The sequence below is a fragment of the Polaromonas sp. AET17H-212 genome (genome assembly GCF_002379085.1).
GTDB lineage: Bacteria > Pseudomonadota > Gammaproteobacteria > Burkholderiales > Burkholderiaceae_C > Polaromonas.
In genome coordinates this window covers 113,384-169,318 of record NZ_NBZW01000002.1, presented here as the reverse complement: position 1 = coordinate 169,318, position 55,935 = coordinate 113,384, and the positions used below count along the sequence as shown (strand labels likewise).

Sequence of the window (55,935 nt, the reverse complement as noted above, 5' to 3'; positions counted from 1 at the left end):
CCTCAAGGCCTTTGCGCCCGACAAGCGCAACACCATTTTGTTTGCCGGCTTTCAGGCCGGCGGCACGCGCGGTGCCTCGATCGCAGGGGGTTCACCAACGGTACGAATCTTCGGCGAGGACGTGCCCGTCCGGGCCGAGGTTGCCATGCTGGACGACCTGTCGGCCCATGCGGACGCGGCCGAAATTGTGAGCTGGCTCAAGGGGTTCAAGGCGCCGCCCAAACAGACCTTCATCACGCACGGCGAACCCGCTGCAGCGGACGCCATGCGCCAGCGCATCGAGCGCGAGCTGCACTGGAAGGTTCACATGCCGTTCTACCTCGAAACGGTCCTCCTCCGCTGACGTCGCCAAGGCAGGCCTGCGGTCAGGCCAGGCCGCACCACTCGGCAAAGCGGTGAAAGGCATCCGCCCACAGCGCCCAGGCCGCCGCGAGGATCAGCAAGCCACCCGCCGCGCGTGTGCCCCAGTCCTGCTTGAGCTTGTTACCACGGCCCTGCAGCTTGTCGTACAGCAGCGGCACCAGCATCAGCGACACGCTGCTGCCGGCAGCGAACAGCGCCATCGAGAGCGCGCCCTCCAGCGGCCCGCCGCTGAGCGAAGCGACCAGAAGCGCCGAATAGAGCAGGCCGCAGGGCATGAAGGCCCACAACGCCCCGGTGGCGAAGATGCCGCCACGCGCCGCGGCCAGTGGCCGGATGCGTGACCAGACGGCGCGGCCGGCGTCGCTGACCCACGCGGGCTGGCGCGCCTGGGACAACAGCATCAGCCCCCAGAGCAGCACAGCCAGGTGAAACAGCGTCCAGACCGGACGCAGCGCCGCGGTATTCGTGGTCAGCCAGGCCAGGCTTTGCACGGCCAGCGCGGCAGCGGCGCCGGCCAGCGAATAACCCGCCAGGCGCCCGGCCTGAAAGCTCCAGAGCGAACGCGACGACGCGCCCGAGCCCTGGCGCGGACCCAGGCGCGAAATGCCCGCACAGGCAGCGCCGCACATGGCAGCGCAATGCGGGCCGCCGGCCAGCCCCATCATCAGGGCGGTCACGGCCAATGTGGTGGACATGGCTGGAGCCTGTTCAGATGATGCGCGAGAACCTCGCGCGGTTGCGGTCGGCCTGCAGGTAGCGGTCAAACACCATGGCCACCGCACGCACGAAGAACCAGCCCTGCGCCGTGACCTGGATGCCCGATTCGTCGAGCAGCACCAGCCCCGCATCGGCCAGACTGCGCAGCTGTTCCAGCTCGGCCGCGAAATAGCTGCGGAAGTCCAGCAGCCAGGCCAACTCGATCGACTCGAAAATCACCTGGCCCTGGCACATCAGCGCCATGATCACGGCCCGGCGCGCCAGGTCGTCGCGGCTGAGCGCCAGTCCACGCACCACCGGCAGGCGGTTTTGGTCGAGATGGTCGCAATACTCTTCCATCGTCTTTGCGTTCTGGCTGTAGGTCGCACCAATGCGTCCGATGGCTGAGACGCCCAGGCCGATGAGGTCGCAGTCGGGCTGGGTGCTGTAGCCCTGGAAATTGCGATGCAGCCGGCCCTGGCGCTTGGCCACGGCCAGCGCGTCGTTGGGCAGTGCGAAGTGGTCCATGCCGATGTAGACGTAGCCCGAAGCCATGAAGGCAGCGAGTGACTGCGACAGCATGGCCACCTTGGCCGCAGCGCCGGGCAAGTCCGCCGAGACAATGCGCCGCTGCGGCTTGAAACGTTCGGGCAGGTGCGCATAGGCATACAGCGCAATGCGGTCGGGCTTCAACTGCGCCACCTGGGCCAGCGTTCGCGCAAAGGACTCGGGCGTCTGGCGCGGCAGGCCGTAGATCAGGTCGACATTGATGGAGTCGAACCCCACTTCGCGTGCCTGGACCATCAGTTCGCTGACCTGCTCAAACGGCTGGATGCGGTGCACGGCCTTCTGGACATCGGGATCGAAATCCTGCACGCCAAAACTCAGGCGGTTGAAACCCATGTCGGCCAGGGCGCGCAGGCGTGAACCATCCACCGTGCGCGGATCGATCTCGATGGAGTATTCGCCGCCGGGCACCATCGTGAAGCTGCGCCGCAGCATGGCCATGAGTTCCCTCAACTCATCGTCGGACAGGAAGGTCGGCGAGCCTCCGCCCAGATGCAGTTGCGTGACCGTCTGGCCCTGGCCGAGCTGGGCCGTGTGCAGGTCGATCTCGCGGCTCAGGTAGCGCAAGTAGCTGACGGCACGGCTGTGGTGCTTGGTGATGATCTTGTTGCAGGCGCAGTAATAACAAAGCGATTCACAGAACGGAATATGCACATACAGCGACAGCGGCATGGTCAAGCCGGCCGGGCCCGTGCGGCGCTGGGCCAGGGCCTGGCCATAGTCAGTTTCAGTGAAGGCTTCTACGAAACGATCGGCCGTTGGGTAGGATGTATACCGCGGCCCCGGAACGTCGAATCGTTGGAGCAGTTCGGGCGATACATTGGTCATGACATGTTTCTCGTGGAGGTAAGTGACTGTGCCGCGTCCGCCCACCTGACCGCTTGACATGGATCAAAGGCGCCGGGGCCGGGACCCGGACAATTTGATCAAGATCATAAAAGGCTCTCCCATGAAGGAAATCCCCGTACGTACGACCACCGCGGATCTGCTAGCAACTGCCCCGGAAACCCCATTTATCGATGAAAAAACCATCAAGGTGGCGTGCTCGAACTGCAACCTGCGCGAACTGTGCATGCCGGTGGGCCTGAGCCCGCAAGAGCTCGCACGCATCGACGAGGTCGTGGCCGTTCGCCGCAAGGTCAAACGCGGCGCCACGCTGTTTCGCAACGGCGAGCCTTTCGAATCGCTGTTTGCCATTCGCACCGGCTTTTTCAAGACCTGTGTCACCTCCGGTGACGGCCGCGACCAGGTCACCGGCTTCCAGATGGCGGGCGAGGTCATCGGCCTGGACGGCATTGTCAACGACCGTCATACCTGCGATGCCGTCGCGCTCGAAGATGCCGAGGTCTGCGTCATGCCTTTCAATCGCATCAGTGAACTCTCGCGCGAGATCAATGCCCTGCAACACCATGTGCACCGCATCATGAGCCGCGAGATCGTGCGCGAACACGGTGTGATGCTGCTGCTGGGCAGCATGCGCGCCGAAGAACGCGTGGCAGCCTTCCTGCTGAACCTGGTGCAGCGGCTTCATGCACGGGGATTCTCGGGGTCGGAGCTGGTCCTGCGCATGACCCGCGAGGAGATCGGCAGTTACCTCGGGATGAAGCTGGAAACCGTGAGCCGCACCTTCTCGAAGTTTGCCGACGACGGTGTCATCGATGTTCACCAGCGCCATGTGCGCATCCTCGACACCGACGCCCTGCAGTCCATCGTCAACCAGCAGGGCTGTAACTAGCGCACTACCGGCGGGCAGCATCCTCGGCCCCGCGCACCACCAGCACCGGAACCGGGGCGGTCCGCACGATCTGCTCGGCGTCGCTGCCCAGCAGGACACGGCCGATGCCGCGCCGCCCGTGCGAACCCACCACAATCAGGTCCGCCTGCGCGCTCCTGGCCTGTTCGGCCACATGTTCGCAGATGCGGCCCGGTCCGCCCACCACCAGCACGCTGTCGGTGTCCACACCTTGGGCCTGGGCCTTTTGCCGGGCGAGCGCCAGCAGCTTCTCGCCCGCCGCCTGCATCAGGGGCACGATTTCATTGATGTAATTCGTCGCCGTCTCGAAGCCGTTGACGTAACTCAGCTCGTCCACCACATGGAGCAGCCGCAGCCGCGCGCCGGTCAGCCGGGCCAGACGGATGGCTTCGTCGAGCGCCTTGTCCGAGGTCGGGCTGCCGTCGAAAGGCACAAGAAGCTGATGGTAAACGGACAATTTTTTCTCCTCGGTCAAAGATTTCTCAGCGCAGCGACAGACGCATTGCCATGGTGTCCTGCGCGCTGGCGATGGACACGTCGAACCCAATCTGGCGCGCCAGAGCCGCCATGGCCACGTTCTCCGGCAGGCACTGCCCCACGACCTCGGTGGTGCCGTGCTCGCGCAGGTAGCGAATCAGCTTGTCCATCAGCTGGCGCCCGAGGCCGCGCCCCTGCCAGTCCGTGGCCACCTGGATCGCGAATTCCGCCTGCAGGTTGTCCGGGTCGCAGACGGCCCGCGCTTCGGCCACCATGACCGGCTCGCCACCCGCCTGCGGCACCATCGCCACAAAGGTCATCTCGCGGTCATAGTCGATCTGGCTGTAGCGCGCCAGTTCGGAATGCGGCACCTCGCGCCGCGTCATGAAAAAGCGCAGCCGCATGTCGGCGGGCGACGCCCCGGCATAAAAGGCCATCAGGCGCTGGCCATCCTCGGGGCGGATCGGTCGCAGCAGCACATCCTGACCCTTGACCTGCACATGCTCTTCCAGCGCCTGCGGGTAGGGACGGATGGCCAGCCGGCTGCGCTCGCCCGCCGGGACCTGGCGCAACCGCACCCGCGCATCAAGCGCCAGCACGCCGTGTTCGTCGACCAGCAGGGGGTTGATGTCGAGTTCGGCCAGCCAGGCCAGGTCGCAGGCCATCTGCGAGACCTTCAGCAGCGTGGCCAGCAGCGCCGCCTCATCGGCGGGCGGGCGCCCGCGGTAGCCGGCCAGCAGGAGCGACAGCCGGCTGCCGGCGAGCATGTCCTGCGCCAGCCGGGTGTTGAGCGGCGGCAGCGCCACCACATGGTTCTTGTGCAGTTCAACGGCCACGCCACCCTCGCCGAGCAGCATCACCGGGCCGAACACCGGGTCCGAGGCAATGCCGACAATCAGTTCGTGCGCCCCGGGACGCTCAGCCATGGCCTGCACGGTGAAACCGAGGATCTGCGCCTGCGGCAGCAGCCCGATCACCTGCCGGCGCATCTTCCCGGCCGCGCGCCTGAGTTCTTCCGCGGAGACCAGGTTCAGCGCCACGCCGCCGACGTCGGACTTGTGGATGACCTGGGGCGACACGATCTTCAGTGCGACGGGGTAACCGATGCGGTTGGCCACGGCGACCGCCTCCTCGACATCGCGGGTCCTGACGGTCTCCACCGTGGGGATGCCGTAGGCCCGCAGCAGCGCCTGGGCCTGCGCATCACTGAGCCACTCGCGGCCTTCCTGCAGCGCCTCCTCGAGCAGCGATTGGGCCAGTTGCCGGTCCGGCGTGAAGTCCTCCAGCACGGATGCAGGAAGCTGCTGCAGCGCCTGCTGGTTGCGTGCATAGGTCGCCAGTTGCAGCCACGCCGCCGCCGCGCGTTCCGGTGTGTTGTAGCTGGCAATGCCCGCGCTGGCGCTGTCCCGCCGCGCCAGCGCCACTGCCGCACCACCCAGCCAGCAGGTCAGCACAGGCTTGGCTGCCGCCTGGATCAGCGGCAGACAGGCTGCTGCAATCCGGTCGGCAGGAACAATCGCCGTGGGGGCATGGATGAACAGCACACCGTCGACCTCGGGCGCTGCCAGCAAGACCCGCAGGCTGTCCGCATAACGGTTCACAGGAGCGTCGCCGATGATGTCGATCGGGTTGCCATGCGACCAGGTGGGCGGCAGGCACTGGTTGAGCGCCTCCAGCGCCCCCGCACCCAGCACCGCCAGTGTGCCGCCGCCCAGCGCCAGTGCATCGGCGGCCAACACGCCGGCACCGCCGCCGTTGGTCAGCACCGCCAGCCGCTCACCCTGCCAGCGCTTCACATGGGTCAGGGTTTCGGCCGCGTCGAACAACGCCTCCAGCGTGTCCACGCGCAACATGCCGGCACGCCGGACGGCAGCATCGAACACCACATCGGAGCCAGCCAGCGCACCGGTGTGCGAGGCGGCCGCCCGGGCACCTTCAGGCGCACGGCCGGCCTTGACAACAATCACCGGTTTGTTGCGTGCAGCAGCGCGCGCCGCCGACATGAACTTGCGCGCGGCCTTGACCGACTCCATGTACATCAGGATGGCCTTGGTGCCGGGATCGCTGGCCAGGTAGTCGATGACGTCGCCGAAGTCCACGTCGGCGCTGTCGCCCAGCGAGATGAAATGCGAAAACCCGATGCCGCGGCTGTTGGCCCAATCGAGCATGGCGGTTGCCAGCGCGCCCGATTGCGTCACAAAGGCCAGCTTGCCGGGCAAGGCATTGCCGGGCGCAAAACTGGCATTGAGCCCGATCCCCGGCACCAGCGCCCCGATGCAGTTGGGCCCGAGGATGCGCAGCAGCCAGGGCCGCGCCGCATCCAGCATGGCCTGCTCCAGCGTGGGCCCGCCCGCGCTGGTGGTCTGCTTGAGTCCGGCCGACAGCACAATGGCGGCGCGCGTGCCCTTGCGTCCCAGGGCGGTGATCAGGTCGGGCACTGTCTCGGCCGGCGTGCAGATGATGGCCAGGTCCGGCGCCTGCGGCAGCGACGCGACATCCGTCCAGGCCGGCCCGCCGCCCACCTGGGTATGCCGGCGGTTGACCGGCCAGACCGGCCCCTGAAACCCGTCCGCCCGGAGATTGCGCAGGACCACGGCACCCAGGCTGCCCTCCCGGTCGGAGGCGCCTATCAGGGCCACAGAGGTGGGGTGGAACAGGGTTTCGAGATTGCGTACGCTCATGAATATCCTTGGAACAGGGGACCAACCTGCCCCACGCTGGAAGATTAGCGCCCGAGCAGCGCCCGCAGTTGCTCCAGATCAAAGACCCGGGTGCGGTGTACCCCGCAGAATGAGCATGCCAGCACACGGCTCTCTATGGAAACATACGACAGCACCCTGATGCCGCGCTTCAGCCAGATTCTGCTGCTGCGCGAAGCCGAACTGCGTGCCCTTCTGCAAGCCAGCGCCGAACAACCCCATGAGGCAGGCGGCCCCGGGCAACACCGTGTGATGGATTTCAAGGATGTCGCCATGGAGCAGGCCCTGGCCACGGTCGATGAAGCCAAGGCCGGGCACGCGATACTCGAACTCGAAGAAGTGCTGGCGGCGCGCCGCCGCCTGGCCGACCAGAGCTTTGGCCATTGCCTGGACTGCGGCGAAGCCATCGATCTGCGGCGCCTCGCGGCCCGGCCCGCTGCGGCCCTGTGCACCCCATGCCAGGCCATCCATGAGCATGAGCGCACAGCAGCCATGCGACGCTGAACCGGAAACTGTCCACCACCCGAAAGGAATTCCCATGCGAGCAAAACACTCCCCCGATCCGTCCCGCAAAAGCACGGATACCTCCCCCTCCAGCCTGTTGGCCGATCTCGGTCGCCAGCAACTGGCGGTGGCTGCCGATGCGGCCTGCGCCCTGTTGCGCGGCAGCGAAGCCATGCGGGCCATCCAGCATCAAGTGGCTCACGAAGCCGCCATGCGCCACCAGGCGGCGGCACGGAAGCTGCACGAAAGCCATGAACCGGCCGAGCTGGTGGCCATCCAGTCGGACCTGCTGCGTTATGACCTGCAGGGTGCCACTGAGTACTGGCAGCAGATCACCGCAGCGGCACTGCAGTCGCAGGTCGAGCTGATGGCCAGCGCGACCCACCTGCTCGACAGCGAAAAGGGCGGTCCCTTGAAATCCGCCATGGAAAGTTTTCAGGCGGCGCTCACGTCGGGCAACGGCTTTTTGGCGGGCAAGCCCGCCACCACGGGGTCGCAAGCCCGCGCCTGAAGCGCTTCGCCTGCTGACCCTGCCCATGGACAGCGGCATATAAAAAAAGAGCGACAAAAAAGCCGACCTCAGCCCTGGTGAACGTAGCTGCCGGGTGCCGCTGGCAAATGGTCCTCAGAAGGCAGGCCGGTGACCGGTACCGACCGGACCTGGCCTGTTGAATGTTCATGCAGCCAGGCGTGCCAGCGCGGCCACCAGGAGCCGGCAACCGGTGGTGTTCCTTTCAGCCAGGCCTGAGGATCCGCAGGCGCCCGGCCTTCGGCATGGGTGGCGAAGCGATAACTTGCCTGGGGGTGAGCCGCGGCGCCGGACGGCGGATTGACGATGCCGACGTTGTGCCCGCCCGAGGTCAGCAAAAAACTCACCCGTGCACGCGCCAGGCGGTGAATCTTGTAGACCGAGGTCCACGGCGACACATGGTCGCGCTCGGTGGCCACCACAAACAGCGGCACCTTGATGTCGCTCAGCGAGATGGCGCGGCCACCGGCCATATAGCGGCCCTCCGCCAGGTCGTTGTGCAGGTACAGCCGGCGCAGGTACTCGCTGTGCATGCGCGCCGGCATGCGCGTGGCGTCGGCGTTCCAGGCGCGCAACGCCGTCATCGGTGTCTGCGCGCCCATCAGATATTCATGCACGAGTTTGGACCACACCAGGTCCTTCGAATTGATCAGGGCGAAGGCGCCCGCCATCCGGCGGCCATCAAGATAGCCGTGTCCCGCCATCAGGTCTTCCAGAAAGGCGATCTGGCTCTCGTCGATGAACAGCCCCAGCTCGCCAGGCTCGTGAAAATCAACCTGGCCGGCCAGCAGGGACACGGTTTTCAGCGGGTTGCGCGGCCTGCCACCCAGGGCGGCCGCCGCCATGGCCAGCAAGGTGCCCCCCAGGCAATAACCCGCGGCGTGAATGCCGGCGCCGGGCCGCAACCCGCCCACCGCCTTCAGCGCGTCCATGGCCCCGAGTTCCAGGTAATCGTCGAGACCCAGGTCACGGTCCCGGCTGTCCGGGTTTTTCCAGGACACCATGAAGACGCTGTGGCCCTGGTCCACCAGGTAGCGCACCAGCGAATCGGCCGGTGTCAGATCAAGGATGTAGTACTTCATGATCCAGGAGGGCACGATCAGCACCGGCTCGGCGTCCACCTTGGCCGTGGCCGGCTCGTACTGGATCAGTTCGATCAGGCGGTTGCGGAAAACCACCTTGCCCGGGGTGAGCGCCACCTCTTTGCCGGGACGAAAGGCCTCCACGCCGCGCGGCTTGCCGTCCGTCAGCACCGCCAGGGCATCGCGCGACCAGTTGGCAAAACCACTGGCCAGGTTGGCCCCGCCTGTGGCCAGGGTCTGTTTGAGCACCTGGGGATTGGACAACAGGAAGTTCGAGGGCGACCACATGTCCAGCCACTGGCGTGTGGTGAACGCTGCCACGTCTTCATGGTGCCGGGAGACGCCGCGCACGCCGGTCATGGCCCCGGTCCACCACTGGTCCTGCAGCAGAAAGGCCTGGGCCATGGCGTTGAACGGCAGCAGGTTCCATTCCGGCGGCGAGAACCGCTTGTCCTGGGGGGCCGGCTCCACGCAGCGCACACAATCACCACGCCAGGCCTGCGGCGCATACTGCGCCCACAGCAGGCCCTTGCGCAGGGCGTCGGCCAGCAACTCGGCCTGCCGGGACGGCGACACCAGCAGGTGGGTGTACCAGTCGGCATACGCCATGGCCACCGATGCCGGGGAGACACCGTGCGTGAGCCTGGCCAACCCGAGCTTGAGCGGAAGGTCCATCGGAGCCGGTGCGTGCCCGTGCGGGCGGGGGTGGGACAGTGCCATAAAAAGTTGCGGCACCGCTGCGCCGCCGGTCAGCCAAAAACACAATCGTCCCGTAGCCACGCCCCCCGGCATTTGCGCAAGGTCAACGAACCCCCCAATCCCGGCCCATGGCCTCGCCAGCTGCGTAACATGCCCGGATGCTGCCCGCTGCCATGTTCGCAATGACGGTCGATCCCTCCGGTACACAACTGCAGCCCGCCTCGAAACCTGTGCCGCAGGCGACTGGCTGCGAGGTGGTGGTCCGCGTGCTGGCCTGTGGTGTGTGCCGCACCGATTTGCACATCATCGACGGTGAGTTGCCGGCCCGGCGCGCCAACCTGGTGCCGGGGCATGAGGTGGTGGGGCGGGTGATCGCCAACGGTCCCCGGGCGCGGCGTTTTGCGCTCGGCCAGCGCATCGGCATCCCTTGGCTGGGCCGGGCCTGCGGTGAATGCCCGTTCTGCGCCATGGCCCGGGAAAACCTGTGCGACCAGCCGGTGTTCACGGGTTATGACCGGGATGGCGGCTTTGCCGACTATGCCGCCGCCGACGAGCGCTTCTGCTTTGCCCTGCCCGACCGCTACGACGACGCTCACGCCGCCCCGCTGCTCTGCGCCGGCCTGATCGGCTTTCGCGCCTGGCGCATGGCGGGCGAGGCCCTGCCGCGCCGGCTGGGCCTGTATGGGTTCGGCGCGGCAGCCCACATCGTCTGCCAGATCGCCGTGGCGCGCGGCCAGCAGGTCCATGCCTTCACCCGGCCGGGCGACACGGCGGGACAGGCGTTCGCCCGCAGCCTGGGCGCCACCTGGGCCGGTGGTTCGGACGAAACCCCGCCCGCCATGCTGGACGCGGCGCTGATTTTTGCCCCGGTCGGCGCGCTGGTGCCGGCGGCGCTGGCCGCCACACGCAAGGGCGGAACCGTGGTCTGTGCCGGCATCCACATGAGCCCCATTCCGGCTTTCGACTATGGCCTGCTCTGGGGTGAGCGTGTGCTCCGGTCGGTCGCCAACCTCACACGCGAAGATGGCGAAGCCTTCTTCCGCACCGTGGCCGGCATGTCCCTGCAGACCCATGTGCAGACCTTTCGCCTGCGGGACGCCAACGCGGCGGTGCAGGCCCTGCGCGCGGGGCTGGTACAAGGCGCTGCGGTGCTGCTGCCCTGAGACCGGAAGCGGGGTTCCGCGCCGACTTGAGCAATGTCAATGCACACCGCGCCAGGAAGAATAAATTGGCGCCTTGGCAGTGCCCTGCAGCTGCCTTCAGATTCCTACAGCCATCAGGAGAGTTCCATGAAAACGGATGCCCACATCAAGGCCGACGTCACCGACGAGCTCGCGTGGGATCCCGCTGTCAACGCCACCGGCATCGGCGTGGCGGTCAAGGATGGTGTGGTGACCCTGACCGGCCACCTCGACAGCTACGCCGAAAAGCATGCGGTGGAACAGGCCGTGCACCGCGTGGCAGGCGTGCGCGGCATCGCGGTGGAGCTGGATGTCAGGCTGGCCACCGAGCACAAGCGCAGCGATTCCGACATCGCGCACGCGGCGGCGACGGCCCTGCAGCTGAACTCCCTGGTACCCGACGAGAAGATCCAGGTTCTGGTCGAAAACGGCCGGGTCACCCTGACCGGCGAAGTCGACTGGAGCTACCAGTTGGCCAGCGCCGAACAGTGTGTGCGGCCGCTGGCCGGCGTGCGCGGCCTGACCAACCGCATCACCATCAAGTCCCGCGCGAGCAGCAAGGACGTCGGCGACCAGATCACCGCGGCCCTGACGCGACAGGCCGCGCGCGAGGCCAAGCACATCACCGTGGAGGTTGAGGGCAGCGTCGTCACCCTCTGGGGGAAAGTGCATTCTCTGGCGGAGCGCGAGGCGGCCGTCGGTGCTGCGTTCTCGGCACGCGGTGTTTCGCGCGTCGTGGACAAACTCGAAGTCGGTGCCTGACCCGGAAGGCACATTTTTTCCATCATTTTTACAATCATTCAAGGAGTGTCAATCATGAGCAATCTTCGTGTCCTGGATCCCACCTTCACCGACTCCTTCGAGTCCGCCATGCGCCGCTTTTTCTCGCCCTCAGTTTTAGAGACGGAGACCCCGGCGCTGAAAATGCGCATCGATGTCTCGGAGAAGGACGATGCCTACCAGGTCAAGGCCGACATCCCCGGTGTCAAAAAAGAAGATATCAACGTGCGCATCGATGGCAACGTGGTGCAGATCGACGCCGAAGTCAAGCGCGAAAAAGAGACCAAGGGCAATGGTGACAAGGTCCTGCGCAGCGAGCGCTACTGGGGCAATATTTCGCGCACCTTCAGCCTGGCCCAGGACGTGGACGACAGCAAGGTCCAGGCCAAGTACGCCGACGGTGTCCTGAGCCTGGAGCTGCCTAAAAAGGCCTCGGCAGCGAGCAAGAAAATAGCGGTTCAATAGGCCCTGCACGCATGACCACGGCGCGGCAGCCGGACGTCCCGGTGCTGCGCATCCGGTCCTTGTCCAAGACCTACGGCAGCGGTGAAACTGCGGTACACGCCTTGCGCAACGTGGATCTCGAGGTGCGGGCGGGAGAATTTCTGGTGCTGCTGGGTGCCTCGGGCAGCGGCAAATCCACGCTGCTGAACATCCTGGGCGGACTGGACCGGCCGAGCACCGGCGAGGTGGCGTTCCTGGACCACCGCCTGACCGATGCGCCCGACGAGGAGTTGACGCGTTACCGGCGCGAACACGTCGGTTTCGTGTTCCAGTTCTACAACCTCATCCCCAGCCTGACCGTGCGCGAGAACGTGGCACTGGTCACCGACATTGCCAGCAACCCCATGCCGGTGGACGAGGCGCTGGCGCTGGTGGCGCTGACGCCGCGGCAGGACCACTTTCCTTCCCAGCTGTCCGGCGGCGAGCAGCAGCGCGTGGCCATTGCACGAGCCATCGTCAAACGCCCGCAGCTGTTGCTGTGTGACGAGCCGACCGGCGCGCTGGACTATGCCACCGGCAAGCTGGTGCTCGAAGTCATCGCCCGCATCAACCAGGAGCTGGGTACCACGGCCATTGTCATCACCCACAACGCCGCCATCGCCGGCATGGCCGATCGCGTCATCCGGCTGGCGGACGGGCGTATTGCCAGCATTGAAGCTCCTTCGCGGCGCCTGACTCCCGCAGAATTGTCCTGGTGAAACCATGAAAGCGCTGGACCGGAAGTTGCTGAGGGACCTGCGCCTGCTCTGGAGCCAGGGCCTGACCATCGCGCTGGTGGTGGCCAGCGGCATCGGCGGCTTCATCACCAGCCTGAGTGCGGTGGACTCGCTGGACCTGGCGCGTGAGCGGTTTTACACCCAGGCGCGCTTCGCCGACGTGTTCGCCACGGTCAAACGCGCGCCGAATGCCCTGGTCGAGACGCTGCGGCAGGTGCCCGGCGTGGCCGACGTTCAGACCACGATCGAGCAGGTGGTGCGCATCGGGCTTCCAGGTGTGAGCGACCCCATTCTCGGCCAGCTGATCGGCGTGGACCGCAAACAGCTGCCGCGCATGAACCAGGTCAGCGTCTCGCGCGGCCGGGCGCTGGACCTGGCGGCCACTTCCTCCGGCGCACGTAGCGACGGGCGCATCGAGGCACTGGTGTCGGCCGGTTTTGCGGCATCCCGGGGCGTGAAGCCGGGCGACACCTTCACTGCCCTGATCAACGGGAAACAGCGCACCCTGCTGATCGCGGGCATCGCGCTGTCGCCGGAGTATATTTTTGCCGGCCTCGGCGGCAGCCCCGACCAGCGCGGCTTCGGGGTGTTCTGGATGGACCGCGACACCCTGGCCGCGGCCTACGACATGCAGGGCGCCTTCAACCGCGTGAGCGTCAAGCTCGCGCCGGGAGCGTCGCAGCGCGACGTGATTGCCCGCATGAGCCGGCTTCTGGCACGCTACGGTGCAGGAGAAGCCTACGGCCGCGAGGACCAGATGTCACACGCGATGCTGGACGCCGAGATCAAGGAGCAGCAGGTGCTGGGCACGGTGCTGCCTTCCATCTTTCTTGGCGTGGCGGCCTTTCTTTTGCATGTGGTGGTCTCACGGCTGGTGTCCACACAGCGAGAACAGATCGCGGCCCTGAAGGCGCTGGGGTATCCCAACCGCAGCATAGGCGCGCACTACCTCAAGCTGGTGCTGGTGATCGTCCTTCTGGGGCTCGCACTGGGCATCTGGCTCGGCGACTGGCTGGGCGCCGCCTTCACGCGGCTGTATGCCGACTTCTTCTACTTTCCGACTTTCGAGCATCACCTGGCGCCGTGGCTGCTGGTGGTGGGCGCCGGCCTGACGCTGGCGACCGCCATGCTCGGCACGCTCAGTGCCATCGGCGCCACGGTGCGCCTGGCACCGGCCGAGGCCATGCGCCCGCCCGCACCCGGGCACTTCAGGCGCACGCTGCTGGAGCGCCTGGGCGTCGAAGGCGTCAAGCCGGCCTTGCAGATGATCCTGCGCAACATGGAACGCCGACCGTTGCGCACCGGACTGTCGGTGGCCGGCGTGGCCGCGGCCGTGGCCATCGTGGTGATGGGAAATTTCATACGCGACGCGATCGACCATATTGTGGATACCCAGTTCACCCTGGCCATGCGCAGCGACGTGATCCTGTGGATGAGCGACCCCATTGGCAACCAGGCCCGCCATGAGGTGGCACGCCTGCCCGGTGTCATCGCGGTGGAGGCGACCCGCGATGTTCCGGTACGTTTCGTCAACGGCCCGGTCAGCGAGCGGGGCCTCATCCAGGGTTATGCAGAACGGCCCGAACTTCGGCGCATCGTCGACATCCGCGGCCGGGAAGTGCCGCTGCCCGATGGCGGCCTGGTGATGACCGACCGCCTGGCCAGCAAGCTGGGCCTGCGTGTGGGTGACACGGTGCGCACCGAGGTGCTCGAAGGACGCCGGGATACGCTGCAGCTGACACTGGCAGCCACCGTGCAGGAAATGATGGGGCTGAACGCCTACATGGAGCGCCGCGCACTGAACCGCCTGATGCGCGAAGGCGACGTGGCTTCGCAGTACGCGGTGGCACTGCAGCGCGGCAGCGAGGCCGCTTTCCTGGCCGCCAGCCAGGGCCTGCCGCGCGTGGCAGGCACCTTCAGCAAGGCCAACCTGCTGCGCAACATGCAGGAGGTCAGCGCACGCAACGTCCGCCTCATGAGCCTGGTTCTCACCATGTTCGCCAGCGTGATCGCCGTGGGTGTGGTCTACAACAATGCACGTATTGCGCTCTCGGAGCGAACCTGGGAGCTGGCCAGCCTGCGGGTGCTGGGCTTCACGCGCGCCGAAGTCTCGGTCTTGCTGCTCGGCGAACTGGCCATCTGCATCGCCATTGCGTTGCCGCTGGGCATGCTGATGGGCTGGAGCCTGGTGCATCTGGTCGCGGAACTGCTGAAGTCCGACCAGTTCCAGTTTCCAGTGGTGATCCAGCCGCGTACCTACGCCTGGGCGGCCATCTGCGTGGTCGCCGCCGGCGTGGCCAGCGCCCTGGTGGTGCGGCGGCGCATCGACCGGCTGGACATGGTGGCTGCGCTCAAGACAAGGGAATAAGGAATAGGGGAAACCGGGAATGAATGTGCTGAAACTGAAAAAAACGACCTGGCTCTGGATCGCGGCGGGCGTCGCGGTGCTTGCAGCGCTCGCCTGGGCCTTTTCGCCGCGACCGGTCGAGGTCGAAACCGCGGTGGTCCGACAGGGGCACTTCGAGCAGTCCATCGAGGAGGATGGTCGCACCCGGCTAAAGGACCGCTACACCGTCTCGGCGCCGGTGGCCGCACGCGTGGCGCGCATCGTGCTGCGCGAGGGAGACCGCGTGGCCGCCGGCGACGTCGTGGCCGTACTGATGCCGGTCATGTCGTCGATGGTCGATGAACGCAGCACGCGCGAAGCCACGGCACGGCTGAAAGCGGCCGCGGCCGGGGTGGAGCGCGCCTCGGCCCGCGTGGCACGCGCCGGGATTTCCCTGCAGGAGGCTCAACTGGAAAAGGAGCGTACCGAAAAGCTTGCGGGTGAAGGCTTCCTGTCGGCCTCAAGGCTTGATGCGGTCCGCCTGGCGCTGGCAGGCGCCCGCCGCGAACTGCAGGTGGCCGACGCTGAGCGGGAAATGGCCTTGCAGGAAAAGGCCCAGGCCGCGGCGGCGCTGCTGCAACCGGTGGCGGCCGGCAGCAGCAACACCCGGCCGCTGAGCGTGCGGTCGCCAGTCAGCGGGGTGGTGCTGCGCGTGCCGCAGCCCAGCGAGGCCACCATTGCCGCGGGTGCCGCCCTGCTCGACATTGGCGACCCCCTCCAGATGGAGGTGATCAGCGAACTGCTGACCACCGACGCCGTGCAGGCCACGGCCGGGCGCCGCGTGGTGATCGAACGCTGGGGCGGGCCGTCCGTCGACGGCGTGGTGCGCCGGGTGGAACCGGCCGCTTTCACCAAGGTCTCGGCGCTGGGGGTGGAAGAACAGCGCGTCAACGTGCTGATCGACGTCAGCAACCCGCCCGAAGCCTGGCGCAGCATGGGCGACGGCTTCCGGGTGTCGGTCCGGATTGTCACGGCCAGTATCGGGCAGGCCGTGCTGGCACCCCTGGGGGCGCTGTTTCCTCACGGCAAGGGCATGGCGGTCTACCGGCTGGACGGTCGTTATGCCCGGCTGCAACCGGTCGAGGTCGGTGCCCGCAACAACAACGAGGCCTGGTTGCGCAGCGGCCTGACACCGGGTCAGACCGTGATTGTTTACCCTCCCGCCACCATCCGCGATGGCCGCAAGGTCCACGTGCGCACGCCTTGACACCGGGTCGCCGGCGGCGGCATCCCGGACCAGGTCAGCCGGCCAGAGGTGACCAGCTGGCAGGACGCACCGGGCTGGCCTGCCGGCTGGCTGTCTGCAGGGCCTGGCCAAAAGCCTCCAGACGGCCGGCACAACTGCCGTCGTCGACCTCACGCGTGGTGAATGCGGTCGCCAGCAGGGGGGCACGACCCAGCAGGTGCTCAATTTCGGCCACGGCATTCGGTGCGCCGCTGCCGCCCATCACCGACACCACGCCCACCTGCTGCAAGTCATCGCGTTGGTCGGCCACAAAACTGCGCATCGGCGAGGCCAGGCGATACGCCCAGATCGGGGAGACCAGCACCAGTGTTGCGAAATCCTTGGGGTCCGGCCCCAGGTAACGGATGCGCGGCTGGCGTCGCAGCAGGGAATCGACCACGCAGCGCAGCGTGCCAGACGCGCCGGAACGGGTTCGCTCCTCCACAATTTCGCCCGAGGGCCAGCCGAGTTGACTGCACAGCAGTTGCACCAGGCGCCGTGACGTCCCGGTGTAGGAATAAAAGACGACCAGGATCCCGTCCATTGCGTGCTCCTCTGAGGTGGTTTTGAAACTATAGGCAGCGGCGGGGTCGGGGCATTGAGGTGTATCAAGCCGCTGCGAGTTCCGGCCCGGAAGGAACGCCCGGCAGCGGCGCCCCAAAGCTGATTGACGGACATCAAGCCCGGCGCCGCAGGGGCGGCTTAGTCTGGCTGCATGATGCCAACGCCTGATGCTGCCCTGAACTCCGCCCGCGCCCTGGTCACCTCGCTGGCCGACGCCTTGCGCGCGGAACTGGTCGAGACCCACATTTCATGGGTGCTGTTGACCGCGGACACCGCCTACAAGATCAAGAAACCCGTGCACCTGCCCTTCGTCGACTACAGCACCCTGCCAGCCCGGCGCCACTTCTGCGAGGAAGAAGTCCGGCTCAACCGGCGGCTGGCGCCCGGGTTGTACCTGGGCGTCACAGGCATCACCGGCATGACCGCATCGCCCGAAATCGGCGGCGCCGGGCCGGTGCTGGAGTACGCGGTGTGCATGCGCCGCTTTCCCCCGGGCGCTCTCTTCAGCGAAAGAATCGCCGCCGGCACCCTGGACAACAAGGACGTGGATCAGCTGGCTGCGCTGCTGGCCGATTTCCACCAGAGCGCGCCGCGCGCGGCGGCTGCGGCTGGTTTTTCCAGCGCCGGCCAGCGCCGGCGCGTCGCGCTGGCTGCGCTCGAAGGTGTCCGGCCATTGGCCAGCCATGCTGCGTTCTGCAACTTGCAAGCCTGGCTAACCGCCGAAGCCGACGCATTGGCGCCCTTGTGGACCTCCCGCCTGACGGACGGGCATGTGCGCGAATGCCATGGTGACCTGCACCTGGCCAACGTGGTGCGTCTTGACGAGCATGTCGCAGCCTTCGATTGCATCGAGTTCGACCCGGCACTGCGCTGGATCGACGTTCTCGACGATGCGGCTTTCGTGGTGATGGACCTTGCTGCCCACCAGCGGCAGGACCTGTGCTTCCGCTTCCTCAATGCCTGGCTGGACCGCACCGGCGACCATGCCGGCCTGCCCGCACTGCGGTTTTCCGTGGTTTACCGCGCGCTGGTCCGCGCGCAGGTGGCGCACTTGCGCAGCGCCGGGAGCGCCGCGGCCCACCGTTACCTGGCGACCGCGTTGGCCTGGGCGCGACCGGGCCAGGCCTGGCTGTCCATCATGCACGGCCTGCCGGGGTCGGGCAAGACCTATGTCTCGCAGCACCTGCTCGAGCAGGAAGGCGCGATCCGGCTGCGCTCGGACGTGGAGCGCAAGCGCCTGTACGGCCTGGGCATGCTGGAGGATTCGAGTGCCCGGGGGCTGGACCTGTACCGCGCAGACATCACCGCGCGCACCTATGCGCAGCTGTTCGGCCTGGCGCGCACAGCACTGCAGGCAGGTTACCCGGTGATCCTGGACGCCGCTTTCCCGCACCGCATCGAACGGGATCAGGCACACGCCTTGGCACAAGCGCTTGGTGTGCCGTTTTCCATCGTGCACTGCGAAGCTCCCCTGCCGGTGCTGCGTGAACGCCTGCTGGCCCGCCGCGGCGATGCCTCGGAGGCCAACGTCGCGGTGCTCGACCGCCTGCGCGATGCCGGGGACCCGCTGTCGGGCGATGAAATGGCCATGGTGCGAGCCGCCCCCGGTGCGGCGCACGCGTGATGGATTTTCGGTATCCGGGTCCACAGGGGCTTGCCAGCGCCCGCGTTCAATAGAGGTCCGGCTGTCCTCCCAGAGCGGGTGCGCCGGGCGACTCCTTGCGCGGCGCGTTGGCAATCATGCAGTCGATGGTCAGCACCAGGCTGGCGATCGAGCCGGCATTTTGCAGCGCCAGGCGGGTGACCTTGGCGGGGTCGATCACGCCCATCTCCAGCATGTCGCCGTACTGGCGCGTGCCGGCGTTGTAGCCGAAACTGCGCGGGCTCGCATTTTCCACCCGGTCCAGCACGATGGACGCTTCCTCTGCTGCATTGATGACGATGCGCCGCAACGGTTCCTCCAGCGCCCGCGCGACGATCTTCACCCCGGAATCCTGATCGAGCGTCGGCAATGCCAGACCCTGCAGCCCCTTGCGGGCACGCACCAGGGCCACGCCGCCGCCAGGAACAATGCCCTCCTCCACCGCCGCGCGCGTGGCGTGCAGCGCATCTTCCACGCGCAGCTTGCGCTCCTTCAGTTCGGTTTCGGTGGCGGCACCGACCTTGATCACCGCCACGCCGCCCGACAGCTTGGCAATACGCTCGTCGAGCTGCTTGCGGTCGTACTCGCTGCTCAGGTTTTCGCGCTCCTTCCTGAGGGCGGCAACGCGCTCCTGAATTCGCCGGGGCTCACCGGCACCGCCAACAATCGTGGTGCGGTCTTTTTCCACCTCGACACGGCGCGCGCGACCCAGGTGCTCGAAGGTCGCCTTCTCCAGGGTCAGCCCCAGTTCATCGGCGATCACCTGTCCGCCTGTCAGCAGCGCGATGTCCTGCAGCATGGCCTTGCGACGGTCCCCGAAACCGGGCGCCTTGACCGCGCAGGTCTTGATCGCGCCACGCATGCTGTTGATCACCAGCGTCGCCAGCGCCTCGTTGTCGATATCCTCTGCGATCACCAGCAAGGGCGCGCCGGCCTTGGCGGCTGCTTCCAGCAAAGGCACCAGGTCCTTCACCGTCGAGAGGCGCTGGTCGTACAGCACGATCGCCACATCTTCCAGCACGGTGGACTGGCGCTCGGCATTGTTGATGAAGTAGGCGGACAGGTAGCCCCGATCGAACTGCAGGCCTTCCACTACCTCCAGCTCGCTGGCCATGCCGGAGCCGTCTTCGATCGACACTGCGCCTTCGCGGCCGACCTTGTCCATCGCCCTGGCCACCAGCTCACCGATGGAGCGGTCATTGTTGGCGGATATGGTGGCGACATGGGCAATTTCCTGCGACAGGGTGCAGGGCTGTGCCAGCGCCTTGAGCTCACCCACAACCACCTCGATTGCGTGGTCGATGCCGCGCTTCAGGTCCATCGGGTTCATGCCGGCGGCCAGGTATTTCAGGCCCTCCTGGATCATGCTGTGCGCCAGCACCGTGGCGGTGGTGGTACCGTCCCCCGCCATCTCGCTGGTACGCGCCGCCACCTCGCGCAACAGCTGCGCCCCCATGTTTTCGAAACGGTCTTCCAGCTCAATGGACCTGGCCACCACCACGCCGGAGTTGACGATCTGGGGGGCGCCAAATTCGCGGTCGATGACCACCGTTCGTCCGCGTGGACCGAGCGTTACCTTGACGGCATCGGCAAGGGCCTCGACGCCGCGGCGGATCTTGTCCCGCGCATCCTCTCTGAACAGAAGCTGTTTGGCGGCCATGGTGGGTTACCTCCCGGGAAATGCTGCGGTCGACCTGCGTCCCTTATGGCGGCAACCAGTCCTGGCCGGCAGCAGGCGGGCAACGCGGGTGTCACCGCATCTCAAGGTCCGCCAGGTCGGAGCCGCCTGCACAACGGACAACGACCGCGACGCAGAACGCCACAGTGAACGGGCCGTGGGGACGACCCTGTATCGTTGTCCTAGCCGCAGCGGCGGCAATGCTTTCGACACGGTGACAAATACACTTTAGGCGCACGGCCGGGAAGCGCCATGATTTATATCAACCGGGAAAGAACTCACCACCCGGCATCCGCTGACGCGCAGCAGTGGGGCCTGTAATTTGTCACAACGTGGGGCAGCCGGGGAAAGCCGGGGCCAAGGTCCCGAACGGTTCAGCAGCTGCGGCCGTCAAGCCGGACTTGCGCTGCATCAAGGCCAGCGATACCCGCCTTGCCTACAGTGGCGCGAAAGGACCGCCCATGCAAGCAACGCCGCCCCCTGCCACTGCCACTGCCCCTTCCACTGTCACGGCCCCTTCTGCTGCCAACCGGCTGCGCCTGCGCCGGCTGGGCATCGACACTTACCAGGAACCGGTGCTCTACATGCACCGCGACTGCCCCATCTGCCACTCGGAAGGCTTCGAGGCGCGGTCGCGCGTGGAACTGCGGCTCAATGGCTACACCATCGTGGCCACGCTCAATGTGGTGAGCGGGGACTTCCTCTCAGCCGACGAGGCTGGCCTGTCCGAAGCGGCCTGGCGCCTGCTTCATGCACGGCCAGGGGAAGAAATTACGCTGCACCATCCCGCACCGCTCGAATCGCTGAGCCATGTACGCGCCAAGGTCTACGGCCGCCGCCTCGGCCAGGCCGCCATCGACGCGGTGATCGCGGACGTGGCGGCCGGCCGTTACTCGGACCTGCAGCTGGCTGCCTTCGTCACCGCCTGCGCCGGCGACCATCTGGACATGGACGAAACCATCGCGTTGACCCGCGCCATGGTCAACGTGGGCGAGCGCATGCACTGGGGCGAGGGCCTGGTCATGGACAAACACTGTGTGGGCGGCTTGCCCGGCAACCGCACCACCATGATCATCGTGCCCATCATCGCAGCCTGCGGGCTGCGCATGCCCAAGACCTCGTCGCGCGCCATCACCTCGCCGGCCGGCACCGCCGACACCATGGAGACATTGGCGCCGGTGGACCTGGACGTGACCCAGATCCGGCGTGTGGTCGACCGCACCGGCGGCTGCATTGTCTGGGGCGGCGCCGTGCGGCTCAGCCCCGCGGACGACATCCTGATCCGCGTGGAGCGCCCGCTGGACCTGGACAGCCAGGGACAACTCGTCGCCTCGGTCCTGTCCAAGAAAGCCGCGGCCGGCGCCACCCATGTGCTGATCGACATGCCGGTCGGGCTGACGGCCAAGGTCCGCAGCGCCCATGCGGCCAAGCTGCTGGGTCAACAGCTCGAGCAGGTCGGCCGGGCGCTGGGCATGCAGGTGCGGGTGGTGCAGACCGACGGCGTGGCCCCCGTGGGCCGCGGCATCGGCCCCGCGCTGGAAGCGCGCGACGTGCTGGCCGTGTTGCGCCGCGAAACGCGGGCGCCGGCCGACCTCGCGCTGCGTGCCCTGCAGCTGGCCGGCCAGATTCTCGAGTTCGGCGGCGCGGCACCCGCCGGGTCCGGCCTGGCCCAGGCCACCGCAGTGCTGGCGGACGGCCGCGCCTGGCAGAAGTTCCAGGAGATCTGCGAGGCCCAGGGCGGCTTGCGCGAGCCGCCGGTGGCCACCCACCAGCAAGCGGTGCCGGCCCGGCACAACGGCACGGTGATCGCCATTGACAACCGGCGCCTGGCACGCATCGCCAAACTGGCCGGTGCCCCCTCGGCGGCGTGTGCCGGCATCGACATGAATGTGCAGCTCGGCACCGTGGTTGAGCGCGGCCAGCCGCTGTTCACGCTGCATGCGGCAACGCCGGGCGAACTCGCCTATGCCCTGGAGTACGCCACCAGCCAGGCCGAAGCGGTGCATGTGATGGAAGAGGCCTGATGCTGGTCCTGGCCCTCCCCGGTGGTGAGCAGCTCGCGGCCGGCCTCGCCAGCCGCCTGCGCTGCGACGTCGCCAGCCTGCAACTGCACCGGTTTCCTGACGGTGAAACTGGCGTGCGTATCGACGCGCCGGTCAAGGGCCGTTGCGTGGTCCTGGCCGGCAGCCTGGACCAGCCCGATGGCAAGACCCTGCCGCTGATTTTTGCCGCCGACGCGGCGCGCGAGCTGGGCGCCCGGCAGGTCGGGCTGGTCGCGCCCTACCTGGCCTACATGCGGCAGGACAAACGCTTCCAGCCTGGCGAGGCGGTGACCTCCCGCAGCTTTGCCCGGCTGCTGTCCGCTTCGCTGGACTTTCTGGTTACCGTGGATCCGCACCTGCACCGCATCCACAGCCTGGCCGAGGTGTACACCATCCGTACGCAGGTCATCCCGGCCGCGCCGCTGATCGCGCGCTGGCTGCGCAGCCACGTGGAAGCGCCCTGGCTGATCGGACCCGACCAGGAAAGCGAACAATGGGTTGCCGAGGTGGCAGGTCTGGCGGGCGCCCCCTGGACCGTGCTGACCAAGACACGGCGCGGCGACCGCGAGGTAGGGGTCCGGCTGGCCAGCCGGGAACGCTGGCCGGAACGGACACCGGTGCTGCTCGACGACATCATTTCTACCGGGCACACCATGCTGGCTGCCACGCGGCTCCTGAAGAAGGCCGGTCTGGGCGCGCCGATTTGCCTGGGCGTGCATGCGCTCTTCGATGCCGAGGCCCAGCGCCAGCTGCTCGAAGCAGGCGTCACGCGTTTGCTGACCTGCGACACCATCCCCCACCCGACCAACGCGATACGCATGGCCCCGCTGCTGGCCCGTGCCGTGCGCCAGCTCAGCGCAGCCAGCAAGGATGCCGCGACATGACGGCGAAACGCATCGTCCTGATCCAGGGCCACCCCGACAGCACCGCGCCCCACCTGTGTCACGCCCTGGCGGATGCGTATGCCGCGGGCGCGGAAGAAGCCGGGCACAGCGTGCGCTGCATCCAGGTCGCCGCGCTTGATTTTCCGCTGCTGCGCAGCCAGCAGGCCTGGGAGGAAGGCGCACTGCCCGCCGGCTTGCAGCAGGCGCAGGCCGATATCCGCTGGGCCGAACACATCGTGCTGTTCTTCCCGCTCTGGCTGGGCGACATGCCGGCCCTGCTCAAGGGATTCCTGGAACAGGTGGCCAGGCCCGGCTTTGCTTTTGAACACGAAGCGGGCCGCGCGACCTTCACCAACAAAGGGCTGGCAGGCCGATCGGCCCGTGTGGTGGTGACCATGGGCATGCCGGCGCTGGTGTACCGCTGGTATTTTCGCGCCCACAGCGTCAAGTCGCTGGAGCGCAACATCCTGGGCTTCGTCGGCATCGCCCCGGTCCACACCACACTGATTGGCATGGTCGGCGATTTCAAGGCGGACGACGGCAGCCGCTGGCTGGCCAAACTGCGCCGGCTCGGGCAACGCACTCAATAAGGCATGCATGGCCAAGCCACCCACTCCATCCACCCAAGAAAGACCCCGATGAACCCTGCACCCATGGCGCCAACCCTTACGCCACCGAGCGCCCCCGCGCCCGGCAAGCCCGGCAGCGACATCGTCAAGCGGGTCGGCCTGCTCGCCGCGCTGGCGGCCCTGCTGGCCATCGTCTGGATGCCGGCCCTGCAGGGCCTGCCCGCCGCCGGCCAGGTGATGCTGGCCATCCTGGCCTTTGCCGTGATCGTCTGGATGACCGAGGCGCTCGACTACGCCGTGAGTTCGGTGGTCATAGGCGCGCTCATGATCTTTCTGCTGGCCTACGCGCCCGACGCAGCCAAGCCGGCCGGCCCCGACATGGGCACCGGTGCCGCGCTCGGCCTGGCCCTGTCCGGCTTCTCCAACAGTGCCGTGGCGCTGGTGGCGGCGGCCTGCTTCATTGCCGCGGCGATGTCCGCCACCGGGCTGGACAGACGCATCGCGCTGAAGGTTCTGTCCAAGGTGGACGCGGGCACCAACCACATCGTGATCGGCGCCATGGTCACGGGTTTCCTGCTGTCCTTCATCGTGCCCAGCACCACGGCGCGCGTGGCCTGCCTGGTGCCCATCATGATGGGTTTCATCCTGGCCTTCAAGGTCGACAGGCGCAGCCGCTTTGCCGGCCTGCTGGTGATCACCGCGGCACAAACCGCCAGCGTCTGGAACATCGGCATCAAGACCGCTGCGGCGCAAAACATGGTGGCCATCGGTTTCATCGAGAAGCAGTTCGGCACCAGCATCAGCTGGACGGAGTGGTTCATTGCCGGTGCGCCGTTTTCGGCCGTGCTGAGCGTGGCGGTGTATTTCATCATGACCCGCCTGATGAAACCGGAGATGAAGGAAATCGCGGGCGGCCAGGCCACCATCCGGCAGCAGCTTGAAGCCATCGGGCCGATGACGCTGCGGCAGTGGAAACTGCTGGCCATCGTGCTGGTGCTGCTGGGCTTCTGGGCCACCGAAAAAGTGTTGCACAACTTCGACACCTCGTCGACCACCATCGCGGCCATCGCCCTGATGCTGATGCCACGCCTGGGCGTGATGGACTGGAAGGAATCGCAGCGCGGCTTCCCCTGGGGCACGGTGATCCTGTTTGCCGTCGGCATCAGCGTCGGCACCGCCCTGCTGAAAACCAACGCGGCCGGCTGGCTGGCCAACCTGATCGTCCAGCACCTGGGGCTGCAGCAGGCCAGCGCCTTTGCGATCCTGATGCTGCTGTCGCTGTTCCTGATCGTGATCCACCTCGGCTTTGCCAGCGCGACGGCGCTGGCCTCCACCATGATCCCCATCATCATCAGCGTGCTGACGGCGGTGCAGACGCCGGGCATCAACGTGGTCGGCATGACCATGCTGCTGCAGTTCGTGGTGAGTTTCGGCTTCATCCTGCCAGTCAACGCGCCGCAAAACATGATCGCCTACGGCACGGACACCTTCGATGCGCGCGACTTCGTGCGCACCGGCCTGGTGATCACGCTGGCCGCCATGGCGCTGCTGGTTGTCTTCGCGCTGACCTACTGGCCGTGGATGGGCTACATGACCAAAGCGGTCTAGGAAGAACCGGAAACAAGGAGGAAGGCCATGACCACCCTGACCAAGCTCGCCCTCGGCATGATGGGCAAATTGCGGCCGCAACCGGCCCTCGGCAACGCCGCCGCCCTGATCAGCCTGCCGCCGCCCGACCGGCAAGCCGGTCTGCCGCTGATGCAGGCGCTGGCCCAACGCCAGTCGCGTCGCGACTACAAGCCGGACCCGCTGCCACTGGCGCTGCTGTCCGGCCTGCTCTGGGCCGCCTGCGGTGTGAACCGGCCCGATGGCGGGCGCACCGCACCCTCGGCCCTCAATGCGCAGGAAATCGACATGTATGTGGCCTTGCCCGAGGGTGCCTACCGCTACGACGCCGCCGGACATCAACTGCAACTGGTCGCCGGCGCCGATCTGCGGCGTGTAACCGGTTACCAGGACTTTGTCGATGAGGCGCCCCTGGACCTGGTCTACGTCGCCAACCACCCGCGCATGTCGCTGGTGCCGGCCGCCCAGCGCGAAGCCTTCGCCCACGTCGCCGCCGGCGCCATCACGCAGAATGTCTATCTGTTTGCGGCCAGCAGCGGCCTGGCCACGGTGATACGCGCCTGGATAGACCGCACGGCCATCGCCGACGCGCTGGGCCTGAGCCACGACCAGCAAGTCCTCCTGTCGCAGACGGTCGGGTTTCCGGCTGCCGCCCCCTGAAGGCGCGGCGAGGGCCTGCAGGCTCAGCGCTCCCCGGCGCCGGCGCGTGCGGCCATCACCCGGCGCCAGAGTCGCAGCGCCAGCAGCACCAGGGGCATGGTGTGAATGAACAGGTCGAAGATGTCCAGGGGGCGGGACAAGGTGCCCTGGCCCAGCATCCGCAATTTTTCAATCAGGTGCGGCTCGGGCGTGATCGGCGCCACGGCCATCCAGAGCGCCAGGACGACCAGCCAGACCAGCGGGATGCGGTCCAGCCACTTCATGGCCAGACGCCCTGCAGCCGCTGCCGGCCATGCGCACAAACAACCTGCAGAGCATCATTCAAAGGACGGCGCCTCCGGCTTGACCACCGGCTTGCCGGCCGCGACCCAGCCATCGATGCCGCCGGCAATCGACCGCACGTTCAGGTAGCCCATCTCGTGCAGGGCCGCACCACTCAGAGCGGCGCGACCGCTGGTCTTGCAGTACAGCACGATCTTCAGGTCGCGCGGCTGCAGCGCCGGGGTGCTGCTGAACTTGAATTCGAGCAGGCCGCGCGGGACGAGGACCGCGCCGGCAATGTGGCCGGCGGCGTATTCGTCGGCTTCGCGCACATCCACCAGCACATCGGCTTCCTGCAGGGAGATGTCAGCGTTGGATACGGTGATTTCCCGGACGCGGGTTTTGGCAGCGGCGACGAGATCATGGGCAGTTTTCATGGGGAACTCCTGGTAACAAGGTGAAAAATAAAATGGGGAACGGGTAGGGCAGCCTGCGTCCGGCGCGTGCGCCGGATGCCGCAAGCTCAGGGTGCGCGGATTTTTTCGTGAATGCGGCGCGTGGTGCGCCACACGCCCCACAACACCAGCGGGATCAGGGCTCCGGCGGCGATCTCCGGGTTGACGGGCGCACCGGCGGCCTTGAACGCCTTGCCCACATACAGCAGCAGGCTCACCACGTAATACGAGATGGCCGCAATCGACAGGCCTTCCACCGTGGATTGCAGGCGCAGTTGCAGCTCCTGCCCGCGCGTGAGTTTTTCCAGCAATTGCTGGTTCTGCACCTCGGTGGCGATATCCACCCGGGTGCGCAGCAGCGCGCTGGTGCGCGACACCCGCTCGGACAGGGAAGCCAGCCGCTGCGCCGTCGCTGCCACGGTGGCCATGGCCGGCGACAGGCGGCGCTGCATGAATTCGCCGAGGAGCTGGGTGCCGGAAATGGGTTTTTCGCGCAGCTCGGCGATGCGCTGCCCGACCAGCGCGCTGTAGGCCCGCGTGGCCGAGAAACGGTAGACGTGTTCGGCCGTCGCGCGCTCCACGCGGGCCGCCAGCGACACCAGCGTGTCCAGCAGGTCCTGGTCGGAGGCCGACTTGTTTTCGAGCCGTGCCGTGATGTCGGCCAGCTGCCCCTCGGCCTCGGCCAGCATGGGGCCCAGCGCCTTGGCCACGGGCAAACCGCGCAAGGCCATCAGGCGGTAGGTCTCGAGTTCCAGCAGGCGCTGGGAAATGCGGCCGGCGCGCATCTCGGTCATCCCCGGCGGTGCAATCACCAGCATGCGCTCGAACCCGTCGGCATCGAGGTGAAATGCGGTCACCGCCCACGAGTGGCCGTTGCCCAGCTGTGAAGCCACCACGGCCCGGCCGCCGAACCAGGCCAGCGCCTGCGCCATCAGCGCCGCCTCGCCGGACAGATCGCCGTGCACCAGGGCCAGCTGGATGGCCGCCACTGTGCGCCCCGGAATGCCGGGCAACCAGCCTGGTGCCACCACCGGGGCCGACAGCAGGGGCGGCTCGGCGGCACCCAGCAGCGCGCTGGCGGGCAGCGCCTGCACAACGGCATAACGCGTGAACTCGGTGTGCCGTTCCCACTGCACGCTGTAGCCGCCGCAGCGCAGGCTCAGGAAGTTGCCGTTCAGGCTGTCCTGCGGCAAATCCTGCTGCCCCGGCAGGCGGCGCAGGTGTTCACATTCCTGCTCGCGGGTCACGCCGGCGTTGAGCACCGCCACATAAATGATGAGTGCCGGCAGCCGCACGCGGGCCGACGGCCGCGCATGCAGCTCGTTGTGCAGCACGGCACGCTGCGCATCGTCGGGCGGCAGCAACGCGAAGGACGCAGGGAAAGAAGCAGCAGAGGAAGACAGGCTGGAAGTCATGCCCCGACACTACCGTTTTGATAGCTTCTTGATCTTTCCTGGCAAGGGCTGGCGCCTGTTTTCATGAAAAATTCCCGATGGACCTGGACCTGGAAGTGGAAGGCATGGAAGACCGGCACGGCTTATTTCAGGCGCTGGCCGGCGCTGTCAGAAATTTCGATGGTGATCGGGATGCCCTGCCCCACACTCTGGGTGACGGTGCAGAACGCCTCGAACTGCTCGAGCACGCGGTCCAGGTGCTGCAGCGAGGCCGCCGGCACGCCCAGCGTCAGCTGCGCGGTCATGGCCAGCACACGCAGGCGCCCTTCCGGGTTGCGGCCCACCTGCGAGGTGATGTCGCAGCGCATCGGCTCCGGGGCCTGCTTGAACTTGCGCAGCGCAAACAGCAGCGAATCGCTCAGGCAGTTGCCGACGGCGGCGCTGAGCAATTGCACCGGCGAGGGCCCGAGCCCGGTCCCCAGTGGCGCCGGTTCATCACCGGTCAGCACCGGAATGGCCCCGCCAAACTGGATCTCAAAGCGGTAGTCGTGCTGCTGGACCAGGCTGACCTGGACGAGGGTGTCGCTCATGCTCAGGCGCCGCAGGAGACGCGGGACTCGGGCACGCCCAGCTTCTTGAGGATGAAGCCGAGCGGGCACACGTTGGTAAACCCGAACTGGAACAGGTTGAAGCCCACAAAGGCGGTGAAGGCCAGGGCCCACTTGCTCACGAACAGCGGGCTGCCCTCAACGCCGAGCGCCAGGGACACCAGGATGAACAGGCCGGCAATGATGCGGATGTAACGTTCGACAGTCATGAAATTCTCCAGGAGTTAAAAAAACAAAAACAAAAAACGGGTTCTATTTCAGGCGCACGATGCCCAAGAGCTTGAGCACGTACTTCTCATACACCGGCTCCGAGTTGCCGGTTTTCATCTTGCGGATGAAATACTTCTCGAACGCGATTTTGGCCAGGTGCACCCATTTGCCCTTCTTGAACCAGTTCACGTTGCGCGGTGGTATCTGCGGCAGGGCCACAAAGGCGGCCCCGGTGTCGCCCATGTCGGCCAGGCAGATCGCGTTCCAGGTGGCCTTGGCCTGCACCGGCCGGCCGGCAAGCTCGTCGGCGATGTTGTGGGTGCTCGCGGTGACCATGGTCTCGATCATGTAACCGGTCTTGGGCGCGCCCGTCGGCACGGGCGTGACCTCCACCGGCGGGATGGCCACGCAGACGCCGGCCGCAAAGATGTTGGGCCAGGCCTTGCTGCGCTGGTGTTCGTCGATCAGCACAAAACCGCGCGGGTTGCACAGCCCCGGCACCGCTGCCACCGCATCCACGCCCTTGAAGGCCGGCAGCATCATGGACAGCTTGAACGGGATTTCATGCTCTTTGTACACATTGCCGAGGTCATCGACCTGGGTGACAAACATTTTCCCGTCCTCGACACGCGTGGTCTTGGCGTTGGTGATCCACTTCATGTCGTGGCCGCGCATCTCCGACTCCATCATGGACTTGCTGTCGCCGACACCGCCCAGGCCCAGGTGGCCGATGTAGGGCTCGCTGGTCACAAAGGTGATGGGCACCAGGTGACGCAGCTTGCGCTTGCGCAGGTCGGCGTCGAGGATGAAGGCAAACTCGTAGGCCGGCCCGAAGCAGCTGGCCATCGGCATGGCGCCGATGACGACCGGGCCAGGGCTTTTGAGAAACTCCTGGTACTCCGCCCAGAATGCCTCGGCATGTCCCACGGTGCACACGGAATGGGTGTGCCCGCCGTGGGGACCGGCGCCGGGAACCTCGTCGAAGCTGAGCTTGGGTCCGGTGGTGATCACCAGGTAATCGTAGTCCAGGCTGTCGCCGCCTTCCAGCGTCAGGCGCCTGGCCTCGGCGTCGATGGCGGTGACAGCCTTGGGCACAAAGGCAATGCCCTTGCGCTCCAGCAGGGGGGCGATCTTCAGCACGATGTCGTCCCGCTTGCGCCAGCCCACCGCCACCCAGGGGTTGGAAGGCACGAACTGGAAGTAATCCACCGCGCTGACCACCGTGATCTGGTGCTCGGGCGGCAGCAGCTCGCGCATGTCGTAGGCAGCCGGCATGCCACCTAAGCCGGCGCCCATGATGATGATTTTGGCCATGTCATGTCTCCTTGGTTCGGGTTGAAGAATCAGTCCGTCACTCAGGCGGCTTCACTGCGCGCGGCAGGCGGGCCCACCCGATGCTGGTACAGCGCGAAATAGAGAACCGGAATGACCACCAGCGTCAGCAGCGTGGACACCAGGATGCCGAAGATCAGCGCAATCGCCAGGCCGTTGAAGATGGGATCGTCCAGGATGAAAAAGGCGCCAATCATCGCGGCCAGGCCGGTCAGCGCAATTGGCTGGGCGCGCACGGCGGCCGAACTCACCACGGCCTCCTTGAAGGCCATGCCCTGCGCGACCTGCAGCTCGATGAAGTCCACCAGCAGGATGGAGTTGCGCACGATGATGCCGGCCAGCGCGATCATGCCGATCATGCTGGTGGCCGTGAACTGGGCGTTGAGCAGCGCGTGCCCCGGCATCACGCCAATGATGGTCAGCGGAATCGGGGCCATGATCACCAGCGGCGCCAGGTAACTCTTGAACTGCGCCACCACCAGCAGGTAGATCAGGATCAGGCCCACACCGTAGGCCGTGCCCATGTCGCGGAAAGTCTCATAGGTGATCTGCGACTCGCCGTCCCACTTGACTGCGTACTGCCGGTAAGGATCGGAGGGCTGGCTGATCCAGTATTCGCCCAGCTCCCCGGTGTTGGGCAGGGCCGCCTGCGCCAGCTTGGGCCGGATGCTGAACAGGCCATACAGCGGCGAGTCGAGCTTGCCGGCCATGTCGCCGAACACATAACTGACAGGTTGCAGGTCCTTGGTGAACAGCGGCTTGTTGATCACGCCCCGGTCCACGCGCACGAGCTCCGACAGCGGCACCATGCGGCCGTTGGCGGCCTTCATGGGCAGGGCCAGCAAGGCATCGAGCCCGACCTGGCTGTCCAGCGGCAATTGCAGGCGAACCGGCACCGGGTTCTTGGACTGGCCATCGTGCATGTAGGCGGCATCCGCACCCGAGAGCGCACCCTGCACCGTCTGGGCAATCGCCGCCACCGGAATGCCCAGCGACTCGGCGCGTTGCCGGCGTACCGTGAGTTGGGCGCGCGGCGCGTCTTCCTTGAGCGAGGTGTCGATGCCGACGATGTCGGGCGTGGCCGCAAAGGCAGCCGCGATGCGCCGGGCCAGCGCCTGGCGGCCGGCCTCGTCCGGACCGTAGACCTCGGCCACCAGCGGGCTCATGACCGGCGGGCCGGGCGGCACTTCCACCACCTTGACCCGGGCCTGATGGCGCGCGCCGATTTTTTCCAGTTCCGGGCGCAGGCGCTGGGCGATCACGTGGCTCTTGTCGCTGCGGTGTGCCTTGTCCACCAGGTTGATCTGCAGGTCCCCCTGCTCGGACTCGGCACGCAGGTAGTACTGGCGCACCAGGCCGTTGAAGGTGATCGGGCTGGCGGTGCCGGCATAGCCCTGCAGGTCGCGCACTTCGGGCTGCTGCGCCAGAAACGTCCCCATCTCGTGCAGGGCGGCCGCGGTGTTTTCCAGCGGCGTGCCGGCTGGCATGTCCACCACCACCTGGAACTCGCTCTTGTTGTCAAAGGGCAGCATCTTGAGCACCACCCACTGCACCATGGTCAGCCCGACCGACAGCAGCAAGGCCACCAGGATGCCGGCCAGCAGCAGCCAGCGCTTGCGCGCGCTGTCGAGCAGTGGCGTCAGGACGCGTGTGAAAAAGCGTTGCAGCTTGGGGCCCAGCCCGCCAGGGGTTGCCGCGGCCTCGTGGCCGTGCCCCGGACCATGCGACTTCATGAGCTTGAGCGCCAGCCAGGGCGTGACGGTAAAGGCAATGGCCAGCGAGATCGCCATGCCGAGGCTGGAGTTGATCGGGATCGGGCTCATGTAGGGGCCCATCAGGCCGCTCACAAAGGCCATGGGCAGCAGTGCGGCAATCACCGTGAGGGTCGCCAGGATGGTCGGCCCACCGACCTCGTCAACCGCACCGGGAATGATGTCGGCCAGCGACTTCTCCGGAAAGAGCTGTTGGTGCCGGTGGATGTTCTCCACCACCACAATCGCATCGTCCACCAGGATGCCGATGGAAAAAATCAGTGCAAACAGCGACACGCGGTTCAGCGTGAAGCCCCAGGCCCAGCTGGCAAACAGCGTGGCCATCAGCGTCAGGATCACGGCGGCGCCGACGATCACCGCCTCGCGCCGGCCCAGGGCGAAACCCACCAGCAAAATCACCGAACCTGTGGCAAAGGCCAGCTTCTGGATCAGCTTGTTGGCTTTTTCCGCGGCAGTCTCGCCATAGTCACGCGTGACGGTGGTCTGGATGTTGGCCGGGATCACCGTGTTGCGCAACTCCGCCAGGCGGGCATTGGCGGCACGCGCCACATCGACGGCGTTTTCGCCGGGCTTCTTGGTCACGGTCAGCGTCACCGCCGGATAAACCTGCCCCGCTGCCGGTGGCGCCGTGGCCGTCGGGCCGGCCTGCGTCACGGCCGCGCCCGGCGTGAACCACACATAACGCTGCGGCAACTGGGCACCGGCCTCGATGCGGGCCACCTCGCTCAGATAAACCGGCTTGCCGTTGCTGACACCAACCACCAGGGAACCGATCTCCTCCGCGGAGGAGAGAAACTCGCCGGTCTCCACGCTGAGCATCTGCGGGGTCGGGCCCGAAGGGTCCAGCACCGAACCCGAAGGCATGCCGAAATTGGCAGCGGCCAGCGTCTGCTTGAGCCCCAGCACATCGACCCCGCGTTCGCGCAGGCGCACCGGGTCCAGCCACACATGCACGGCCCGGCCCGGGCCGCCTATGGTCTGCACCTCGCGCGCGCCCGGCACGCGTTTGAGTTCCATCTCCAGGGTGCGCGCCACCCGTTCGAGATCGTTGGCGGCCAGCGCATCGCCGCTCCAGAGCGTGACGGCCAGCACCGGCACGTCGTCGATGCCCTTGGGCTTGACGATGGGCGCGAGTGTGCCCAGGTCACGCGGCAGCCAGTCCTGGTTGGCGTTGAGCACGTCGTACAGGCGCACCAGCGCCTCGGTGCGCGGCACGCCCACCTTGAATTGCACCGTCAGCACGGCCAGGCCGGGCCGGGCCACCGAGTAGGTGTGTTCGATACCGGCAATCTGGCTGAGCACCTGCTCGGCGGGACGGGCCACCATGTTCTGCACGTTTTCGCTGCTGGCCCCGGGAAACGGGATCAGCACATTGGCCATGGTCACGTTGATCTGCGGCTCCTCCTCGCGCGGCGTGACCAGCACGGCAAAGAGGCCCAGCAGCAGGGCCATCAGGGCCAGCAACGGGGTGATGGCATTGGACTGGAAGGCCGCCGCCATGCGGCCTGAGGCGCCGAGGCGGGTGGAACCGGAAGAGGTGGGATCGTTCATGGCCACCTCAGCGCGCAGCGGTTTGCGGACGGGCACCGGAGAGGCCGGCACGCACCGGGTCCAGCGCCACGCTGTCACCGGCGGTCAGGCCCGCCAGCACTTCCACGCCGGCCGCGCCGTGGTCGGGGCCCAGCCGCACCGCCCTGAGCGCAAAACCCTGCCCGGCCACGACATACACCGCGGTCAATTCACCGCGCCGGACCACGGCCGAGGCCGGCACCACCATGCGCTCGGACGCGCCGCCGACAAAACGCACACGCACCTGCTGGCCGGGCACCAGGCCCTCCGCGCCGGCGGTCGGCAGCTCCAGCCGCCACTCGACGGTCTGGGATACCGGGTCCGCCGAGGGCAACACGCTGCGCGCCACCGGCACCAGCCACTGCGGCCCGGCCTTGCCGGCCGGGCCCTGGATTTCCACCCGGCTGGCCGACCGGGCGATGCCGCCCAGCGTCGCCGGCACCTGCACGACGGCACGCAAGGGCAGCGGCGCATACAGCGTCAGCAGGGGCGTGCCCGGCATGGCCAGGTCGCCCGCTTCGCTCAGGGTCTGCAACACCCAGCCGTCATACGGAGCGGTCACGCGCGTGAAACCCTGCGCAAGTGCCGACTGGCGGGAACCCGCGGCGGCCTGGTCGCGTCCGGCCTGCGCGGCGTTGAGCTGCGTGTTGGCGGTGTCGAGGGCGGCCTTGCTGACAAAACCCATGGCCTGCAACTCCCGCGAGCGCTCGGCGTTGGCCCGTGCATTGCGCAACTCGGCCTCGGCCTGCGCCACCTGCGCCTGGCTGCGCTGCACGCCGGTCTGGGTCTCGCGATCGTCAATGGTGGCCAGCAACTGCCCGGCACGAACACGGTCACCCGCCTTTACCAGCAGGGAGGCCACCCGTCCCGACGCCTGCGCCGACAAGGTGCTTTGCTGCACCGGCTGGACCACACCGTCGAGCTCGAAGCCCGTGGGCACCGCCTTCGCCCGGATCTGCACCACCGGCACCTCGACGGCCGTGACGGCGCGCGCCGGGCCTGCGCTGAACGCCAGGCCCAGCACCACGGCCAGCACCTGAAACATGGGGACCTGCAATTTCTTCATCTTCATTATTTGTCCTTTGACCTGCCCGAGGCTGCTGAGCGTCAGCCTCCGGAGCGGCAGCCTGTTTTTCAATATTCGGTTCAGGCGCTGTTTCTGAACTTGCTTCATATCAATCTCCCGCCGCTTTTCCGGCAGCGCGCCGCCCCGTCCCGGATGAAAGAGCAGCACCCGATCACAGCGCATTGAGCGGAATCTTGAGATAAGACACCCCGTTGTCCTCGGCAGGTGGCATCTCGCCGGCGCGGATATTGACCTGCACCGAAGGCAGGATCAGGGTGGGCATGTCGAGCGTGGCGTCCCGGGCGGTGCGCATCTTCACAAACTCGCCCTCGCTCACCCCGTCATGGACATGGATGTTTTTCGCGCGCTGCTCGGCGACCGTGCTTTCCCAGACGGGGGACCGGCCCTCGGGTGGGTAGTCGTGGCACATGAACAGGCGGGTTTCAGGCGGCAGGCTCAGCAGCCTGCGCACCGACCGGTACAGGGCGGAGGCGTCCCCGCCGGGAAAGTCGCAACGCGCCGTGCCGACATCGGGCATGAACAGGGTATCACCCACAAACACGGCATCGCCGATGAGGTAGGCCATGCAGGCCGGCGTATGGCCAGGCACCGACAGGGCCCGGACCTGGAGCGCACCGATCGCCAGGGTCTCACCGTCCTGCAGCAGGCGGTCGAACTGGCGGCCGTCGGCCTGGAACCCGGGCTCGAGGTTGAAGATGCGCTTGAAGGTGGTCTGCACCTGCGTGATGGCCGCCCCGATGGCGATTTTTCCGCCCAGCTTCCGGCGCAGGTAGTGTGCCGCCGACAGGTGATCCGCATGGGCGTGGGTTTCCATGATCCATGCCACCTGCAGCTTGTTTTCCTGCACGAAAGCCGCCAGCTTGTCGGCGGACGTGGTCCGGGTGCGGCCGGACCTGGCGTCGTAGTCAAGCACCGCATCAATGATGGCGCAGGCCCCGCCTTCCGTCTCATGGACCACGTGGCTGATGGTCCAGGTAGCGGGGTCAAAAAAGCTTTTGACAATAGGTGTCATGTCTGTTTTCCGGCTTGATCTGTTTCGATTCAGACATTCTATTTACATACATTATATTTGTCAATATAATATCATTGTCGCAAATCAAAAGGAGTGCCTCCCATGCCCGCAGACACTGTGATGGATCTCGGCAGCCTGCGCAGTTCTGCCGATGCTGCCTGCCGTCTGATGAAAGTGCTGTCCAATCCGGATCGCCTGCTCTTGCTGTGCCAGCTGGCACAAGGCGAGATGCGTGTGGGCGAACTCGAGGAATCGGTCGGCATCCTGCAACCCACCCTGTCGCAGCAGTTGGGCGTGTTGCGCGACGAAGGCCTGGTCAGCACCCGCCGTGACGGCAAGGCCATTTATTACCGCATCGACAGCCCGCAGGCGCTTGACGTGATGAAAGTGCTCTACGACCAGTTCTGCAGCGTTCCCGGCAAAAAAAAACGCTGATGCCCGCCGGCGCTAGCGCCGCTCCACGGACGCGTTGCCGGGCAGGTGCGCCTGCAAGGACCGGACCTGCCGCTCCAGCGCCTCGATGCGGTTCAGGTAGCCCAGCAGGAGACCGACCGTGAACAGGTCCAGGTCGAAGTCCTGGCGCAGCTTGCCGGCCGTGCGCAGTGGCATCACACATTCGGCGCTGAACAGGCGCTCCTGCCGGACCTCCTCCATCGGCACCAGGACGCCATAGTCCATCAGTTCGTCGAGCTCGGCCACAGTCATGGCGCAGATTTGCGCGAGTTCAGCCAGGGTCACGGCCTCGCGTGCGTCGAGCCATGCGACGTCAAGCAGCTGTTGTTCCATGAAACTTCTCCTTGCCCGCAGCTGCGCGCGGGTTGAAACGCGAGACCTTCGCCAGCTCCCCGAAAAGCTCGCGCTCCCGCTCGGTCAGGTTGGCTGGCACATCGATGCGCACGGTGGCGTACAGGTCGCCGCGGCCGCTGTGGCCGTCGGCCAGGCCCCGTCCCCGCAGGCGCAGCTTGCGGCCCGAATGTGTCCCCGGTGGCACGGTGAGCAGCACCGGGCCGTCCAGCGTCGGCACCTCCACGTCCGCACCCAGCGCCGCTTCCCAGGGCGCCAGCGCGAGGTCAAAGTACAGGTCATGGTGGTCGGCACGAAACACCCGGTGCGGTGCGAGCGTGATGTGAAGGTAAATATCGCCATCGGTCCCGCCGTTGTGACCCTTTCCGCCCCTGCCGCGCAGCCGCAGCTTCTGGCCTTCGGTCACACCTGCAGGAATGGTGACTTCGAGCGTGCGTCCGCCTTCCTCATCGGCCAGATCGAGCTTGACGCTTGCCCCATGGTGCGCGTCTTCCAGGGTGATGCGGACGCTGGTTTCATAATCCCGGCCGTGCATCGGCACCGGCCCCCGGGACGGCCTGCGCCCCCGCCCCATGGCGGCCAGCAGGTCGGCGAGGTCAACACCCTCAAACCCCTGGCCGTCCGCACCGAAATCATGACGCCACTGCGGAGGCGGCGCAAACTCCTCCCCGGCGGGACGGCGGCCCAACTGGTCGTAGGCCGCACGTTTTTCGGGGTCTTTCAGCGTTGCATAGGCCTCCCCCGCTTCCTTGAAGCGGGCCTCGGCATCAGGCGCCTTGGAGACGTCGGGATGGTGCTGGCGCGCGAGCTTGCGGTAGGCCTTCTTGATCTGCTCGGTGTCCGCATCGCGCGGCACACCCAGCGCGGCGTAATAGTCCTTGTACTTCATGACAGGGCCCGCCGCTCAACACGCGTTCAGTGCACGCGCGTCTCAAAAGCCCGGGTCAGGCCGTCCAGGTCGGTGATGCGGATGTGGCGCTTGTCCACCTCGAGCAGACGCTGCTGCTGGAAGGCCGAAAAGGTCCGGCTCACCGTTTCAAGTGTCATGCCGAGGTAGCTGCCGATCTCGGCACGCGACATCCGCAGGTGGAACTCGCTGGCCGAATAGCCGCGCGCCTTCATGCGTTGCGACAGGTTCAGCAAAAATGCCGCCAGCCTCTCCTCGGCATTCATGCTGCCCAGCAACACCATCAGGCTGTGCTCGCGCACGATCTCGCGGCTCATCAAGCGGGTGACCACGTGCTGCATGCCAGGGTTGCTCGCCGCCACTTCGGCGAAATGGGCAAAGGGGATGGCGCAGACTTCGGTGTCTTCCAGCGCCGTGGTGCTGCTGGCGTGCGCGCCATTGGCGACCCCGTCCAGGCCCATCAGTTCACCGGCCATGTAAAACCCGCCCACCTGCTCACGGCCATCGGCCAGGGTCAGGCTGGACTTGAAGGTGCCGCTGCGCACGGCATAGATGAACTGGAAACGGTCCCCTTCACGGTACAGCGTCTGGGCCGCCTTCACCTTGCGCCGGCTGAACATCAGGCTATCCAGCCGCTCCACGTCACTGCCCGTCATGCCGCAGGGCAGGCACAGGTCCCGCAGGTGGCAGGTGGAGCAATGTGTCATGAGGGGCGCGACCGATCCGGCGGCGGGAGCGGCTTGCCGGGGCACGATGCGGATGGGGGCGACGACGGCTTCGAGGGTGGCTGTAGACATGGGGTCCTCCTTGGGTGACTCAGGCGTCAGCACGCGACATACCGGGAGGCTTTCGCCACGGTCTGCACGAGCTGATCAAATTCGGTGTTTTTGTCAAGGAAAGCTTCAGCGCCCTCCCCGAAATAACGTTTACGGTAGGCGGGGCCAGAATTGCTGCTGAACACCACAAAGGCGATGTCCGGTGCGGCCTGGCGGACGGCGCGCAGAACCTGCAGGCCGGAACCGCCGTCGAGCTGGACGTCCAGCACCACCACATCGGGCGACGCCTCCAGGATGCCGTCGATTGCATCCTGCGGCGTGGCGGCTCGCCCCACGACGCTCATCGCGCTGGCTTCGAGCATGGCAGCGACGCGGTCCCGGATCAGGACGGAGTCATCAACGATAAAAACCTTGAGGGGGGCCTGGTTTGAAAGCATGACCCTACTGTGACCGCGACCGGGCCTTGCGGCCATAGGCAGCGGCTGAATGCACGCCTCGGAGTAGTCCGGATTCGGAAGGCCCGAGCTCCTATGCCGTCTAGGAATAGTCCGAGCACAAAAACGCCCCGGTCACCGCCGGTCCCAAGCGTCCAGCCGTACCCGCTCCGTCAGTGCGCCATGAGCACCGGCAGGGTCATGGACTGCAACACCGTGCGGGACGTGCCGCCCAGCACCCATTCCCGCGCGCGGCTGTGGCCGTAGCACCCCATCACCAGCAGGTCGGCCTCCAGGTCGAAGGCGCGCGACAGCAGCAACTCACCGAGCAACTCGGGCTCTCCTGTCTCGCGGTGCCAGGTCGCTTCCACGCCGTGCAGTTTGAGATAACTGTCCAGGTCCAGCCGCTGGCCGCTCACCGCCTCGTCCGCGCCTGACCAGGAAAGGACGTGCACGCGCCTGGCCCGCTGCAGCAAGGGCAGCGCAGCGCTGACCGCCCGCGCCGCCTCGCGCGTCGGTTTCCAGGCAAGCACCACGGTGTCGCCGATGGACGATGACACACCGATGTAGGGCAGGATCAAGGCCGGTTTGCCGCTGGCAACCATCACGGACTCGGCAAAATCGACCGGCACCCCGGTCGCCGGTGTGCTGGCCGGATCGTGCTGACCGAGCACCAGCAAGTCCGCGTACAGGGCCTGCTGGGCAAAGACGCCGATGATGGGGTCGTCGCCCACTTCGGCCCAGGCGGCCTGCATGCCGGGCTTGGCCAGCACGCGGTCGAACGCGGCGCGGGCGCGCGTACGCAACTCGTCATCAATCTCGCGCAAGGCCGACGCCACGCCCGGACCGACCTCGGGCGCGAAGGGCAACGCCACGAAACTGGGTGTCACGGCGTAAAGGCCGGTCACGGCCGCAGCGTGGGACTGACCGATGCGGCACGCCGCCTCGAGCCGTTGCGCGGCCTGCGGCGAAGCGTCCAGATGAACGAGCAGCTGCGTGAAGGTTGTTTTCATGGGCCGGCTCCTTGGTCATTGCGATCCCGCCACCTTAGGGGACAGGCGCCGGCAGCAGCTTGACGAAGGTCAAGCGCCGGTCATGAGCGGGCTCAGAGGCTGAGAGTTTGTTGGTCGTGCCCGAGTAGCGCGTCAAAACGTGCCCAATCGAGGCGCAAAGCACAGCCATAGCTCGGGCTATGGCGCGCATTTGCAACGATGAGTGGGTGCGTTTTGGCGTGATAAGCGGGTAGGAACAAAAGACTCTCAGCCTCTCAGGGCTCCAGCGGCTCCGACACCCCGTGCTTGATGGCATAACGGATCAGCTCGCTCTGGTTTTGCAGGCCCATCTTCTGCATCAGGTTGGCCTTGTGGGTGCTGATGGTCTTGACCGAAAGTTTCAGGCGCGCGGCAATGTCCGTCACGGAAACACCGGCAGCAATCAGGCGGAACACCTCGAATTCGCGGTTCGACAGCGACTCGTGCGGCGCCGAGGTGCCACCCGGCATGGCACTCAGGGCAAGCTGCTCGGCGACTTCGGCGCTGATGAAGGCGCCGCCGGCAGCGATCTTGCGGATGGCCTGCTCCAGTTGCCCCGGCGCGCTCTCCTTGGTCAGGTAGCCGCTGGCGCCGGACTTGATGGCACGCACGGCATACTGAAGCTCCTGGTGCATGCTGAGCACCAGAATCCGCACCTTTGGTTTTTCGCTGCGCACCAGCTTGATCAGTTCCATGCCGCTGCGGCCCGGCATGGACAGGTCCAGCACCAGCACATCAAACTCGGACTCACGCACCCGCTGCATGACTTCGGCTCCGTTGGCCGCCTCACCCACCACCTGCAGGCCATTCACCGAAGAAACGATGCGTTTGAGCCCTTCGCGAACAATAGCGTGGTCGTCGGCGATCACGATCCTGATCACGGAGCGGCCTCCGCTTCGGGCAGCGGAATGGTCACGCCGACGCTTGTGCCCTGTCCGGGCGCACTGTCGATGCTGACGCGTCCGTTGAGCAGTTGCGCCCGCTCGTGCAAACCCATCAGCCCCAGCGACTGCGGCTTGCGCGGCATCCCGGTCACAAAGCCCCTGCCGTTGTCGCGCACCGACAGCGTGATCTCGCCCGGCAGGCTGCCGATGGCCACGGCGACTTCGGTCGCCCCGGCGTGTTTGGCGACGTTGGCCAGCGCCTCCTGGACAATGCGGAAAACGGCAGTGGCATAAGGCTCCTGCAGCTCCAGGTCATCGTCGGCCGAGAGGGTGCAAGCCACGCATGTGCGCTGGCTGAAGCTGTGGACCAGCCACTCGATGGCGGCCAGCAGGCCCAGGTCGTCCAGCAACAGCGGCCGCAAGTCCGCCGCGATACGGCGCGTGGAAGCCACCATGCCGTCCACCATCGCCAGCATGTCCGTCAGTTTGGCGGTGGCCATTTCGGGCGCGGTCAGCGTGTGGTCGCGCACCCAGATGGTGTCCATCTTCAGCGCCGTCAGCGATTGCGCCAGCTCGTCGTGCAACTCGCGCGCCACCCGGGTCTTTTCCTCCTCACGCGCGGCATTCACGGCAGCCGCAAAGGCACTTCGCTCCTCCTGGGCCCGGACCCGCTCGCTCACATCGCGCAGGATCACGGTGTAGAGTTTTCCGTCGGCCGTGTCGAGTTGTGAGATCGAAGCGTCCATCGGGAACTCCTCCCCGTTGGCACGCACCCCGTAAATCACGGAGCCGTCACCCATGCGCCGGGAAGTGACGCCGGTTGCCGCAAACCGGCGGATATGTTCACAGTGACCGGCGCGAAAGCGTTCGGGGATGAGTTCGCCCAGCGGCTGGCCCAGGGCCTGTCCGCTCGGCCAGCCAAAGATTTTTTCAGCCGCGCGGTTGTACATCACGATGTGCTGCTCGTCGTTCACGGTGATGATTCCGTCCATCGCGGAGTCCAGCAGGGCCGCGAGCCGCGCGTGCTCGTCTTCCGCCAGCAACCGGCCGGTGATGTCGCGCAGGATCACCGTGAACAGCTTCCCGCCCGGCGTATCAAGCTGAGAAATCGACGCGTCCAGGGGAAACTCCTCCCCATTGGCCCGCAGGCCATAAACCACATTGCGCGTGCCCATGCGCCTTGATGTCACGCCGGTGGTTCCGAAGCGTTCAACATGTCCGGCGTGCTCTTGCCGGAAACGGCCGGGAATCAACCTTTGCAGGGACTGGTGCATGACATCCTGCTGCGGCCATCCGAAGATTTTTTCGGCCGCCCGGTTGTAAAGAATGATCTTTTGCTGCTCATCCACCGTGATGATGGCATCCATGGCCGAGTCAAGCACCCCCGCCAGCAGCGCTGCTGCGCTGCCGGGGTTGTCAGCCAGTGAGGCTGTGTCCAGGCGACCGATAGGAGAAAAATCCATACCACAGTGTAGCAATGACTAAAAGTATTCATTTTTTAGCCAGAATGCGGACAGTAAAACTTTATACCTAATCACTACTGTCCGGTTAAAAGTTGAACAAAATCAATTGGTTAGTGTCGGTTGGTAGTTCGGTTCCAGAGTTATCGGGCTGCAAGGCGCATGAAAGCTGGGTTTTCTCGAAGACCGAGACCGACAGGATCTGTAGACATGTGTAAAGCGAGGCATTGAGTTGAAGCTCCTTTTTGACGATGGCAATCAGCACGTAGGTAGCCACGGCGCACCACACCTGCGTCTTCACCGCGTTCTCGCTGGTGCCCAGAAATTTTTTGATGCGCAGGTGCTGCTTGATCCACTTGAAGAACAGTTCAACTTGCCAGCGGCTCTTGTAGAGCGCGCAGATCGTCAACGCTGGCAGAGCGGTGTTGTTGGTCAGGAAGACCAGCGTCTTGCCCGACTCGGGATCCTTGAAGCGAATGCGCCGCAGATGCTCGGGATACTTCTTGGCCGAATAGTAGCCATTGAGCATAACGCGTTGGTCGCAGATCACACCCGTGTCGCGATCGACAGGCGCCGAGTAGACCCGTCGTGCGTCCATCGGCGACTTGGCGCGCGTCACGAAGAAGGCACCGGCCTGATGCAGGGTGTACAAGCGCTCGAAGTCCACATAGCCGCGATCCATCACGTAGAAGGCGCCGGCCTCCAAGCTGAGCATGTCCAGCACGTTCACATCGTGCAGCTTGCCGTCGCTGATGTGGATGAACGCCGGAATAGAGCCGCGCAGGTCCAGCAACGTGTGCAGTTTGATGGCCGCCTTGGTCGAGCGAAACGGCGCCCAGTCGAACAGGGACAGGCACAAATCGATGGTGGTGGAGTCCAGGGCATAAACCGTGTTGTCCAACTCGACACCGAGCGAGTCGCTTGCGTACAGCTTGCGCGCGCGGCGGATCAGCAAGGCGGCCAGATCGAACCAGATGCGCCAGTCGCGCGATTCGTTGGCGTCGGCCAGCGTGGAGCGCTTGACCGCTACGCGAAAGCCCATCGCGTACAGCTTGGAGGCGTTGGCCGACAGGCTGACCTCGATGTCGCGCAGGCTCTCGCGCCAAGTCAGCTGCGCGAAGGCCATTGCGCGGAACTGCTCGGCGCACGACAGGGCGCGCACGCCCGCGTTGCCTCGATACCGATGCACGATGCGAGCAAAGCTCGTCCACGGCACGAACTCCATGACCTGGGCGAACAGGGTCTTTCCAACATACATGTGCATTCCCCGGAGAAGTCAACCCCGGGAAAGTACTCGGTTTTTGGCAAGAGAAGTTCAAGTCGGCACCAAACAAAATCAGTCTACAGGCCGCGCCAATGCTTGATCTCCGGCTCGGCGCATATCATTTAACCGGACAGCAGTGATACCTAATTATCAATAGCCTCGTAGCCAGATCCCGGATCAAAGGCCGTTGACCCACATCAATGGGTTTCCCCCGCCCTCGCGACACACTGGGTTCCGCTTCACTGCATCCTTCCAGGAGTCGAATATGTACCAACGGATACTTGTTCCCGTCGACGGGAGCGATACCTCCAACAAGGCCCTGACAGCGGCGTTGCAGCTCGCCAGGGATGCTGGCGGCCGGGTGCGGCTTGTTCATGTGCTGGAAGAACTGAGCTACCTGACCGGTTATGAACAGTTTGGCGGCTATTCGGGTGATCTGACCCGGATCATGCGCGACTCCGGGATGCAGATCCTTGATAACGCCATGGCCATTGCCCAGGCTGCTGGCGTGGAGGCGGACACGGTGCTTTTCGACAATCTGGGGGAGCGACTCGCCGAGGCAGTCGCCGAGGCCGCCAGGCAATGGAAAGCCGACCTGGTGGTCGTCGGTACCCATGGCCGGCGCGGCGTCGGTCGGATGTTGCTGGGCAGCGGTGCCGAACAGGTCATCCGGCTCGCCCCGGTGCCGGTGCTGGTGATCCGCGCGGAGACGGACAACAAGCCAGCCGACCACTGAGGCGGGCAAAAATACCCGGCTGGCGTAGCAGGGCGCCCTCAGGATGCGGCCAGTAGCGTGCGTACCGTCTCGTCGCCCACCGGTCCGAAGTCGCTGTAACAGTGCCCGACACCGCAGAAATCCGGCGGACTCAGGGCGCAGACAAATTCATCAGCCGCGGTCCCGATCCACTCCTGCGCACCGGGAGGCGCGACCGGCACGGCCACCACAATCCACGCTGGCTTGGCCGCTCGCAAAGCCATCAGTGCAGCGCACATCGAGGCCCCGGTGGCCAGGCCGTCGTCCACCACAATGACCGTGCGATCTTCGATGCGTGCAGCTTTCCGTGACCCGCGATACAGCGCATCGCTGCGCGCCAGCTCAAGGCTCTCGGTCGCGATGATCTCTTCGAGTTGCTGCGGACTCAGGCCGCTGGCAGCCAGCACCTTGGGATCGATGTACCTTGCGCCGCCGCTGGCAATGGCGCCCAGAGCCAGATCGGGCCGGCTCGGCACCCCCAGCTTTCGCACAACCAGCAAGTCCAGTTCAGCAACCAGCGCGCGGGCCACTTCCCACGCAACCGGTACGCCGCCACGTGCCAGGGCCAGCACAACGACATCGTCGCGTCCCGCATACGCCAGCAGATGGCCGGACAATGCACGACCGGCTTCAGCGCGATCCTTGAACAGGGTGGTCATGCCCATGCCGTTCTGAAATGCGCCAGACTACCCGTCTCTCTGTTAGCGCGGGCGGCAACTGTCCGGGCGATCGCCTGTCGGGATGGGACAGCGGTTGACCTCGGCGGATGACATGCCCAGCAGCGCGGTCAAGGCACTCGACACCATGCACACCATCCAGAATACAAAAAAAGCCACGGTGTACACGCCCTGCCGCGAAAGGCCCAGCGGCTGGCCAGACCAGTGCAGGTCACCCGGATCGACCACCGCAAAGACAAGCAGCTCAAGCGCGCAAGCACCAAGGAACGCGGGCCACACGATCCACATCAGTTTCTGGTTCCACATGGCTGTCTCCGTCTTTAGGGGGTTCAGCGCTGTCCGGCCGGCGCCGGCGTGGCACCAGGCGGCGTGGCTGCGTGGTTGCGACCCTGCACGGCCGGCATGAGGGATTTCTCCCTCTCTGCGGCGAGCGTTTTGTTGATCTCCATGCCTTGCCGGTAATAGTCCTCGGCCACCAGTGATTCCGGGTTGGCCAGGGCAAGCCAGAGCGTGGCAAAGCCGGCCACCACCACGACAGCGGGACCCGCAATCACCAGCCAGACGTAGCCGAATTTCCACCAGGGCGCGGGTGTCGCTTGCGATTCCTGGGCACTGCTCATGTTGTTTTCCTTCATGTTGCTCTCCATCATCGGGGGACAAGGAAAATCGACTTCTCGCTCACATGGCTCTCGCCTGCAACGTCACCGACATTGAACTCGATCGCGTGCGATCCGGGCGCAGCCGACCCGTAGCCGATCTGCAAGCGCACCGGCACCCAGCGCGATTCGGCGGGGCCGATATCCACTTCGGACTCCGAAGCCAGCGCCAGGCCTTCCAGGCCGGACGCCGTGATGCGGTACCGCTGCGGCTGCTCGGTGGCATTCATGATCTGCAGCCGATACACATTCTCCAGCTTGCCGCCGGCCACGATGCGCGACAACGCTGCGCGGTCCCTCACCACATCCACTTTCAGCGGCGTACGTTCAAGCAGACTCCACAAGAGGCCGACGCAAAGCGCCACCAGGATCGCACTGTAGACCAGCACGCGCGGACGCCGCACCCTGCGCCACAGCTGGGCCTTGCTCCACTGGCCAGCCATGGCGTTCTGGGTGCTGAAGCGGATCAGGCCGCGCGGGTAATTCATCTTGTCCATCACGGTGTCGCACACGTCGACGCAGGCGGCGCAGCCGATGCATTCGTACTGCAGTCCCTCGCGGATGTCGATGCCGGTGGGGCAGACCTGCACGCACAGGGTGCAATCCACACAGGACCCCAGCGCCAGCGTGGACAAATCGGCCTTGCGCGAGCGGGCGCCACGCGGCTCGCCGCGAGCCGCGTCATAACTGACGATCAGCGTGTCGCGGTCAAACATGGCGCTCTGGAAGCGCGCGTAGGGGCACATGTATTTGCAGACCTGCTCGCGCAGGAAACCGGCGTTGCCGTAAGTGGCAATGGCGTAGAAGTTCACCCAGAACCATTCCCAGGGGCCGAACGACAGCGTGAACGCCTCGGCCCACAAGGTCTGGATCGGCGTGAAGTAGCCGACGAAGGTGAAGCCGGTCCACAGCGACAGGGCAATCCACAGGAAGTGCTTGGTCCCCTTTTTCAACAGTTTGCGCGCCGAAGCCGGCTGCGCATCCAGCCGCATGCGCGCGCTGCGGTCACCCTCGACCTTGCGCTCGATCCACAGGAAGATCTCCGTGTAGACGGTCTGTGGGCAGGTGAACCCGCACCACAGCCGGCCCGCCACCGCCGTGAACAGGAACAGAGACAGCGCGCTGATCACCAGCAGACCCGTCAGGTAAATGAAGTCCTGCGGATACAGCACGACGCCGAACAGGTAGAAGCGACGGGCCCCCAGGTCGAACAACACGGCCTGCCGCTGGCCCCATTCCAGCCAGGGCAGGCCATAAAACACCAGCTGAGTCAGGAACACGAAAAACCAGCGCCAGCGGGCAAACAGCCCGGTCACCGAGCGCGGATACAGCTTTTTCTGCGCCTCGTACAGCGAGACCTCTTCCTCGGGAACAATGGGGATGATCTTGCGGACCGGGGATTCCTGCACGGGATGAACTCTTTCAGTTATCAGGGGCGGGCGGCGGCGAGCGTCGCGGTCTTGTTGGACAGGCCCCAGACGTAGGCTGACAACACATGGATCTGCGCTTCGGTCAGCTTGCCCGCCTGGCCTGGCATGACATTGACCTTGCCGTTGTTGACCATGCTGACGATCGCCTGTTCGCCCCAGCCGTGCAGCCAGATGTCATCTGTGAGGTTGGGCGCACCCAGGGCCTGGTTGCCCTTGCCGTCCATGCCATGACAGGCTGCACAAGCCGTGAACTTGGCCTTGCCGAGTTGGGAACGCAGCGAGTCGTGCGGACTGCCGGACAGGCTGAGCACGTAATGGGCCACGTTTTTCACGTCGTCGGGTGTACCCACGGCCGCGGCCATGGGCGGCATGTTGCCCTGCCGGCCTTGAGTGATGGTCTCGACAAGCTTGGCAGGCGCACCGCCGTGCAGCCAGTCGCCGTCGGCCAGATTGGGGAAACCCTTGCTGCCGCGTGCGTCCGAACCGTGGCACTGGGCGCAGTTGTTCATGAACAGACGCTCGCCGACAGCCATGGCCGCCGGATCGCCAGCCAGCACCTCGGCCGGTCTCGCGGTGAACTGCGCGTACAGCGGCGCCAGCTCCTTGTTGGCCTTTTCGACCTCGTCGGTATATTCGCCGTGGGTGGTCCAGCCCAGTTCACCCTTGTAGCTGCCCAGGCCGGGATAGGCCACCAGATAACCCAGGGCAAAAATGATGGTCAGCACAAACAGCCACATCCACCAGCGCGGCATGGGGTTGTTCATTTCACGCAGGTCCTCGTCCCAGACATGCCCTGTGGTGTTGTCGACACTGGAGGTGATCTTCTTGCGCGCCGTGATCCAGAGCAACAGCAGGCAGGCAAAGATGCTTACCAGGGTGAGGACGGCCACATAGACCGACCAGAAATTACCGGTGAAATCGCTCATGATCAATCCTGCTCAAACGGGATGCGCGCAGCTTCATCGAAGCGGTCACGGTTGTGGCGGGCGTAGGCCCACCAGGCAATGCCCAGAAAGGTGGCGAAGCTGGCCAGCGTGGCCAGGATACGCAGGGTGGTGATGTCCATTGGCATGGCTCCTGTCAGTTGGCAGCGGGTGCTGCAGGTGCAGCCGGCGGAGGCAACGCGCCGGGCGCCGCGCTGGCCGCGCTGCCCGCAACGGTCTTGCCGGCGAAGTTGTTGGTCAGGGCCAGGCCCATGCCTTGCAGATAGGCGACCAGGGCGTCCATTTCGGTTTTACCCTTGACGTCCTGGGCAGACTTGGCGATCTCGGCGTCGGTGTAGGGCACGCCCACCACCCGCAGTGCCCGCATGCGCGGCGCCATGTCGGCGGCATCAACCAGGTTCTTCTCCAGCCATGGATAGGCGGGCATGTTGGATTCGGGAACCAGATCGCGCGGGTTGTTCAGGTGAATACGGTGCCATTCGTCGCTGTACTTGCCACCCACGCGGTGCAGGTCCGGCCCGGTTCGTTTGCTGCCCCACTGGAAGGGGTGGTCGTAGACGAATTCGCCAGCCACCGAATAGTGGCCATAACGCAGCGTCTCGGCGCGGAACGGCCGGATCATCTGCGAGTGGCAGTTGTAGCAACCCTCGCGGATGTAGATATCGCGTCCGGCCAGTTGCAGCGTGTTGTAGGGTTTGACACCCGTGACAGGCTCGGTGGTGGACTTCTGGAAGAACAGCGGCACGATCTCGACCAGGCCGCCGATGGCGACAACCAGCACGATCAGCACGATCATCAGGAAGTTGTTGGTTTCAACCTTCTCGTGCGAGAAGCCGGGCGTGGTGTTTTTGCTATCGCTCATGTGTGTTTCCTCAGGCGGCTTGCGGCGCTGGCACGGCCACGGTGGCGGAGCGGCCATTGGCCACGGTCATCCAGGTATTCCAGGCCATCACCACCATGCCGAACAGATACAGCAGGCCGCCGAACACCCGAACGACGTAGAAGGGATAGGTCGCCTTGACCGATTCGACGAAGGTGTAGGTCAGCGTGCCGTCGGCATTGAGGGCGCGCCACATCAGACCCTGCATCACACCGGCGATCCACATCGCGGCGATATAAAACACGATGCCAATGGTGGCGGTCCAGAAGTGCACCTCGATCGCCCTGACCGAATACATTTGCTTCTGGCCGAACATGCGCGGAATCAGGTAGTACAAGGAACCCATCGTGATCAGCCCGACCCAGCCCAGAGCGCCGGAGTGCACGTGGCCGATGGTCCAGTCCGTGTAATGGCTCAGGGCATTGACGGTTTTGATGGACATCATGGGCCCTTCGAAGGTGCTCATGCCGTAGAAGGACAGCGACACGATCATGAAGCGCAGGATCGGGTCGTCGCGCAGCTTGTGCCAGGCACCCGACAGGGTCATGATGCCGTTGATCATGCCGCCCCAGCTGGGCGCCAGCAGGATCAGCGAGAACACCATGCCAACCGACTGGGTCCAGTCCGGCAACGCCGTGTAGTGCAGATGGTGCGGGCCGGCCCACATGTAGGTGAAAATCAGCGCCCAGAAGTGGACGATGGACAGGCGGTAGCTGTAAACCGGCCGCTCGGCCTGCTTGGGAATGAAGTAGTACATCATGCCCAGGAAGCCGGTGGTCAGGAAGAAGCCCACTGCGTTGTGGCCGTACCACCACTGAATCATTGCATCCTGCACTCCGGCATAGGCGGAGTAGGATTTCATCCAGCTATAAGGCACCTCGGCGCTGTTGACCACATGCAACAAGGCAATGGCCAGGATGAAGGCACCAAAAAACCAGTTGGCCACGTAGATGTGGCGCACCTTGCGGATCCCAACGGTGCCGAAGAAGACGATCGCGTAGGACACCCACACCAGCGTGATCAGGATGTCGATGGGCCACTCCAGTTCGGCATACTCCTTGCCCGATGTGTAACCCAAAGGCAGGCTGATTGCTGCCGCCACGATCACAACCTGCCAGCCCCAGAAAGTGAACGCGGCCAGTTTGGGGGCGAACAGCGGCACACTGCAGGTACGCTGCACCACGTAATAGCTGGTGGCGAACAGGCCGCAGCCGCCGAACGCAAAAATCACCGCATTGGTATGCAGCGGCCGCAGCCGGCCATAGCTGAGCCAGGGGATGCCGAAGTTGAGTTCGGGCCAGGCAAGTTGGGAGGCGATGATGACGCCGACCAGCATGCCGACGACGCCCCAGACCACGGCCATCAGGGAAAACTGCCGCACCACCGTGTCGTGGTAATGCGCGGCGCGAGCTTGTGGTTCGTTCATGAGTCACCTATTGTCGATATGTAAGTAGTGTCTCTTTTGGCATGACCTGGGCGCTTGATGCAAGTCAATCCGATCGAAGAATGCGCTCACCTTCGGCATCCACGGAGTCAAACTGGCCGCGCCAGACGGCCCAGGCGAGCGCAACAATAATCAGCAGCGCCAGTCCGACCGACAGGGGAATCAGCAGAAAAAGAATGTCCATGAAGTCGTCCTGTTATCCCGGCAGGCGGGCCAGCCGGGCTGAATTGAGTACCACCAGCAGCGAACTGGCGGCCATGCCCAGTCCGGCCAGCCAGGGCGGCATGAAGCCGAGGATGGCCAGGGGCACACACACGGCGTTGTACAGGGCCGCCCACAGCAGGTTCTGGCGCACGATGGTGCGGGTACGGCGCGCATGCTGCAGCAATGCTGACACCGCAGCCAACTGCCCGCCCAGCACGATGAAGTCGGATTTGGCCTGCGCGAGCGGTACGGCCTGGCCCATGGCGACCGACACATCGGCACAGGCCAGCACCGGCCCGTCGTTCATGCCGTCGCCCACCATGGCAACACGCCGGCCCTGCTGCTGCAACGCGCGCACATGGGCCAGCTTGCCTTCGGGCGTGCGCTGTCCATACGCCTTGTCGATGCCTGCACGCGCAGCCAGGCGCGTGACGGCGGCCAGCAGGTCACCGGAAAGCAGTTGCACCTGCAGGCCCAGGGCGTGCAGCGCGCCCACCGCCGGCCTGGCGTCAGGCCGCAGGGCCTCGTCCATCTGAAAACTGGCGAACCAGCCCTGTTCATCCGACAAATGCACCTGCGGGCCGCCCGCGGCCTGGACATCGGGCGACGCCCCGCAAAACGCGGCCGACCCGAGGCGCATGACGCGCGGCTTCCCGCCCGTGCCGACGGCGACACTGCCCTGCACACCCTGGCCGGCAACTTCGGTGACATCCACGGCAGACCCCGTCACGGTGCCCGCCGCCTGAACAATGGCACGCGACAGGGCATGCATGGAATGCTGCGCCAACGCAGCCGCCAGCAACAAAGCCTGCGCGGCAGTGCTGCCCTCGCGGGTCCGGCCGACGGTCACCGCCATGCGGTCCTCGGTCAGCGTGCCGGTCTTGTCGAACACCACCGTATCCACCATGGCGCAACTCTCCAGCGCCTCCAGCCGGCGCACCAGCACACCGCGCCGCGCCAAGGCGCCGGCAGCGGCCAGTGTCGCGGCCGGCGTGGCCAGCGAAAGCGCGCAGGGACAGGTCACGATCAGCACCGCCACGGCCACGCTGATCGCATGCACCGGGTCGGTCGGCCACCACCAGAGCGCCGCGGCCGCACTGGCCAGCAACACCAGCAGCACAAAAGGGCCGGCGATGCGGTCGGCGATTCGCGCCAGGCGCGGCTTCTGCACCGAAGCCTGTTCCATCAGCGCCACCATGCCGGCATAACGGGTCTCGCTGCCTGCACGCTCCACCCGCACCAGCAACATGCCGCTCAGGTTATGGCTGCCGGCAATGACCGCGCTGCCGACGCGGCGTTGCAGCGGCGTGGACTCGCCGGTGAGCAGGGCTTCATCGACCTGGCTCTCGCCGGCCGTCACCGTGCCGTCGGCCGGAATCACGTCACCGGGCAGCAGGCGGATCAGGTCACCCGGCACAAGGCGGCGCACGGCCACACGCTCGAAGCTGCCGTCCGCCCCCTGCCGCTCCACGCCATCGGGCAGGCTGCGCATCAGCGCCTCGAGCGAGCCGGCGGTGCGGTCACGCAGGCGCTGCTCCAGCAGGCGCCCGGAGAGCAGGAAGAACACAAACATGGTGAGCGAGTCGTACCAGACCTCTGCGCCCCAGCGCGACGCCGGGTCAAAGGTGGCGGCCGAGCTGGCACCGAATGCAATCAGGATGCCCAGTGCCACCGGCACGTCCATGCCGACACGCCGGTTGCGCAGATCACGCAGTGCTGAAGAAAAAAACGGCCAGCAGGAAAACAGCACGACCGGCAGCGTCAGCACCCAGGACGCCCAGCGCAACAGGCCCTGGGCCTCCAGCGAGATGTCGCCCGGCTCGGCGATGTAGGCTGGAAAGGCGTACATCATGACCTGCATCATGCAAAAGCCCGCCACCAGCCAGCGCCAGAGCATCATGCGCTGGGCCTGGATACGCGGCGCCGCAGCCAGCATGTCGCCGGCGGGCAGCGCACCGTAACCGGCCCGCTGCAGCGCGGCCAGCCAGGCCGAGGGCCGGCCCTGGCCGGGCGACCAGGTCACGCGGGCCACCGCGCTGGCGCCATTGACCTGCACGCTGTCCACGCCGGGAAGCTTTTGCAGCACCTCCTCTACCGTGAGCGAGCAGGCTGCGCAATGCATGCCCTCGATCGCGAGGTAGGACTCCCACAGGTCCGCGCGGCCAGCCAGCGGCCGGCTGAAGCCCTCCCATTCGGCGCGCTCATCCAGAGCGGACCAGCGCAAGGCCTGTCGCGCGGCGCCGGTATCGAGGGTGGCAGTGTGCATGGGGCAAGCCTACCGCCCGCCGGTAGCACCCGCTTGACATGGATCAAGCACGCCGGACAATCGCCGGCCTAAGCTGCAAGCCTCGCATCAACCCCAGGAGAACCCGCCATGTACAAACGCATCCTCGTCGCCACCGATGGTTCCACACTCTCGAAAAAAGCCGTGCGCAGCGCCATTGATCTGGCCGGCGTCGTGGGTGCCGAACTGGTCGCGCTGTATGTGGTGCCGCGGTACCCGGTCAGCTATTTCGAAGGCGGCATCACGATTTCTGCGCAGGACGTGGCCCGTACCGAGAAGCAATGGGCCGACAAGGGCCAGGCCGTGGTGGATGCCGTACAGTCCCAGGCGCAGGCAGAAGGACTGAAGGCCAAGGCCGTCATCGCGCGTTCCGACCTGGTGGCCGAGTCCGTCATCTCGGCCGCAAAAAAACACAAATGCGACCTCATCGTCATGGCTTCGCATGGCCGCAAGGGCATCAAACGCGTGCTGCTGGGCAGCGAAACCCAGCATGTGCTGACACACAGCAGCGTTCCCGTGCTGGTGTTGCGCTAAACTGGTTTTGTAAAATCGGTTTATCCAGCACAAGGAGAAATAATGAAAGTCCTGTTCGCCGCTGATGGCAGCAAATACACCAAAAAGGCCCTGGCTTTTCTCGTCACACACGAGAGCCTGGCCGGCCCCGAGGATGAAGTGGTGGTGCTCCACGTCCAGCCGCCCGTTCCTCCGCGCGTCAAGAGCATGGTAGGCACGAGCACCGTCAACGCTTACCACGAGGACGAGGCCAAGAAAGTGCTGGACCCCATCGAGCGTTTTCTCAAGCGGCACAAGCTGCAATACCGCACGATGTGGGTCGCCGGCTCACCAGCGACTGAAGTGGTACGCGCCGCCAAACGCGAGAAGGCCCACATGATTGTCATGGGCACCCACGGCCACGGCATTCTCGGTCGCGCCGTCATGGGCAGCGTGGCCCAGCGCGTGGTCACCGATTCGGAAATTCCGGTGCTGCTGGTCAAGTAAGGACCCTTAGCGCCAAAGGGCCGCGCCGCGGTTTTCGCGCTATCAAAAAAAGCTGACAAAAGTCAGCTTTTTTCTGGCCCGAACTCTTCGTCTCAGCTACCGCTGGTTGACTGGCACGTTAGCGTATTCAGCAACGTGACGCCCACTTGACCCCCGTACTTGCTGTCGCGGTCCTTGTAGCGGCCCTCCCATCCTTCATCTTCGTAGCTTCAAAATGCATATCCGCGCACAGCCTTAACCAGCATAGATGCCCGCAGGTAGCGGGATGATGTAGTAAGGCCGCGCCGTCAAAATATAGTTGGCGCGCCTCGGCTTTGCTTATGTCGGGTTAGCTTCAAGCTCGGGATAAAAATTCTCCAGAAGCAAGCCATGAAGTTCTCGAACATCTTTAACGTATGAATCGTCCTTGTTGTAGTCCGCCGCCACGCTCCGGACGACCGAATAATGCATGGTCCATAAGCTCTCATGCTCCTCTACGACGCGCTGATCCCACTTAGTTTTCCATCGAGCATAACTTTTAGCGACTTTCTGGAATCCGGCTCTGACACTTTCGTCATCTGACATACGACTAGATGTCTTCACTTGCATCGGTCCCAAACTCTTGCTAAATCTCGGAAACACCAGCTTCTCCAGTCGTTGCACTATTGGCGGTCGATTGAACGATTCATAAATCAGAATGGACATTGCGACAGACTGACTGAGCTTGTCCGGCAACTCAGCGGTAAGGATGTGTCCGTACAGGCTGATAAAGCTCTTGACTTGGCTAGACAAATATCGATGCTTCCTCCGCTTGGCACCTGAAGTTCCCGTATCGATTTGATTAAAAATCAGGTACAAAAAAACAGCAATGAAAACCCAGAGTTCATTTGTCGCAGTTGCAAAATCTGGTAGCAGAGTTTTTTTAAAACGAATGAAATGATCATAGGCAAGCCAGCTTAAACCGACACAAACCGCTCCATGTATAACTTCCTTGGCCCAATTGAGAAGTAGTGCCCTCCCAAAAATCACGTTGAAGCCAATTCGCATCGCTATGTAATAAATCACCACGAACCAGATATCTGCAACAAATCGGTCCTGCCTCACGTAGTACAAGATTGCAGCCACGATCGTGATGAATACAACTGGACTTAAAACACGGAAAAGTGTGTTGAATGCTGGTGCGTCGTCACGACGCACAAACAAACTGAGGCTTATATATCCCAATGACCTTGCGTGACCGCCCACCCAATTGATCCCGACGAATAGGAGAATTGCCAGAAAGAGGTGAGCAGCAAGGACCATTAACGTTCCAATGTGTTTACGCTTTAGGCAGCGTGACCCCGACCTGCCCCTGGTATTTGCCACCGCGGTCCTTGTAGCTGACTTCGCAGACGTCGTCGGGATCGCTCTCGAAGAACAACACCTGCGCGCAGCCTTCGCCAGCGTAAATCCTCGCCGGCAGCGGCGTGGTGTTGGAGAACTCCAGCGTCACATACCCTTCCCACTCGGGTTCGAAGGGCGTGACATTGACGATGATGCCGCAGCGTGCGTAAGTGCTTTTTCCCAGGCAGATGGTCAGCACGTTGCGCGGGATGCGGAAATACTCCAGCGTGCGGGCCAGCGCGAAGCTGTTGGGCGGGATGATGCAGCTGTCGCCGTGGAAGTCGACAAAACTCTTTTCGTCGAAGTTTTTCGGATCGACCACCGTGCTGTGGATGTTGGTGAAGACCTTGAACTCGGGCGCGCAGCGGATGTCGTAGCCATAGCTGCTGGTGCCGTAGCTGATGATCTTCCGGCCTTCGCTTTCGCGGATCTGGCCCGGCTCGAAGGGTTCGATCATGCCGGTGGTCTCGGCCATGCGGCGTATCCATTTGTCGCTTTTGATGCTCATTCGGAAGGTTCCTTGCTTTGCCGCCAATTGTAGGCACGCTGCGGCGGGGCCAGACCGCCACCGGATTAACTATCTATTTGATAGCTGCCTCCGCCCGTAGTTAAAGGGCTGACGGCCAATTAGACCTTACATCCTCCACGATTCGGCTAGCCGGCGCTGGCAGCCTGCGAAATCACCGTACGCTCTATCACCCGGTCGTCGCCCAGCACGATCAGCGCAAACAGCAGCTCGTCCAGGCTGCCCGCCTGTGCGGTCTTGCGCGCCAGCAGGGGCGTGGCTTGGGGGTTGAGCACCAGGAAATCGGCCTCGCAGCCGGGCAGCAGGTTGCCGACCACGCCTTCCAGACCCAGCGCCCGCGCCGCGCCTGCGGTGTGTTGCCACCACAACTGCTGCGGCTTGAGCGACACACCGGGCTTGGTCTGCCCTTCCCGGCCCACGTAATACGCGGCGAGCATGGTGTGAAAGGGGCTGAAGCTGGTGCCGCCGCCCACGTCGCTGGCCAACCCGTACAGGAAACCCGCGCGGTCGGCGGCGGCATAGTCAAAAAAGCCGCTGCCGAGAAACAGGTTGCTGGTCGGACTGACGGCCGCGGCCGTGCCGGTGGCCCGCAGCAACGCGCGGTCCTCGTCATCAATGTGGATGCAGTGCGCGTACACGGCGCGCGGACGCAGCAGGCCGAATTGTTCGTACACGCTGAGGTAGCTGCG

At 65.3% G+C, this 55,935-nt stretch carries 57 protein-coding genes (2 of these 57 only partly in view); 20 read left to right on the top strand and 37 right to left on the bottom strand.

Annotated features, from left to right (window positions below; translation table 11 throughout):
* Positions 1-343: the 3' end of an MBL fold metallo-hydrolase RNA specificity domain-containing protein gene (locus tag B7G53_RS02965; protein WP_096663279.1), read on the top strand. The gene continues 1,016 nt to the left of window position 1, outside the view; the window shows 343 of its 1,359 coding nt (coding positions 1,017-1,359); its start codon lies beyond the left edge, outside the window; its stop codon occupies positions 341-343.
* Positions 344-365: 22 nt separating this feature from the next.
* Here B7G53_RS02965 and B7G53_RS02960 read toward each other — a convergent pair whose 3' ends face one another.
* Together B7G53_RS02960 and hemN are read right to left on the bottom strand one after the other, a co-directional pair.
* Positions 366-1,058, bottom strand: a complete 693-nt coding sequence (locus B7G53_RS02960; protein WP_096663276.1) for a sulfite exporter TauE/SafE family protein — start codon at positions 1,056-1,058, stop codon at positions 366-368.
* Between the two features lie 13 nt (positions 1,059-1,071).
* Positions 1,072-2,454 carry an oxygen-independent coproporphyrinogen III oxidase gene (hemN, locus tag B7G53_RS02955; protein WP_096663856.1) on the bottom strand — a complete coding sequence of 461 codons (1,383 nt, stop codon included), beginning with the start codon at positions 2,452-2,454 and terminating at the stop codon, positions 1,072-1,074.
* A gap of 187 nt (positions 2,455-2,641) precedes the next feature.
* Between hemN and B7G53_RS02950 the strand changes: the two genes are divergently transcribed.
* Complete coding sequence (locus B7G53_RS02950) at positions 2,642-3,361, top strand: helix-turn-helix domain-containing protein (protein ID WP_096663853.1); 720 nt, start codon at positions 2,642-2,644, stop codon at positions 3,359-3,361.
* A gap of 4 nt (positions 3,362-3,365) precedes the next feature.
* On the opposite strand, the gene B7G53_RS02945 is transcribed toward B7G53_RS02950, so the two are convergent.
* Positions 3,366-3,836, bottom strand: coding sequence for a universal stress protein (locus tag B7G53_RS02945; RefSeq protein ID WP_096663850.1), 471 nt, complete (start codon positions 3,834-3,836; stop codon positions 3,366-3,368).
* Between the two features lie 25 nt (positions 3,837-3,861).
* On the bottom strand, positions 3,862-6,537 hold the full coding sequence (locus B7G53_RS02940) for a bifunctional acetate--CoA ligase family protein/GNAT family N-acetyltransferase (protein WP_096663273.1): 2,676 nt from the start codon (positions 6,535-6,537) through the stop codon (positions 3,862-3,864).
* Positions 6,538-6,672: 135 nt separating this feature from the next.
* Here B7G53_RS02940 and B7G53_RS02935 point away from each other — a divergent pair, with 135 nt between their 5' ends.
* Positions 6,673-7,059, top strand: a complete 387-nt coding sequence (locus B7G53_RS02935) for a TraR/DksA C4-type zinc finger protein (RefSeq protein WP_096663271.1) — start codon at positions 6,673-6,675, stop codon at positions 7,057-7,059.
* A 34-nt stretch (positions 7,060-7,093) separates the two neighbouring features.
* On the top strand, positions 7,094-7,570 hold the full coding sequence (locus B7G53_RS02930; RefSeq protein ID WP_176491264.1) for a phasin family protein: 477 nt from the start codon (positions 7,094-7,096) through the stop codon (positions 7,568-7,570).
* A 68-nt stretch (positions 7,571-7,638) separates the two neighbouring features.
* Here B7G53_RS02930 and B7G53_RS02925 read toward each other — a convergent pair whose 3' ends face one another.
* Positions 7,639-9,345, bottom strand: coding sequence for a PHA/PHB synthase family protein (locus B7G53_RS02925; protein WP_255249890.1), 1,707 nt, complete (start codon positions 9,343-9,345; stop codon positions 7,639-7,641).
* 197 nt (positions 9,346-9,542) lie between these two features.
* On the opposite strand from B7G53_RS02925, the gene B7G53_RS02920 reads away from it, so the two are divergent.
* From B7G53_RS02920 to B7G53_RS02895, 6 genes are all read left to right on the top strand, one after another.
* A complete protein-coding gene (locus tag B7G53_RS02920; protein ID WP_096663844.1) occupies positions 9,543-10,532 on the top strand; it encodes a zinc-dependent alcohol dehydrogenase family protein in 990 nt (329 codons plus the stop codon).
* A gap of 126 nt (positions 10,533-10,658) precedes the next feature.
* Positions 10,659-11,312 carry a BON domain-containing protein gene (locus B7G53_RS02915; protein WP_096663265.1) on the top strand — a complete coding sequence of 218 codons (654 nt, stop codon included), beginning with the start codon at positions 10,659-10,661 and terminating at the stop codon, positions 11,310-11,312.
* Positions 11,313-11,366: 54 nt separating this feature from the next.
* On the top strand, positions 11,367-11,795 hold the full coding sequence (locus B7G53_RS02910) for an Hsp20/alpha crystallin family protein (protein ID WP_096663262.1): 429 nt from the start codon (positions 11,367-11,369) through the stop codon (positions 11,793-11,795).
* Between the two features lie 11 nt (positions 11,796-11,806).
* Positions 11,807-12,532, top strand: a complete 726-nt coding sequence (locus B7G53_RS02905) for an ABC transporter ATP-binding protein (protein WP_096663259.1) — start codon at positions 11,807-11,809, stop codon at positions 12,530-12,532.
* 4 nt (positions 12,533-12,536) lie between these two features.
* Entirely contained in the window at positions 12,537-14,918 is a 2,382-nt protein-coding gene (locus B7G53_RS02900; protein WP_096663256.1) for an ABC transporter permease, read from the top strand.
* A 19-nt stretch (positions 14,919-14,937) separates the two neighbouring features.
* Positions 14,938-16,143, top strand: coding sequence for an efflux RND transporter periplasmic adaptor subunit (locus B7G53_RS02895; RefSeq protein ID WP_096663253.1), 1,206 nt, complete (start codon positions 14,938-14,940; stop codon positions 16,141-16,143).
* 34 nt (positions 16,144-16,177) lie between these two features.
* On the opposite strand, the gene B7G53_RS02890 is transcribed toward B7G53_RS02895, so the two are convergent.
* A complete protein-coding gene (locus B7G53_RS02890) occupies positions 16,178-16,705 on the bottom strand; it encodes a flavodoxin family protein (RefSeq protein WP_096663250.1) in 528 nt (175 codons plus the stop codon).
* Between the two features lie 174 nt (positions 16,706-16,879).
* Here B7G53_RS02890 and B7G53_RS02885 point away from each other — a divergent pair, with 174 nt between their 5' ends.
* Positions 16,880-18,349, top strand: a complete 1,470-nt coding sequence (locus tag B7G53_RS02885; RefSeq protein WP_096663841.1) for a bifunctional aminoglycoside phosphotransferase/ATP-binding protein — start codon at positions 16,880-16,882, stop codon at positions 18,347-18,349.
* Between the two features lie 46 nt (positions 18,350-18,395).
* Here the strand turns inward: B7G53_RS02885 and groL are convergent, their stop codons facing one another.
* Complete coding sequence (groL, locus tag B7G53_RS02880) at positions 18,396-20,027, bottom strand: chaperonin GroEL (RefSeq protein WP_096663247.1); 1,632 nt, start codon at positions 20,025-20,027, stop codon at positions 18,396-18,398.
* A 479-nt stretch (positions 20,028-20,506) separates the two neighbouring features.
* Between groL and B7G53_RS02875 the strand changes: the two genes are divergently transcribed.
* Genes B7G53_RS02875 through B7G53_RS02855 form a run of 5 tightly spaced genes read left to right on the top strand, consistent with a single transcriptional unit; the run spans position 20,507 to position 25,826 of the window.
* The gene (locus B7G53_RS02875) at positions 20,507-22,069 is read left to right on the top strand and encodes a thymidine phosphorylase family protein (RefSeq protein ID WP_096663838.1); all 1,563 of its coding nucleotides are present in this window, start codon (positions 20,507-20,509) and stop codon (positions 22,067-22,069) included.
* Positions 22,069-22,971 (top strand): ribose-phosphate pyrophosphokinase, encoded by a 903-nt coding sequence (locus tag B7G53_RS02870; RefSeq protein ID WP_096663245.1) that lies wholly within the window; start codon positions 22,069-22,071, stop codon positions 22,969-22,971. Before B7G53_RS02875 ends, B7G53_RS02870 begins: the two co-directional genes overlap by 1 nt.
* Positions 22,968-23,561, top strand: coding sequence for an NAD(P)H-dependent oxidoreductase (locus B7G53_RS02865; protein ID WP_096663242.1), 594 nt, complete (start codon positions 22,968-22,970; stop codon positions 23,559-23,561). Before B7G53_RS02870 ends, B7G53_RS02865 begins: the two co-directional genes overlap by 4 nt.
* Before the next feature lie 48 nt (positions 23,562-23,609).
* Positions 23,610-25,148: an SLC13 family permease gene (locus tag B7G53_RS02860; RefSeq protein ID WP_096663240.1), complete on the top strand. Its 1,539-nt coding sequence runs from the start codon at positions 23,610-23,612 to the stop codon at positions 25,146-25,148.
* Between the two features lie 27 nt (positions 25,149-25,175).
* Positions 25,176-25,826, top strand: coding sequence for a SagB/ThcOx family dehydrogenase (locus B7G53_RS02855; protein ID WP_096663238.1), 651 nt, complete (start codon positions 25,176-25,178; stop codon positions 25,824-25,826).
* 23 nt (positions 25,827-25,849) lie between these two features.
* On the opposite strand, the gene B7G53_RS02850 is transcribed toward B7G53_RS02855, so the two are convergent.
* From B7G53_RS02850 to B7G53_RS02810, 9 genes are all read right to left on the bottom strand, one after another.
* The gene (locus B7G53_RS02850; RefSeq protein WP_096663236.1) at positions 25,850-26,089 is read right to left on the bottom strand and encodes a hypothetical protein; all 240 of its coding nucleotides are present in this window, start codon (positions 26,087-26,089) and stop codon (positions 25,850-25,852) included.
* 54 nt (positions 26,090-26,143) lie between these two features.
* A complete protein-coding gene (locus B7G53_RS02845) occupies positions 26,144-26,524 on the bottom strand; it encodes a rhodanese-like domain-containing protein (RefSeq protein WP_096663234.1) in 381 nt (126 codons plus the stop codon).
* An 86-nt stretch (positions 26,525-26,610) separates the two neighbouring features.
* Positions 26,611-27,957 (bottom strand): DUF3422 family protein, encoded by a 1,347-nt coding sequence (locus B7G53_RS02840; protein ID WP_096663231.1) that lies wholly within the window; start codon positions 27,955-27,957, stop codon positions 26,611-26,613.
* A 122-nt stretch (positions 27,958-28,079) separates the two neighbouring features.
* Positions 28,080-28,526, bottom strand: coding sequence for an OsmC family protein (locus tag B7G53_RS02835; protein WP_096663228.1), 447 nt, complete (start codon positions 28,524-28,526; stop codon positions 28,080-28,082).
* Positions 28,527-28,528: 2 nt separating this feature from the next.
* Complete coding sequence (locus B7G53_RS02830) at positions 28,529-28,753, bottom strand: YgaP family membrane protein (RefSeq protein ID WP_096663225.1); 225 nt, start codon at positions 28,751-28,753, stop codon at positions 28,529-28,531.
* A gap of 43 nt (positions 28,754-28,796) precedes the next feature.
* Positions 28,797-30,068 carry an NAD(P)/FAD-dependent oxidoreductase gene (locus tag B7G53_RS02825; protein ID WP_096663222.1) on the bottom strand — a complete coding sequence of 424 codons (1,272 nt, stop codon included), beginning with the start codon at positions 30,066-30,068 and terminating at the stop codon, positions 28,797-28,799.
* Between the two features lie 41 nt (positions 30,069-30,109).
* Entirely contained in the window at positions 30,110-33,409 is a 3,300-nt protein-coding gene (locus tag B7G53_RS02820; protein ID WP_096663835.1) for an efflux RND transporter permease subunit, read from the bottom strand.
* 7 nt (positions 33,410-33,416) lie between these two features.
* Positions 33,417-34,499 (bottom strand): efflux RND transporter periplasmic adaptor subunit, encoded by a 1,083-nt coding sequence (locus tag B7G53_RS02815; RefSeq protein WP_096663219.1) that lies wholly within the window; start codon positions 34,497-34,499, stop codon positions 33,417-33,419.
* Positions 34,500-34,665: 166 nt separating this feature from the next.
* Positions 34,666-35,526 (bottom strand): MBL fold metallo-hydrolase, encoded by an 861-nt coding sequence (locus B7G53_RS02810; protein ID WP_096663216.1) that lies wholly within the window; start codon positions 35,524-35,526, stop codon positions 34,666-34,668.
* Positions 35,527-35,628: 102 nt separating this feature from the next.
* Here B7G53_RS02810 and B7G53_RS02805 point away from each other — a divergent pair, with 102 nt between their 5' ends.
* Positions 35,629-35,961, top strand: coding sequence for an ArsR/SmtB family transcription factor (locus B7G53_RS02805; RefSeq protein WP_096663213.1), 333 nt, complete (start codon positions 35,629-35,631; stop codon positions 35,959-35,961).
* Positions 35,962-35,973: 12 nt separating this feature from the next.
* On the opposite strand, the gene B7G53_RS02800 is transcribed toward B7G53_RS02805, so the two are convergent.
* The 8 genes from B7G53_RS02800 to B7G53_RS02765 form a co-directional block, all read right to left on the bottom strand.
* A complete protein-coding gene (locus B7G53_RS02800; RefSeq protein WP_096663210.1) occupies positions 35,974-36,312 on the bottom strand; it encodes a chaperone modulator CbpM in 339 nt (112 codons plus the stop codon).
* Positions 36,293-37,219, bottom strand: coding sequence for a DnaJ C-terminal domain-containing protein (locus B7G53_RS02795; RefSeq protein WP_096663207.1), 927 nt, complete (start codon positions 37,217-37,219; stop codon positions 36,293-36,295). Before B7G53_RS02795 ends, B7G53_RS02800 begins: the two co-directional genes overlap by 20 nt.
* Positions 37,220-37,245: 26 nt before the next feature.
* Entirely contained in the window at positions 37,246-38,034 is a 789-nt protein-coding gene (gene fnr / locus B7G53_RS02790; protein WP_096663204.1) for a fumarate/nitrate reduction transcriptional regulator Fnr, read from the bottom strand.
* Positions 38,035-38,060: 26 nt separating this feature from the next.
* Complete coding sequence (locus B7G53_RS02785) at positions 38,061-38,375, bottom strand: response regulator (RefSeq protein ID WP_441338958.1); 315 nt, start codon at positions 38,373-38,375, stop codon at positions 38,061-38,063.
* 245 nt (positions 38,376-38,620) lie between these two features.
* Positions 38,621-39,460, bottom strand: a complete 840-nt coding sequence (locus B7G53_RS02780; RefSeq protein ID WP_096663199.1) for a universal stress protein — start codon at positions 39,458-39,460, stop codon at positions 38,621-38,623.
* Positions 39,461-39,714: 254 nt separating this feature from the next.
* The gene (locus tag B7G53_RS02775; protein WP_096663196.1) at positions 39,715-40,359 is read right to left on the bottom strand and encodes a response regulator; all 645 of its coding nucleotides are present in this window, start codon (positions 40,357-40,359) and stop codon (positions 39,715-39,717) included.
* Entirely contained in the window at positions 40,356-41,825 is a 1,470-nt protein-coding gene (locus B7G53_RS02770; RefSeq protein WP_096663193.1) for a PAS domain-containing sensor histidine kinase, read from the bottom strand. Before B7G53_RS02770 ends, B7G53_RS02775 begins: the two co-directional genes overlap by 4 nt.
* A gap of 85 nt (positions 41,826-41,910) precedes the next feature.
* Complete coding sequence (locus tag B7G53_RS02765) at positions 41,911-43,080, bottom strand: IS4 family transposase (protein WP_141396277.1); 1,170 nt, start codon at positions 43,078-43,080, stop codon at positions 41,911-41,913.
* Positions 43,081-43,351: 271 nt separating this feature from the next.
* On the opposite strand from B7G53_RS02765, the gene B7G53_RS02760 reads away from it, so the two are divergent.
* Positions 43,352-43,822 (top strand): universal stress protein, encoded by a 471-nt coding sequence (locus B7G53_RS02760; RefSeq protein ID WP_096663190.1) that lies wholly within the window; start codon positions 43,352-43,354, stop codon positions 43,820-43,822.
* Positions 43,823-43,860: 38 nt separating this feature from the next.
* Here the strand turns inward: B7G53_RS02760 and B7G53_RS02755 are convergent, their stop codons facing one another.
* From B7G53_RS02755 to B7G53_RS02710, 10 genes are all read right to left on the bottom strand, one after another.
* Entirely contained in the window at positions 43,861-44,499 is a 639-nt protein-coding gene (locus tag B7G53_RS02755) for a phosphoribosyltransferase (protein WP_096663832.1), read from the bottom strand.
* Between the two features lie 42 nt (positions 44,500-44,541).
* A complete protein-coding gene (locus B7G53_RS02750) occupies positions 44,542-44,823 on the bottom strand; it encodes a hypothetical protein (protein ID WP_096663187.1) in 282 nt (93 codons plus the stop codon).
* A gap of 23 nt (positions 44,824-44,846) precedes the next feature.
* Positions 44,847-45,152 (bottom strand): FixH family protein, encoded by a 306-nt coding sequence (locus B7G53_RS02745; protein ID WP_096663183.1) that lies wholly within the window; start codon positions 45,150-45,152, stop codon positions 44,847-44,849.
* A gap of 11 nt (positions 45,153-45,163) precedes the next feature.
* The gene (gene ccoG, locus B7G53_RS02740) at positions 45,164-46,582 is read right to left on the bottom strand and encodes a cytochrome c oxidase accessory protein CcoG (RefSeq protein WP_096663180.1); all 1,419 of its coding nucleotides are present in this window, start codon (positions 46,580-46,582) and stop codon (positions 45,164-45,166) included.
* Positions 46,583-46,602: 20 nt separating this feature from the next.
* Positions 46,603-47,529 carry a cytochrome-c oxidase, cbb3-type subunit III gene (gene ccoP / locus B7G53_RS02735; RefSeq protein ID WP_096663177.1) on the bottom strand — a complete coding sequence of 309 codons (927 nt, stop codon included), beginning with the start codon at positions 47,527-47,529 and terminating at the stop codon, positions 46,603-46,605.
* A 2-nt stretch (positions 47,530-47,531) separates the two neighbouring features.
* Positions 47,532-47,669, bottom strand: coding sequence for a cbb3-type cytochrome oxidase subunit 3 (locus B7G53_RS02730; protein ID WP_096663174.1), 138 nt, complete (start codon positions 47,667-47,669; stop codon positions 47,532-47,534).
* A 14-nt stretch (positions 47,670-47,683) separates the two neighbouring features.
* Positions 47,684-48,409 (bottom strand): cytochrome-c oxidase, cbb3-type subunit II, encoded by a 726-nt coding sequence (gene ccoO / locus B7G53_RS02725; protein WP_096663171.1) that lies wholly within the window; start codon positions 48,407-48,409, stop codon positions 47,684-47,686.
* Positions 48,410-48,419: 10 nt separating this feature from the next.
* Complete coding sequence (gene ccoN, locus B7G53_RS02720) at positions 48,420-49,853, bottom strand: cytochrome-c oxidase, cbb3-type subunit I (protein WP_096663168.1); 1,434 nt, start codon at positions 49,851-49,853, stop codon at positions 48,420-48,422.
* 64 nt (positions 49,854-49,917) lie between these two features.
* The gene (ccoS, locus tag B7G53_RS02715) at positions 49,918-50,055 is read right to left on the bottom strand and encodes a cbb3-type cytochrome oxidase assembly protein CcoS (RefSeq protein WP_096663165.1); all 138 of its coding nucleotides are present in this window, start codon (positions 50,053-50,055) and stop codon (positions 49,918-49,920) included.
* A 12-nt stretch (positions 50,056-50,067) separates the two neighbouring features.
* Positions 50,068-52,341 (bottom strand): heavy metal translocating P-type ATPase, encoded by a 2,274-nt coding sequence (locus B7G53_RS02710; RefSeq protein ID WP_096663162.1) that lies wholly within the window; start codon positions 52,339-52,341, stop codon positions 50,068-50,070.
* Between the two features lie 108 nt (positions 52,342-52,449).
* Between B7G53_RS02710 and B7G53_RS02705 the strand changes: the two genes are divergently transcribed.
* Together B7G53_RS02705 and B7G53_RS02700 are read left to right on the top strand one after the other, a co-directional pair.
* Entirely contained in the window at positions 52,450-52,893 is a 444-nt protein-coding gene (locus B7G53_RS02705; protein WP_096663159.1) for a universal stress protein, read from the top strand.
* Positions 52,894-52,935: 42 nt separating this feature from the next.
* Positions 52,936-53,358, top strand: coding sequence for a universal stress protein (locus tag B7G53_RS02700; protein ID WP_096663156.1), 423 nt, complete (start codon positions 52,936-52,938; stop codon positions 53,356-53,358).
* A 318-nt stretch (positions 53,359-53,676) separates the two neighbouring features.
* Here B7G53_RS02700 and B7G53_RS02695 read toward each other — a convergent pair whose 3' ends face one another.
* From B7G53_RS02695 to guaD, 3 genes are all read right to left on the bottom strand, one after another.
* Complete coding sequence (locus tag B7G53_RS02695) at positions 53,677-54,639, bottom strand: hypothetical protein (RefSeq protein WP_096663153.1); 963 nt, start codon at positions 54,637-54,639, stop codon at positions 53,677-53,679.
* 16 nt (positions 54,640-54,655) lie between these two features.
* Positions 54,656-55,228, bottom strand: coding sequence for a dCTP deaminase (gene dcd, locus B7G53_RS02690; protein ID WP_096663150.1), 573 nt, complete (start codon positions 55,226-55,228; stop codon positions 54,656-54,658).
* 146 nt (positions 55,229-55,374) lie between these two features.
* Positions 55,375-55,935, bottom strand: partial view of a guanine deaminase gene (gene guaD / locus B7G53_RS02685; RefSeq protein ID WP_096663147.1) — the 3' portion only. It continues 732 nt past the right edge of the window; the window shows 561 of its 1,293 coding nt (coding positions 733-1,293); the start codon falls outside the window, past its right edge; it ends in the stop codon at positions 55,375-55,377.

Coding starts and splice junctions, on each gene's coding strand:
- B7G53_RS02755 (WP_096663832.1), bottom strand. CDS start 44,499: ATGACCACCCTGTTCAAGGATCGCGCTGAAGCCGGTCGTGCATTGTCC.
- B7G53_RS02910 (WP_096663262.1), top strand. CDS start 11,367: ATGAGCAATCTTCGTGTCCTGGATCCCACCTTCACCGACTCCTTCGAG.
- ccoS (WP_096663165.1), bottom strand. CDS start 50,055: ATGGACATTCTTTTTCTGCTGATTCCCCTGTCGGTCGGACTGGCGCTG.
- B7G53_RS02845 (WP_096663234.1), bottom strand. CDS start 26,524: ATGAAAACTGCCCATGATCTCGTCGCCGCTGCCAAAACCCGCGTCCGG.
- B7G53_RS02805 (WP_096663213.1), top strand. CDS start 35,629: ATGCCCGCAGACACTGTGATGGATCTCGGCAGCCTGCGCAGTTCTGCC.
- B7G53_RS02765 (WP_141396277.1), bottom strand. CDS start 43,080: ATGTATGTTGGAAAGACCCTGTTCGCCCAGGTCATGGAGTTCGTGCCG.
- ccoO (WP_096663171.1), bottom strand. CDS start 48,409: ATGAGCGATAGCAAAAACACCACGCCCGGCTTCTCGCACGAGAAGGTT.
- B7G53_RS02905 (WP_096663259.1), top strand. CDS start 11,807: ATGACCACGGCGCGGCAGCCGGACGTCCCGGTGCTGCGCATCCGGTCC.
- hemN (WP_096663856.1), bottom strand. CDS start 2,454: ATGACCAATGTATCGCCCGAACTGCTCCAACGATTCGACGTTCCGGGG.
- B7G53_RS02745 (WP_096663183.1), bottom strand. CDS start 45,152: ATGAAGGAAAACAACATGAGCAGTGCCCAGGAATCGCAAGCGACACCC.
- B7G53_RS02930 (WP_176491264.1), top strand. CDS start 7,094: ATGCGAGCAAAACACTCCCCCGATCCGTCCCGCAAAAGCACGGATACC.
- B7G53_RS02940 (WP_096663273.1), bottom strand. CDS start 6,537: ATGAGCGTACGCAATCTCGAAACCCTGTTCCACCCCACCTCTGTGGCC.
- B7G53_RS02915 (WP_096663265.1), top strand. CDS start 10,659: ATGAAAACGGATGCCCACATCAAGGCCGACGTCACCGACGAGCTCGCG.
- B7G53_RS02800 (WP_096663210.1), bottom strand. CDS start 36,312: ATGGAACAACAGCTGCTTGACGTCGCATGGCTCGACGCACGCGAGGCC.
- ccoP (WP_096663177.1), bottom strand. CDS start 47,529: ATGAGCGATTTCACCGGTAATTTCTGGTCGGTCTATGTGGCCGTCCTC.
- B7G53_RS02895 (WP_096663253.1), top strand. CDS start 14,938: ATGAATGTGCTGAAACTGAAAAAAACGACCTGGCTCTGGATCGCGGCG.
- B7G53_RS02960 (WP_096663276.1), bottom strand. CDS start 1,058: ATGTCCACCACATTGGCCGTGACCGCCCTGATGATGGGGCTGGCCGGC.
- fnr (WP_096663204.1), bottom strand. CDS start 38,034: ATGTCTACAGCCACCCTCGAAGCCGTCGTCGCCCCCATCCGCATCGTG.
- B7G53_RS02835 (WP_096663228.1), bottom strand. CDS start 28,526: ATGAGCGACACCCTCGTCCAGGTCAGCCTGGTCCAGCAGCACGACTAC.
- B7G53_RS02925 (WP_255249890.1), bottom strand. CDS start 9,345: ATGGACCTTCCGCTCAAGCTCGGGTTGGCCAGGCTCACGCACGGTGTC.
- B7G53_RS02695 (WP_096663153.1), bottom strand. CDS start 54,639: ATGGTCCTTGCTGCTCACCTCTTTCTGGCAATTCTCCTATTCGTCGGG.
- B7G53_RS02900 (WP_096663256.1), top strand. CDS start 12,537: ATGAAAGCGCTGGACCGGAAGTTGCTGAGGGACCTGCGCCTGCTCTGG.
- dcd (WP_096663150.1), bottom strand. CDS start 55,228: ATGAGCATCAAAAGCGACAAATGGATACGCCGCATGGCCGAGACCACC.
- B7G53_RS02935 (WP_096663271.1), top strand. CDS start 6,673: ATGGAAACATACGACAGCACCCTGATGCCGCGCTTCAGCCAGATTCTG.
- B7G53_RS02870 (WP_096663245.1), top strand. CDS start 22,069: ATGCTGGTCCTGGCCCTCCCCGGTGGTGAGCAGCTCGCGGCCGGCCTC.
- B7G53_RS02700 (WP_096663156.1), top strand. CDS start 52,936: ATGAAAGTCCTGTTCGCCGCTGATGGCAGCAAATACACCAAAAAGGCC.
- B7G53_RS02750 (WP_096663187.1), bottom strand. CDS start 44,823: ATGTGGAACCAGAAACTGATGTGGATCGTGTGGCCCGCGTTCCTTGGT.
- B7G53_RS02730 (WP_096663174.1), bottom strand. CDS start 47,669: ATGGACATCACCACCCTGCGTATCCTGGCCACGCTGGCCAGCTTCGCC.
- B7G53_RS02815 (WP_096663219.1), bottom strand. CDS start 34,499: ATGAAGATGAAGAAATTGCAGGTCCCCATGTTTCAGGTGCTGGCCGTG.
- B7G53_RS02810 (WP_096663216.1), bottom strand. CDS start 35,526: ATGACACCTATTGTCAAAAGCTTTTTTGACCCCGCTACCTGGACCATC.
- B7G53_RS02705 (WP_096663159.1), top strand. CDS start 52,450: ATGTACAAACGCATCCTCGTCGCCACCGATGGTTCCACACTCTCGAAA.
- B7G53_RS02825 (WP_096663222.1), bottom strand. CDS start 30,068: ATGGCCAAAATCATCATCATGGGCGCCGGCTTAGGTGGCATGCCGGCT.
- B7G53_RS02820 (WP_096663835.1), bottom strand. CDS start 33,409: ATGAACGATCCCACCTCTTCCGGTTCCACCCGCCTCGGCGCCTCAGGC.
- B7G53_RS02865 (WP_096663242.1), top strand. CDS start 22,968: ATGACGGCGAAACGCATCGTCCTGATCCAGGGCCACCCCGACAGCACC.
- B7G53_RS02830 (WP_096663225.1), bottom strand. CDS start 28,753: ATGACTGTCGAACGTTACATCCGCATCATTGCCGGCCTGTTCATCCTG.
- B7G53_RS02840 (WP_096663231.1), bottom strand. CDS start 27,957: ATGACTTCCAGCCTGTCTTCCTCTGCTGCTTCTTTCCCTGCGTCCTTC.
- B7G53_RS02890 (WP_096663250.1), bottom strand. CDS start 16,705: ATGGACGGGATCCTGGTCGTCTTTTATTCCTACACCGGGACGTCACGG.
- B7G53_RS02770 (WP_096663193.1), bottom strand. CDS start 41,825: ATGGATTTTTCTCCTATCGGTCGCCTGGACACAGCCTCACTGGCTGAC.
- B7G53_RS02795 (WP_096663207.1), bottom strand. CDS start 37,219: ATGAAGTACAAGGACTATTACGCCGCGCTGGGTGTGCCGCGCGATGCG.
- B7G53_RS02885 (WP_096663841.1), top strand. CDS start 16,880: ATGCCAACGCCTGATGCTGCCCTGAACTCCGCCCGCGCCCTGGTCACC.
- B7G53_RS02860 (WP_096663240.1), top strand. CDS start 23,610: ATGAACCCTGCACCCATGGCGCCAACCCTTACGCCACCGAGCGCCCCC.
- B7G53_RS02785 (WP_441338958.1), bottom strand. CDS start 38,375: ATGCTCGAAGCCAGCGCGATGAGCGTCGTGGGGCGAGCCGCCACGCCG.
- B7G53_RS02760 (WP_096663190.1), top strand. CDS start 43,352: ATGTACCAACGGATACTTGTTCCCGTCGACGGGAGCGATACCTCCAAC.
- groL (WP_096663247.1), bottom strand. CDS start 20,027: ATGGCCGCCAAACAGCTTCTGTTCAGAGAGGATGCGCGGGACAAGATC.
- B7G53_RS02920 (WP_096663844.1), top strand. CDS start 9,543: ATGTTCGCAATGACGGTCGATCCCTCCGGTACACAACTGCAGCCCGCC.
- B7G53_RS02875 (WP_096663838.1), top strand. CDS start 20,507: ATGCAAGCAACGCCGCCCCCTGCCACTGCCACTGCCCCTTCCACTGTC.
- B7G53_RS02780 (WP_096663199.1), bottom strand. CDS start 39,460: ATGAAAACAACCTTCACGCAGCTGCTCGTTCATCTGGACGCTTCGCCG.
- B7G53_RS02855 (WP_096663238.1), top strand. CDS start 25,176: ATGACCACCCTGACCAAGCTCGCCCTCGGCATGATGGGCAAATTGCGG.
- B7G53_RS02850 (WP_096663236.1), bottom strand. CDS start 26,089: ATGAAGTGGCTGGACCGCATCCCGCTGGTCTGGCTGGTCGTCCTGGCG.
- ccoN (WP_096663168.1), bottom strand. CDS start 49,853: ATGAACGAACCACAAGCTCGCGCCGCGCATTACCACGACACGGTGGTG.
- B7G53_RS02710 (WP_096663162.1), bottom strand. CDS start 52,341: ATGCACACTGCCACCCTCGATACCGGCGCCGCGCGACAGGCCTTGCGC.